52 protein-coding genes (2 of these 52 only partly in view) are annotated in these 56,810 nt (G+C 75.4%); 24 read left to right on the forward strand and 28 right to left on the reverse strand.

Features of this window, described 5'->3' with window-relative positions:
- On the reverse strand, positions 1-1,113 hold the 5' portion of the coding sequence (locus B9L22_RS12485) for an HAD-IC family P-type ATPase (protein WP_086150589.1). 1,326 nt of this gene lie to the left of the window's left edge; the window shows 1,113 of its 2,439 coding nt (coding positions 1-1,113); the start codon lies at positions 1,111-1,113; its stop codon lies beyond the left edge, outside the window.
- A gap of 356 nt (positions 1,114-1,469) precedes the next feature.
- Between B9L22_RS12485 and B9L22_RS12490 the strand changes: the two genes are divergently transcribed.
- The 3 genes from B9L22_RS12490 to B9L22_RS12500 all read left to right on the forward strand — a co-directional run bounded on the left by B9L22_RS12490 (position 1,470) and on the right by B9L22_RS12500 (position 3,841).
- Complete coding sequence (locus B9L22_RS12490) at positions 1,470-2,300, forward strand: serine protein kinase RIO (protein ID WP_198947302.1); 831 nt, start codon at positions 1,470-1,472, stop codon at positions 2,298-2,300.
- An 87-nt stretch (positions 2,301-2,387) separates the two neighbouring features.
- Positions 2,388-3,377 (forward strand): Gfo/Idh/MocA family oxidoreductase, encoded by a 990-nt coding sequence (locus B9L22_RS12495; protein ID WP_143317281.1) that lies wholly within the window; start codon positions 2,388-2,390, stop codon positions 3,375-3,377.
- A gap of 62 nt (positions 3,378-3,439) precedes the next feature.
- A complete protein-coding gene (locus B9L22_RS12500) occupies positions 3,440-3,841 on the forward strand; it encodes a hypothetical protein (RefSeq protein WP_086150591.1) in 402 nt (133 codons plus the stop codon).
- A gap of 44 nt (positions 3,842-3,885) precedes the next feature.
- On the opposite strand, the gene B9L22_RS12505 is transcribed toward B9L22_RS12500, so the two are convergent.
- From B9L22_RS12505 to B9L22_RS12520, 4 genes are all read right to left on the reverse strand, one after another.
- On the reverse strand, positions 3,886-4,170 hold the full coding sequence (locus B9L22_RS12505) for a hypothetical protein (RefSeq protein WP_086150592.1): 285 nt from the start codon (positions 4,168-4,170) through the stop codon (positions 3,886-3,888).
- Positions 4,171-4,281: 111 nt separating this feature from the next.
- Positions 4,282-7,932 (reverse strand): error-prone DNA polymerase, encoded by a 3,651-nt coding sequence (locus B9L22_RS12510; protein ID WP_086150593.1) that lies wholly within the window; start codon positions 7,930-7,932, stop codon positions 4,282-4,284.
- Complete coding sequence (locus tag B9L22_RS12515; protein ID WP_086150594.1) at positions 7,925-9,652, reverse strand: DNA polymerase Y family protein; 1,728 nt, start codon at positions 9,650-9,652, stop codon at positions 7,925-7,927. Before B9L22_RS12515 ends, B9L22_RS12510 begins: the two co-directional genes overlap by 8 nt.
- A complete protein-coding gene (locus B9L22_RS12520; protein ID WP_086150595.1) occupies positions 9,649-10,749 on the reverse strand; it encodes a hypothetical protein in 1,101 nt (366 codons plus the stop codon). The genes B9L22_RS12515 and B9L22_RS12520 overlap by 4 nt, the downstream gene beginning before the upstream one ends.
- 380 nt (positions 10,750-11,129) lie before the next feature.
- Here B9L22_RS12520 and B9L22_RS12525 point away from each other — a divergent pair, with 380 nt between their 5' ends.
- Positions 11,130-11,711, forward strand: coding sequence for a YbaK/EbsC family protein (locus B9L22_RS12525; RefSeq protein ID WP_086150701.1), 582 nt, complete (start codon positions 11,130-11,132; stop codon positions 11,709-11,711).
- Positions 11,712-11,792: 81 nt separating this feature from the next.
- Here the strand turns inward: B9L22_RS12525 and helR are convergent, their stop codons facing one another.
- Positions 11,793-14,039: an RNA polymerase recycling motor ATPase HelR gene (gene helR, locus B9L22_RS12530; RefSeq protein ID WP_086150702.1), complete on the reverse strand. Its 2,247-nt coding sequence runs from the start codon at positions 14,037-14,039 to the stop codon at positions 11,793-11,795.
- A gap of 266 nt (positions 14,040-14,305) precedes the next feature.
- Between helR and B9L22_RS12535 the strand changes: the two genes are divergently transcribed.
- Positions 14,306-14,755 (forward strand): hypothetical protein, encoded by a 450-nt coding sequence (locus B9L22_RS12535; protein ID WP_143317283.1) that lies wholly within the window; start codon positions 14,306-14,308, stop codon positions 14,753-14,755.
- Between the two features lie 25 nt (positions 14,756-14,780).
- Here the strand turns inward: B9L22_RS12535 and B9L22_RS12540 are convergent, their stop codons facing one another.
- From B9L22_RS12540 to B9L22_RS12560, 5 genes are all read right to left on the reverse strand, one after another.
- Positions 14,781-15,773 carry a siderophore-interacting protein gene (locus B9L22_RS12540; protein WP_043656901.1) on the reverse strand — a complete coding sequence of 331 codons (993 nt, stop codon included), beginning with the start codon at positions 15,771-15,773 and terminating at the stop codon, positions 14,781-14,783.
- Between the two features lie 79 nt (positions 15,774-15,852).
- Positions 15,853-18,060 (reverse strand): iron ABC transporter permease, encoded by a 2,208-nt coding sequence (locus B9L22_RS12545; protein WP_233140075.1) that lies wholly within the window; start codon positions 18,058-18,060, stop codon positions 15,853-15,855.
- 58 nt (positions 18,061-18,118) lie between these two features.
- The gene (locus B9L22_RS12550) at positions 18,119-19,117 is read right to left on the reverse strand and encodes an iron-siderophore ABC transporter substrate-binding protein (RefSeq protein ID WP_086150597.1); all 999 of its coding nucleotides are present in this window, start codon (positions 19,115-19,117) and stop codon (positions 18,119-18,121) included.
- 73 nt (positions 19,118-19,190) lie between these two features.
- Entirely contained in the window at positions 19,191-20,051 is an 861-nt protein-coding gene (locus B9L22_RS12555) for an ABC transporter ATP-binding protein (RefSeq protein ID WP_051876422.1), read from the reverse strand.
- 80 nt (positions 20,052-20,131) lie between these two features.
- On the reverse strand, positions 20,132-21,016 hold the full coding sequence (locus B9L22_RS12560; protein WP_086150598.1) for an endonuclease/exonuclease/phosphatase family protein: 885 nt from the start codon (positions 21,014-21,016) through the stop codon (positions 20,132-20,134).
- A 105-nt stretch (positions 21,017-21,121) separates the two neighbouring features.
- Here B9L22_RS12560 and B9L22_RS12565 point away from each other — a divergent pair, with 105 nt between their 5' ends.
- From B9L22_RS12565 to B9L22_RS12580, 4 genes are all read left to right on the forward strand, one after another.
- Positions 21,122-21,754 (forward strand): nucleotidyltransferase family protein, encoded by a 633-nt coding sequence (locus tag B9L22_RS12565; protein WP_076404711.1) that lies wholly within the window; start codon positions 21,122-21,124, stop codon positions 21,752-21,754.
- Positions 21,755-21,839: 85 nt separating this feature from the next.
- The gene (locus B9L22_RS12570; protein WP_021483430.1) at positions 21,840-22,289 is read left to right on the forward strand and encodes an SRPBCC family protein; all 450 of its coding nucleotides are present in this window, start codon (positions 21,840-21,842) and stop codon (positions 22,287-22,289) included.
- Positions 22,268-23,263, forward strand: a complete 996-nt coding sequence (locus tag B9L22_RS12575; RefSeq protein WP_086150599.1) for an alpha/beta fold hydrolase — start codon at positions 22,268-22,270, stop codon at positions 23,261-23,263. Before B9L22_RS12570 ends, B9L22_RS12575 begins: the two co-directional genes overlap by 22 nt.
- Complete coding sequence (locus B9L22_RS12580; RefSeq protein ID WP_086150600.1) at positions 23,260-23,964, forward strand: triacylglycerol lipase; 705 nt, start codon at positions 23,260-23,262, stop codon at positions 23,962-23,964. The genes B9L22_RS12575 and B9L22_RS12580 overlap by 4 nt, the downstream gene beginning before the upstream one ends.
- Before the next feature lie 9 nt (positions 23,965-23,973).
- Here the strand turns inward: B9L22_RS12580 and B9L22_RS12585 are convergent, their stop codons facing one another.
- Together B9L22_RS12585 and B9L22_RS12590 are read right to left on the reverse strand one after the other, a co-directional pair.
- Positions 23,974-26,208 carry an AAA family ATPase gene (locus tag B9L22_RS12585; protein ID WP_233140076.1) on the reverse strand — a complete coding sequence of 745 codons (2,235 nt, stop codon included), beginning with the start codon at positions 26,206-26,208 and terminating at the stop codon, positions 23,974-23,976.
- An 87-nt stretch (positions 26,209-26,295) separates the two neighbouring features.
- Positions 26,296-27,177 carry an RNA methyltransferase gene (locus B9L22_RS12590; RefSeq protein WP_233140077.1) on the reverse strand — a complete coding sequence of 294 codons (882 nt, stop codon included), beginning with the start codon at positions 27,175-27,177 and terminating at the stop codon, positions 26,296-26,298.
- Between the two features lie 89 nt (positions 27,178-27,266).
- Here B9L22_RS12590 and B9L22_RS12595 point away from each other — a divergent pair, with 89 nt between their 5' ends.
- From B9L22_RS12595 to B9L22_RS12605, 3 genes are all read left to right on the forward strand, one after another.
- Positions 27,267-27,518 carry a type II toxin-antitoxin system Phd/YefM family antitoxin gene (locus tag B9L22_RS12595; RefSeq protein WP_086150602.1) on the forward strand — a complete coding sequence of 84 codons (252 nt, stop codon included), beginning with the start codon at positions 27,267-27,269 and terminating at the stop codon, positions 27,516-27,518.
- Positions 27,515-27,928 carry a type II toxin-antitoxin system VapC family toxin gene (locus B9L22_RS12600; protein WP_086150603.1) on the forward strand — a complete coding sequence of 138 codons (414 nt, stop codon included), beginning with the start codon at positions 27,515-27,517 and terminating at the stop codon, positions 27,926-27,928. The genes B9L22_RS12595 and B9L22_RS12600 overlap by 4 nt, the downstream gene beginning before the upstream one ends.
- An 84-nt stretch (positions 27,929-28,012) precedes the next feature.
- Positions 28,013-30,904 carry a cation-transporting P-type ATPase gene (locus B9L22_RS12605; protein WP_086150604.1) on the forward strand — a complete coding sequence of 964 codons (2,892 nt, stop codon included), beginning with the start codon at positions 28,013-28,015 and terminating at the stop codon, positions 30,902-30,904.
- Here B9L22_RS12605 and B9L22_RS12610 read toward each other — a convergent pair.
- Together B9L22_RS12610 and B9L22_RS12615 are read right to left on the reverse strand one after the other, a co-directional pair.
- On the reverse strand, positions 30,828-31,976 hold the full coding sequence (locus B9L22_RS12610) for a glycosyltransferase (protein WP_086150605.1): 1,149 nt from the start codon (positions 31,974-31,976) through the stop codon (positions 30,828-30,830). The genes B9L22_RS12605 and B9L22_RS12610 overlap by 77 nt on opposite strands.
- The gene (locus B9L22_RS12615) at positions 31,976-33,040 is read right to left on the reverse strand and encodes a phosphodiester glycosidase family protein (RefSeq protein WP_086150606.1); all 1,065 of its coding nucleotides are present in this window, start codon (positions 33,038-33,040) and stop codon (positions 31,976-31,978) included. Before B9L22_RS12615 ends, B9L22_RS12610 begins: the two co-directional genes overlap by 1 nt.
- Positions 33,041-33,192: 152 nt before the next feature.
- On the opposite strand from B9L22_RS12615, the gene B9L22_RS12620 reads away from it, so the two are divergent.
- The 3 genes from B9L22_RS12620 to B9L22_RS12630 all read left to right on the forward strand — a co-directional run bounded on the left by B9L22_RS12620 (position 33,193) and on the right by B9L22_RS12630 (position 35,843).
- The gene (locus B9L22_RS12620; RefSeq protein WP_086150607.1) at positions 33,193-34,959 is read left to right on the forward strand and encodes an FAD-dependent oxidoreductase; all 1,767 of its coding nucleotides are present in this window, start codon (positions 33,193-33,195) and stop codon (positions 34,957-34,959) included.
- Positions 34,956-35,315 (forward strand): rhodanese-like domain-containing protein, encoded by a 360-nt coding sequence (locus tag B9L22_RS12625; protein WP_086150608.1) that lies wholly within the window; start codon positions 34,956-34,958, stop codon positions 35,313-35,315. The genes B9L22_RS12620 and B9L22_RS12625 overlap by 4 nt, the downstream gene beginning before the upstream one ends.
- A 255-nt stretch (positions 35,316-35,570) precedes the next feature.
- Complete coding sequence (locus B9L22_RS12630) at positions 35,571-35,843, forward strand: metal-sensitive transcriptional regulator (protein WP_086150609.1); 273 nt, start codon at positions 35,571-35,573, stop codon at positions 35,841-35,843.
- A 76-nt stretch (positions 35,844-35,919) separates the two neighbouring features.
- On the opposite strand, the gene B9L22_RS12635 is transcribed toward B9L22_RS12630, so the two are convergent.
- From B9L22_RS12635 to B9L22_RS12660, 6 genes are all read right to left on the reverse strand, one after another.
- Positions 35,920-38,019: an ABC transporter ATP-binding protein gene (locus tag B9L22_RS12635; RefSeq protein ID WP_198947288.1), complete on the reverse strand. Its 2,100-nt coding sequence runs from the start codon at positions 38,017-38,019 to the stop codon at positions 35,920-35,922.
- On the reverse strand, positions 38,016-39,749 hold the full coding sequence (locus B9L22_RS12640) for an ABC transporter ATP-binding protein (RefSeq protein ID WP_043653937.1): 1,734 nt from the start codon (positions 39,747-39,749) through the stop codon (positions 38,016-38,018). Before B9L22_RS12640 ends, B9L22_RS12635 begins: the two co-directional genes overlap by 4 nt.
- Before the next feature lie 113 nt (positions 39,750-39,862).
- Positions 39,863-40,612 carry a TetR/AcrR family transcriptional regulator gene (locus tag B9L22_RS12645; RefSeq protein ID WP_158097208.1) on the reverse strand — a complete coding sequence of 250 codons (750 nt, stop codon included), beginning with the start codon at positions 40,610-40,612 and terminating at the stop codon, positions 39,863-39,865.
- Positions 40,613-40,774: 162 nt separating this feature from the next.
- Entirely contained in the window at positions 40,775-42,103 is a 1,329-nt protein-coding gene (locus B9L22_RS12650; RefSeq protein ID WP_086150611.1) for an SPFH domain-containing protein, read from the reverse strand.
- A 67-nt stretch (positions 42,104-42,170) separates the two neighbouring features.
- A complete protein-coding gene (locus B9L22_RS12655; RefSeq protein ID WP_306303300.1) occupies positions 42,171-42,641 on the reverse strand; it encodes an NfeD family protein in 471 nt (156 codons plus the stop codon).
- Between the two features lie 71 nt (positions 42,642-42,712).
- Positions 42,713-43,501 (reverse strand): ABC transporter ATP-binding protein, encoded by a 789-nt coding sequence (locus tag B9L22_RS12660; protein WP_021483599.1) that lies wholly within the window; start codon positions 43,499-43,501, stop codon positions 42,713-42,715.
- A 27-nt stretch (positions 43,502-43,528) separates the two neighbouring features.
- Here B9L22_RS12660 and B9L22_RS12665 point away from each other — a divergent pair, with 27 nt between their 5' ends.
- Positions 43,529-44,365 carry a hypothetical protein gene (locus tag B9L22_RS12665; protein WP_233140078.1) on the forward strand — a complete coding sequence of 279 codons (837 nt, stop codon included), beginning with the start codon at positions 43,529-43,531 and terminating at the stop codon, positions 44,363-44,365.
- Positions 44,366-44,415: 50 nt separating this feature from the next.
- Here the strand turns inward: B9L22_RS12665 and B9L22_RS12670 are convergent, their stop codons facing one another.
- Together B9L22_RS12670 and glgA are read right to left on the reverse strand one after the other, a co-directional pair.
- Positions 44,416-44,898, reverse strand: coding sequence for an SRPBCC domain-containing protein (locus B9L22_RS12670; protein ID WP_086150612.1), 483 nt, complete (start codon positions 44,896-44,898; stop codon positions 44,416-44,418).
- Positions 44,895-46,106: a glycogen synthase gene (gene glgA, locus B9L22_RS12675; protein WP_086150707.1), complete on the reverse strand. Its 1,212-nt coding sequence runs from the start codon at positions 46,104-46,106 to the stop codon at positions 44,895-44,897. The genes B9L22_RS12670 and glgA overlap by 4 nt, the downstream gene beginning before the upstream one ends.
- A 119-nt stretch (positions 46,107-46,225) precedes the next feature.
- Here glgA and glgC point away from each other — a divergent pair, with 119 nt between their 5' ends.
- Together glgC and serB are read left to right on the forward strand one after the other, a co-directional pair.
- Positions 46,226-47,467 carry a glucose-1-phosphate adenylyltransferase gene (glgC, locus tag B9L22_RS12680; RefSeq protein WP_021482660.1) on the forward strand — a complete coding sequence of 414 codons (1,242 nt, stop codon included), beginning with the start codon at positions 46,226-46,228 and terminating at the stop codon, positions 47,465-47,467.
- Positions 47,468-47,553: 86 nt separating this feature from the next.
- Complete coding sequence (gene serB / locus B9L22_RS12685; protein WP_255376904.1) at positions 47,554-48,222, forward strand: phosphoserine phosphatase SerB; 669 nt, start codon at positions 47,554-47,556, stop codon at positions 48,220-48,222.
- 70 nt (positions 48,223-48,292) lie between these two features.
- Here serB and B9L22_RS12690 read toward each other — a convergent pair whose 3' ends face one another.
- From B9L22_RS12690 to fabG, 3 genes are all read right to left on the reverse strand, one after another.
- A complete protein-coding gene (locus tag B9L22_RS12690) occupies positions 48,293-48,847 on the reverse strand; it encodes a histidine phosphatase family protein (RefSeq protein WP_086150613.1) in 555 nt (184 codons plus the stop codon).
- Positions 48,844-49,611 (reverse strand): enoyl-ACP reductase FabI, encoded by a 768-nt coding sequence (gene fabI / locus B9L22_RS12695; RefSeq protein ID WP_021483251.1) that lies wholly within the window; start codon positions 49,609-49,611, stop codon positions 48,844-48,846. The genes B9L22_RS12690 and fabI overlap by 4 nt, the downstream gene beginning before the upstream one ends.
- A 122-nt stretch (positions 49,612-49,733) precedes the next feature.
- The gene (gene fabG / locus B9L22_RS12700; protein WP_086150614.1) at positions 49,734-50,459 is read right to left on the reverse strand and encodes a 3-oxoacyl-ACP reductase FabG; all 726 of its coding nucleotides are present in this window, start codon (positions 50,457-50,459) and stop codon (positions 49,734-49,736) included.
- Positions 50,460-50,657: 198 nt separating this feature from the next.
- Between fabG and B9L22_RS12705 the strand changes: the two genes are divergently transcribed.
- The 3 genes from B9L22_RS12705 to B9L22_RS12715 are packed head-to-tail and all read left to right on the forward strand — an operon-like array spanning position 50,658 to position 52,257.
- Positions 50,658-51,026 carry a DUF3099 domain-containing protein gene (locus tag B9L22_RS12705; RefSeq protein WP_009863593.1) on the forward strand — a complete coding sequence of 123 codons (369 nt, stop codon included), beginning with the start codon at positions 50,658-50,660 and terminating at the stop codon, positions 51,024-51,026.
- Positions 51,023-51,271 carry a hypothetical protein gene (locus B9L22_RS12710; RefSeq protein ID WP_009863594.1) on the forward strand — a complete coding sequence of 83 codons (249 nt, stop codon included), beginning with the start codon at positions 51,023-51,025 and terminating at the stop codon, positions 51,269-51,271. Before B9L22_RS12705 ends, B9L22_RS12710 begins: the two co-directional genes overlap by 4 nt.
- On the forward strand, positions 51,268-52,257 hold the full coding sequence (locus B9L22_RS12715; protein WP_086150615.1) for an SURF1 family protein: 990 nt from the start codon (positions 51,268-51,270) through the stop codon (positions 52,255-52,257). The genes B9L22_RS12710 and B9L22_RS12715 overlap by 4 nt, the downstream gene beginning before the upstream one ends.
- A 27-nt stretch (positions 52,258-52,284) precedes the next feature.
- Here the strand turns inward: B9L22_RS12715 and B9L22_RS12720 are convergent, their stop codons facing one another.
- Complete coding sequence (locus B9L22_RS12720) at positions 52,285-53,883, reverse strand: ABC-F family ATP-binding cassette domain-containing protein (protein WP_021481119.1); 1,599 nt, start codon at positions 53,881-53,883, stop codon at positions 52,285-52,287.
- Between the two features lie 247 nt (positions 53,884-54,130).
- On the opposite strand from B9L22_RS12720, the gene B9L22_RS12725 reads away from it, so the two are divergent.
- The 3 genes from B9L22_RS12725 to B9L22_RS12735 are packed head-to-tail and all read left to right on the forward strand — an operon-like array spanning position 54,131 to position 55,978.
- Positions 54,131-54,499: a hypothetical protein gene (locus B9L22_RS12725; RefSeq protein WP_021481118.1), complete on the forward strand. Its 369-nt coding sequence runs from the start codon at positions 54,131-54,133 to the stop codon at positions 54,497-54,499.
- A gap of 5 nt (positions 54,500-54,504) precedes the next feature.
- Entirely contained in the window at positions 54,505-55,038 is a 534-nt protein-coding gene (locus B9L22_RS12730) for a hypothetical protein (protein WP_086150616.1), read from the forward strand.
- A gap of 34 nt (positions 55,039-55,072) precedes the next feature.
- Complete coding sequence (locus B9L22_RS12735) at positions 55,073-55,978, forward strand: neutral zinc metallopeptidase (RefSeq protein WP_086150617.1); 906 nt, start codon at positions 55,073-55,075, stop codon at positions 55,976-55,978.
- Between the two features lie 19 nt (positions 55,979-55,997).
- Here the strand turns inward: B9L22_RS12735 and B9L22_RS12740 are convergent, their stop codons facing one another.
- Positions 55,998-56,810, reverse strand: the 3' portion of a protein-coding gene (locus tag B9L22_RS12740) for a GNAT family N-acetyltransferase (RefSeq protein WP_086150709.1). The gene runs 321 nt beyond the window's last position; 813 of the gene's 1,134 nt are visible here — the last part of the coding sequence; its start codon lies off the right edge, out of view — the gene reads right to left on this strand; it ends in the stop codon at positions 55,998-56,000.

Here is a 56,810-nt window from a genome sequence, read left to right on the forward strand (position 1 = left end):
CCACTTCGTGGCCGACGAGAACGGGACGACGGCGGTCGCCCGCCAGGCCGGTGCGTCCGGGAACGCCTCCGCGACCGCGGCGACGGACGCGTTGGGCCGCGGGTCGAGGGCGGCGAGCGCCGCCAGGGCGCGCTCCACCTCGTCCCGGGGGCCGTCGAGCACGTCCACCCGGGCGAGGCGCATCCCGTTCTCCGTGAGCGTGCCCGTCTTGTCCGCGCACACCACGTCGACGCGCGCCAGCCCCTCGATGGCCGGCAGCTCCTGCACGAGGCACCGCCGTCGGCCGAGCCGGACCACCCCGATCGCGAAGGCGACGGAGGTCAGGAGCACCAGGCCCTCGGGGACCATGGGCACGAGGGCCGCGACCATGCCGAGCACGGACTGCCGGAACCCCTGCCGCGAGATGACGAGCTGGTTCACCACCGTGAGGACGCCCGCGGGCACCAGCAGCCACGTGATGACCCGCAGGATCGAGTCGATGCCGGACCGCAGCTCCGAGCGCACGAGCGTGAACGCGCTCGCCTCGTGCGCGAGCCGCGCGGCGTACGCGGCCGGGCCGACGTCCGTCGCCCGGTAGGCGCCCGACCCGGCCACCACGAAGCTCCCGGACAGGAGGCGGTCCCCGGGCCTCTTCACGACGGGGTCGGCCTCGCCCGTGAGGAGGGACTCGTCGACCTCGAGCGAGGCGGACTCGACCAGCGGGCCGTCGACCACGACCTGGTCCCCGGCGCCGAGCTCGACGACGTCGTCGACGACGACGTCCGCCTGGTCGACCTCCGTCACCGCCCCGTCGCGGCGCACGCGCACCGGCGCCCGCCCCACGATCGCCAGCGCGTCCAGGGTGCGCTTCGCACGCAGCTCCTGGACGATCCCGATGCCGGCGTTGGCGAGGATCGCGAGACCGAAGAGGCTGTTGATGAGCGAGCCCGTGCTCAGCGCCAGGACGAGGAGCACCCCGAGCACGGCGTTGATCCGCGTCGCGGTGTTGGCCCGGACGATGTCCCAGGTCGTCCGCCCCGAACGGGGCGGCAACCGGTTGACCCTGCCGTCGGCGACGCGTTCCGCGACGTCCCGTGACGTCAGTCCCGCAGCCCTCGTCGACGGCGCCGTCATGGGCGCGATCGTATCCGCCGTAATTCCGTTGCGCCGGGCCGCGCGGCGATGAGACGGTCGCAGCACGTCGCCCGCGTCGTCGGGCACCGGAGGAGAGGAGGAACGCCATGAGCTGGACGACCCCCGCTCGCGTGTCCACCACCCCCGGGAGCACCCACCGCCGCTGACCGGTCCACGACCGTTCGCGACGACCGTCCCCGACCGCCGCCCGGCGGCCGCGGCGACGCGCGCTCCCCTCCCCCGAGGAGCCCCCCGTGCCCGAGCACGACCTGCCGTACCCCGACCTCTCCCTCCCGCCCGCCCTGGCGCGCGACCCCCGCACTCCCCCGCCGCGCCGTCTGCGGCGCCTCGCCGACCTGGCCGACGCCGAGGCCGAGGCCGGCGTCCTCGACGCCGCGCTCGGCGACGACCAGCGCTGGTCCACGTGGTCCGCCGTCGAGAAAGGACAGCGCGGGCCGGAGCCGCGCCCCGACTGGGTGGTGACGGCCGACGCGGCCCTCGACACCGAGCTCGGCCTGCTCAAGACCGGCAAGGAGGCGGACGTCTTCCTCCTGGAGCGGGCCGTCCCCGGCGACCCCGCGCGCCGCAGCCTGCTCGCCGCGAAGCGCTACCGCGACCTCGACCACCGCTCGTTCCGGCGCGACACCGTCTACACCGAGGACCGCCGCGTGCGCCGGACGCGCGACCGTCGCGCCCTCGACCGCAAGTCGCGCTACGGCCGCCAGGTCGCGGCCGGGCAGTGGGCCGCGGCGGAGTTCGCCGCGCTGTGCGAGCTGTGGTCGGCCGGTGCGCCCGTCCCGTACCCCGTCCAGATCGACGGCGACGAGATCCTCATGGAGTTCGTCGGCACGTCCGACGGCGTCTCGCACGAGGCCGCGCCACGGCTCGCGCGCACGCGGCCCGACCGCGACCTCCTCGCGTCGTGGTGGGACCAGGTCCGCGACGCCATGGCCGTGCTCGCCCGGCTCGGCTACGCGCACGGCGACCTGTCGCCGTACAACGTCCTGGCGGACGGCGAGCGGATCGTCGTCATCGACCTGCCGCAGGTCGTGGACCTCGTGGCGAACCCGTTCGGCACCGAGCTCCTGCTGCGCGACTGCCGCACGATGGCCGCGTGGTTCGCCGGGCGCGGGCTCGAGACGGACCCCGACGAGCTCTTCGCGGTGCTGCTCGCCCAGGCGTGGTGACGACCGCGCCCGGGCCGTCGTCGGCGCCGCCCGACGTCACCGTCCGACGGTCCGGGCAACTCGGCCGTCCGTGCGACGATCGACCGCGTGCTACGCCTCGCCCTCGTCGGTCTCGACTCGTCCCACGCCGACCACTACGTGCGGCTCGTGGCCGCCGAGCGGCGCTGGCCCGGCGTGCGGCTCGTGGCGCTCGTCGACGGGGAGCCCGGCCGCCGCGCGGAGCTCGCCGCGGCCGGCGGGCTGCTCCTGGACGCGGGCGACACCACCGTGCCCGACGTCGTCGGGTACGTCGATGTCGCGATCGTCGCCCACCGCGCGGGGCGGCGGCACGGCGCCGCGACCCGTGCGCTCCTCGCGGCGGGCGTCCCGGTGCTCGTGGACAAGCCGTTCGCCGCGTCGGTGGCCGACGCGCGGGCGACGCTCGACGTGGCGCGCGCGCACGGCACGGCCGTGACGACGGCGTCCGCGCTGCGGTTCGCGCCCGAGGTCGCGGCGGCGCGCGCCGCCCTCGCGACCGCCGACGGAGGTTCCGTCGCGCCGCGCGTCGCCGCGGCACCGTCGTCGCCACCCGGGCCAGCGGCGTCGCCGCCCGGGCCCGCCGTCGAGGTGTCCGGCCCGGCGGACCCGCACGACGAGCGCGACGGGCTGTTCTTCCTCGGCATCCACGTCGTCGAGGCGGCGCGCGCCGTCGTCGGCGCGCCGCCCGGGGCGGCGTGGTCGCCGCCCGCCGTGACGCGCTCGGCGGACGGCATCGTCGCCACGACGCGGCTGGGCGGTGTCGACGTCCGGCTGCTCCTCCTGGACCCGGGCGCCCACCCCACCGCGGGGTTCGCGGTCGCGGTGCGCACGCCCCGCGGCGTCGAGCGCACCGAGGTGGTGCTCGACGCCGACTACCTCGTCCCGGTGGTCGAGCACGGGCTCGCGGTCCTCGCGCCCGGTGCCGCCACGACCGCGTCCGCCGCGGCGCGCACGACGGCGGACCCCGCCGACGACGCAACCCGGGTCGCCGCCGAGCACGCAACGATCCTCGCGGACCTCGCGCTCCTCGAGCAGGTGGGCGCGGCCCTGCGGCCCTGACCGCGGGCCCCGGAGCTCCCGCCGCCCGCGCCGGGGCGCGGCGGACGGGGTAGAACGGGACCATGGAGCCCTCCACCGAGTCCTTCGACGCCGACGACGTCCGCACGTTCCTCACGACCTACGGCGTCGCGCTCTCGACGGGCGACCTCGACACGATCGGCGAGAGCTACGCCTTCCCGGCGCTCGTCGTCGGCACGACCGGTTCGGTGCTCCTCGGCGACCCCGAGGACGTGCGCGCGTCGACGACCGAGCTCGCCCGGGGGTTCCGCGAGCGCGGGCTCGTCGGCGTGGTCGCGCACCTCGTCGGGGTCGAGGAGGTCGGCGACGCGCTCGTCTGGGCGCACGCGCGCTGGAGCTACCGCGACGAGTACGCGAACGAGCAGGAGGCGCAGGAGGTGCGGTACCTGCTGCGCCGCGCGCGGGACACGTTCGAGGTGTGCGTCGCGGTGCCGGTCGGCCCGTAGGCCGCGCCGACCGCGCCCGCCGACCGGCCCGCGAGCGCCCCGGGTCAGGACAGCCGGTTGTCCCGGTCCTCCCACGGCGACGCGGCGGGCGACCGCCCGGGCGGGGCGACGTCGTCGGGCTGGAGCGCCCGCACGACGAACGACCCCGCGGCGAGCACGACGCCCCCGGTGAACGCGACCTGCAGCACGGTGAGCAGCACGCCCACGAACCAGGTACCGACGAACGCGTAGGTGACGTTCATGAGCCCGATGTTCTGGACGAGCGCGCTCCCGACGGTCAGGCCGAGCCCGGTCCAGAGCATCGTGCGGGCGGTGAGACGGGGCGGCATCACGGGTTCCTCTCGTCGGCGAGACGGTCCGGGCCCGGACGTCGGCGGACGCGCGGCACCCGGTCCGTTCCTACCACGCCGCCCGCGGCGCCGCGGTCCCCGCCTCCCGCGTCAGCGGAAGTCGCGCGAGGTCGTGCCGACCTGGAGCGAGAGCGGCGCGAGGTGCTCCGCGACGAGGTTCGTGGCGCCGTCGGCCCGCTCGAGCCGCCCGCGCACGACGAGCGCCGCGGACCCGCGCGCGACCTTCCGGAACCGCTGCCACAGCCCGGGCGAGCACACGACGTTGAGGATGCCCGTCTCGTCCTCGAGCGACAGGAACGTCACGCCTCCGGCGGTCCCGGGCCGTTGCCGGTGCGTGACGACGCCGCCCACGGCGACGCGCGACGGCGGGTGCGGGCGCGTGCCCGGCACCTCGCCCGCCGCGCGCTCCGCCGCGTCGACCTCCTCGATCTCGCGCGACACCGCCACGGCGCCGACGACGGTGAGCACCCCGGCCGCGGTGAGGCCGTCGCGGACGTACTGCGTCGGGTAGGAGTCGGTGGACACGCCCGTGGCCCAGACGTCGGCGACGGCGGTCTCGACGTCGGTCATGCCGGGCAGCGCCGGCGCCTCGACGCCGACGCTCACGCCCGGCAGCGTCCCCGGACCCTCCTGCGCGAGCGCGCCGGCCGCCCACAGCGCCTCGCGTCGCGTCACGCCGAGGCCGTCGGTCGCGCCGGCGGTCGCGAGCCCCTCGAGCTGGGCGGTCGTGAGGTCGACGCGCCGCACGAGGTCGCGCAGGTCGCTGAAGGCCCGCCCCTCCCCCGGTGCCCCGCGCGCCGCGACGACGCGCTCGGCCGCGTCCTTCCCGAGCCCGCGCACGCTCGCGAGCCCGAGCCGCACCGCGAGCCCGAGATCGGGCTCCGGCCCGTAGCGGGTATCGACCCCCACCTCCCCGCCGAGCATGCGGCTGTCGCCCGTCCGGGCGCCAGGACGGTCCGCACCCGCATGCTCGGCGGGCGCAGCCGCATGGTCGGCGGGCAGCCGCTCGACCGTCGCCTCGACGTCGGACGCGTTGACGTCGGGGCGCAGCACGGTGACGCCGTGGCGGCGCGCGTCCGCCACGAGAGACTGCGGCGAGTAGAACCCCATGGGCTGCGCCGCGAGCAGCCCCGCGTAGAACGCGGCGGGGTGGTGCACCTTGAGCCACGAGCTCGCGTAGACGAGGAACGCGAACGAGTACGCGTGCGACTCGGGGAACCCGAAGTCGGCGAACGCCTTGAGCTTGTCGTAGATCTCCTCGCGCACGGCCGGGTCGGTGACGCCCTTCTCCCGCATCCCGTCCATGAGCCGCCCCCGCAGCTCCTCCATGCGCTCGACCGACCGCTTGGACCCCATCGCGCGCCGGAGCTGGTCGGACTCCTTCGGGGAGAAGCCCGCGACGTCGATCGCCATCTGCATGAGCTGCTCCTGGAACAGCGGCACGCCCTTCGTCTTGCCGAGCGACTTCTCCAGCAGCGGGTGCAGGAACGTCACCTCCTCCCGGCCCCGCGCCCGGTTGATGTACGGGTGCACGGAGCCGCCCTGTATGGGACCCGGGCGGATGAGCGCGACCTCGATGACGATGTCGTAGAACGTCCGGGGCCGCAGGCGCGGGAGCGTCGCCATCTGCGCGCGCGACTCGACCTGGAAGACGCCGACGGTGTCGGCCGCGCACAGCAGGTCGTACACCGCCGGGTCGTCCTCGGGCAGCGTGTGCAGCGCGAGGCGCGGCCCGCCCTCGTGCCGTTCCACGAGGTCGAACCCGATGCGCAGCGCCGTGAGCATCCCGAGTCCCAGGAGGTCGAACTTCACGAGCCCCGCGTCCGCGCAGTCCTCCTTGTCCCACTGCAGGACGGTGCGGCCCTCCATGCGCGCCCACTCGACGGGGCACACCTCGATGACGGGGCGGTCGCACATGACCATCCCGCCCGAGTGGATGCCCAGGTGCCGCGGGAGGCGCAGCATCCGGTCGGCGAGGTCGAGCACCGCGTCCGGGATCTCGCCCTCCTGCGCGGCCGACGGCGGCCGGTGCGCGGGCACGACGTCGTGCGTGTCGTCCGCGCGCAGGACGTCGCCCTCGTCCACGGCGAGCGGGTCGACGACGCGCGCGCCCCGGCCGGTGAGGTCGGGCGACCAGTCCCGGCTCCCCCACAGGCGCGACGTCGCGGCGTCCTTCCGGGCGGTGCGCGTCGTGACCCGCGGCGCGGCCGGGCCGGCGGAACCCGGGGTCTTCGCCGCGATCGCCCGCTCCTTCGCCGCCCGGTCGGCCGCGGGCGACGACGGGTCGGGACCGCGCAGCGATCCCCACCGCTCGATCGACTTGCTCCACGCGTCGGCCTGCCCGACGTCGTACCCCAGCGCCCGGGCCGCGTCGCGCACCGCCGACTTCGGCCGGTAGGAGATGACGTTCGCGACCTGCGCGGCGTGCGTGCGCCCGAACGTCTCGTAGACGTGCTGGATGACCTCCTCGCGCCGCGCCGACTCGATGTCGATGTCGATGTCCGGCGGGCCGTCGCGCTCGGGAGCGAGGAAGCGCTCGAACAGCAGACCGTGCTTCACCGCGTCGACGGCCGTGATGCCGAGCGCGTAGCAGACCGCGGAGTTCGCGGCCGAGCCGCGCCCCTGGGCGAGGATCCCGTTCCTGCGGCAGAACTCGACGAGGTCGTAGACCACGAGGAAGTACCCCGGGAAGTGCAGGTCCTCGATGACGCGCAGCTCGTGGTCGATCTGCGCCCACGCGCCCGTGGTCTTCTCCTGGCCGCGCGGCCCGTACCGGTCCTCGCCGCCGCGCCGCACGAGCTCGCGCAGCCAGGTCGCCTCGGTGTGCCCGTCCGGCACCGGGTAGGGCGGCAGGTCGGGTGCGACGAGGTGCAGGTCGAACGCGCACTCGTCCCCCAGCGCGGCCGCCGTCGCGACGGCCTGCGGGTGCCGGGGGTGGCGCGCGAGCATCTCCGCCGCGGAGCGCAGGTGGGTCGTCGGGGCACCGGGCAGCCAGCCGTCGAGGTCGTCGAGCGACGAGCGCGCGCGCACGGCCGCGAGCGCCCCCGCGAGGTCGGCGTCGCGCGGGTGGGCGTAGTGCGCGGCGGTCGTCGCGACGAGCGGCAGGCGGGCGTCGGCGGCGAGGTCGGCGAGCGCCGCGTGCAGGTCGGCGTCGCGCGGGTCGTCGGTCGTGGTGATCTCGACGGCCACGTTGTCGGCGCCGAAGAGGGCGACGAGACGGTCGAGCTCGCGGCGGGCCGCGGCGCGTCCGGACGTGACGAGCGCGCGCCGCACCGCGCCCTTGCGGCACCCGGTGAGCACGAGCCACTGCCCGGCGGCCTCCGCCGCGAGCTGCTCGAGGCGGTAGTCGGCGGCGCCCTTGGTGCCCGTCGCGAGGTGCGCGGTCGCGATCGCGCGCGACAGGTTGCGGTAGCCCTGCGTGCCGCGCGCGAGCACGAGCAGGTGGGTCGAGCGCGGGTCAGGGACGCCGGTGGGCGGGTCGAGCACGGGCGCGCCGGTCGTGGTCGGCGCGGGCAGGTGCAGCTCGGACCCGAAGACGGTGGGGAGACCGACCTTGCGCGCGGCCTCGGCGAAGCGCACGACGCCGTACAGGCCGTCGTGGTCGGTGACGGCGAGCGCCGAGAGCCCGAGCCGTGCGCCCTCGGCGGCGAGCTCTTCGGGGTGGGACGCGCCGTCGAGGAAGCTGAACGCGGAGTGCGCGTGGAGCTCGGCGTAGCGCGGGCCGGTGGTCCGGTCAGTCATACAGGCCCTCCACGGTCCACCGCCCGCGCGCGCTCGCGAGGAGCAGGCCGCGGCCGTCGTCGAGCAGGACCTGGACGTGCACGCGGCGCCGGGGCGCGGGCGTCCACCAGCGCTCGGCGAGCGGCCACGGCCCGGCCCAGTCCACGACGGCGCGCGACGACCCGGGCCCGGGCAGCGCCGTCTCGTCCCGGCGTGCCGCCGCACGGCGCGGGCCCTCCTCCGGCGCGGGGGCCGGCCACCGCACGGTCGCGGGCTCGCCGCTCATCGCGAGGCGGGCGTCGACGACGACGGGCCGCCCGGCGTCGTCGAGCACGACGACGTCCTGCGGCTCGACGGGCACGAGCGCGGGGGCGGGGCTCGGCAGCGCGCCGGGCCACGGCAGGGCCGGGTCGCGCGGGCGCGCGACGTCCTCCCCGAACGGCACGAGGTGCACGCGGTCGGTCGCGTCGCGGCCGCCCTGGACCTGGACGCGCAGGACGGCGTCGCCCCCGAGGATGCCCTGCACGCGCCCGAGCGCGCGGTGGGCCCGCGCGTCCTCGCCGCTCGACGCGCCCCACAGGCGCGGCTGCTCCGCTCCCGCGGGCACGACCTCCTCGGCCGTGAGGGACAGGCGGGCCAGCGGCGCGACGCCCGGGACGACGTCGGCCCCGCCGGGCGAGCCGCCCCGCTCTCCTCCGCGACCGCCCCCGCTCCCGGCCCGGGCCGCGCGCCCGGCGCGGACGGACGTGGTGGTGAGCCAGCCCTCGAGCTGCCACCGGACCTTGTCCGTGAGGCGCGCCGGGCTCATCGCGCCCGGCCCGTCGAGCCGCCAGGTGCGCTCGAGGTCGTCGCCCTCGACGGTCCGCGCCGTGATGCGCAAGCGCCCGGCGACGAGCGAGCGCGCGACGAGCTGGTCGTGCAGGTCCTCGGAGAGCCGGCGCGCGGCGAAGGTCGCGACGTCGACGCGCTCGGCGGGCGGGTCGAGCTCGGCGCTCACCGCGACGTCGGGCTCGACGCGGCGCCGCGCGGGCGGGCGCAGGTCCTCGCCGCGCGCGAGCCGGTGCGCCCACGCGCCGAGGTCGCCGAAGCGCCCCTCGACGGTCGCGGGCGGCAGGGCCGCGAGCGCCCCGAGGGTGCGCACGCCGAGCCGGCCCAGGAGGTCCACGAGCTCGTCGACCGCGACGGCGGCGTCCGGCCGGGCGGTGACGTGCACGAGGTCGCGCGCCGGCCGGGGCGCGAGGAACGCGGCGGAGCGGCCGGGCGGGACGACGGCGGCGTCCCGCGCGGCGAGCACGGCGGCGAGGATGCCGTCGGCGACGCCCACCTGGCTCTCGTGGCCGGTGCGCTCGGCGACGCGCGCGACGAGGGCCTCCGCGAGCGCGGCGTCGGACCCGTGGTACCGGCTCGCCCCGGCGGCGGGCAGGAGCAGCAGGCCGGGCCGGGTGATCTCCAGCCCCGCGACGACGGTCTCGGCCGCGAGCGCGACGGGCTCGAACTCGCGGGCGTCGCGCGCGTCGTCCACGTCGAGCAGCTCGAGCTCGGGGCAGCACTCGCGGGCCCGACGGCGGCGCATGCCCCGGCGCACGCCGTGGGCACGCGCGGTCGCGGAGACGGCGACGACGCGGCGACCGTCGTGCGTCGCGGCGGGGACGTGCGCGGGGACGTCGCGCACCGCCATCGCCGCGAGCACCGGCCAGTCCGGCACCCACAGGGCCGCCGTGCGGGTCGGGCTCGTGGTCATCCGACGAGCCGGAGCCGGGAGGGCCGGTCGGGGTCGTCGACCCGGGCGGTCTCGTGGGCGGTCACGGCGGTCCCGGCCACGGTGGCGCCGGTCCCGGCCGCGGGCCGGGGGCCGCGGGCGTCCTCGACGAGGAACGCGGGCCAGTCCTCGTGGCCGAGCGGGAGCTCGACCTCGAGCCGCACGGGGCGCGCGGCTCCCCCGCGGCCCGCGCGCTCGACGACGAGGGTGCGACGGCGCAGCCAGCCCGCGCCGCGGTCCGCCCCGGACCAGCCGCCGCCCGTCACGGTGAGCGCGACGTGCGCGCCCGGCCACGTCCCCGCGGCGACGAGCAGCGCCCCACGCTCGCGCGCCCGCGCGGCCAGGCGCCGTCGGTCGGGGTCGGTGAGGGCGGCGTCGGGCCCGACGACCACGACGTCCAGGCCGTCGACGAGCGCCGAGATCGCGAGCGCCGCGTCCGGGCCGGGCCGCGGGACGAGCACGACGCGGTCGAGGTCCGCGCCGGCGTCGGCGGCCGCGAGCAGCCCGACGGCGGGGAACCCGACGGCGGCGGTCCACGCCCCGGCCCGCGACGGCCGCGCGACGAGCGCGAGCAGGAGGCTCGTCGAGCCGCGCACCGCCAGCACGGTGCCGCGCTGCAGGGCGCCGAGCGGGAGGAGCGGCGCGAGCACGTCGTGCACCGGCCACACCCGCTCGTCCGTGCCCGCGTCCCGGCTCGCGCCCGAGGTCCGGACGTGGCGGGTGCGGGCGCGCGCCGGAGGGTCGGGCGGTGCGGGGGCGGGCCGCACGACCGGCGAGGCGGCGGCGTCCGCGAGCGGGGCGACCTCGGCGAGGAGGGCGGTGTCGGCACGCGGGACGGTGTCGGCACGCGGGACGGTGTCGGCACGCGGGGCGGTCTCGGTGCGCGGGACGACGGTCGGTGCCGCCGGGGCGGTGAGCGGTTCCGGGGCCGCGGGGGCGACGACCGGGCGGTGTCGGCGGACGCCCGTCCGCTCCTCCGCACGGCGCAGGGCGGCACGGGCGCGCTCGGCCTTGTCGACGGCCGCAGCCGTCGGGCCTGGTGCCCCCGCCCGTTCGGCGGGGTCGGCGAGAAGGGTCATCTCGCCTCCCGGGATGCTGCTCGGACGGGACGCGCACCGCGCGTCGACTGCTGCGGGCGGTGTGCTGCACCCGCTGAGCGTTCGAACAAACGTTCGAACGCTTCCAGTGAACGACCGCCGTTCCGAGGTGTCAACTCCGCAGGTCGGAGGCGCCTGCTTCGTCCGAGATGCCCACCCCAACCTTCGACCCCCACTGGAGACTTGCCCGAAACCCTCGACCTCTACCTGACCCTCCTCCCCCGCCGACCATGCGGCTGTCGCCCGTCCGGCGGGCGGCACGGGCTGTGACCGCATGCTCGGCGGGCTCGAGGGGCTCCGGGGGTGTGTTCGACATCCGGCCTCTCCCGCGCGGCGGCCCGCCGGGGTGGCAGGCTGACGCCATGGACGCCCGCACGACCCTGCCCACGCTCGGCTCGCTCACCTGGGAGCCGGCGCTCGACCACCTCGACCTCGTCGCCCCCGTGACCGCCGACGCGCTGCGCCGGTGGGCCGACGTCGACCCGGACGTCGCGACGCTCGTCGCCGTGACGGAGATCGACCCCGACCTCGCGGACACCGCGACGCTCAACGCCGCGTTCGACCTGCCCGTCGAGGCGTCGGCGAACTGCGTCGTCGTGGGCGGCGCACGGGCGGGCGACGAGCGCATCGCCGCCGCCGTCGTGCGGGCCCACACGCGCGCCGACGTCAACACGCGCGTCCGCAAGCTGCTCGACGTGCGCAAGGCGTCGTTCCTGCCGACCGACCGCGCGACGGCCGAGTCCGGGATGGAGTACGGCGGCATCACGCCCGTCGGGCTGCCCGAGGGGTGGCGCGTGCTCGTCGACTCCCGCGTCGTGACGGACGGCGCGCTCGCGCTGATCGGCAGCGGCGTGCGGCGCTCGAAGCTGCTGCTCCCCGGCGACCTGCTGGGCCGCCTGCCCGGTGTCGAGGTCGTCGAGGACCTGGCCGTCCCGGTCGCCTGACCCGTCCCCCCCTGCCGAGCACGACCTGGCGGTCGCCACGGGCGGCCTGACGACCGCCAGGTCGTGCTCGACGCCCGGTGCTCAGCGATCCAGGACGACGAGCCGCTGCGTCGCGCGCGTCATCGCGACGTAGCGGTCGACGGCGCCCTCGACGCCGTCGCCGAACGCCTGCGGCTCGACGAGCACCACGAGGTCGAACTCGAGGCCCTTCGCCGTCTCGGGCGTGAGCCACCGCACCCGCGCGGACCCCTCGCCCTCGCCACCGGCGCCACCGACCCTGCCGCCCGACTCCTCGCCGGACGCCCCGGACGGCCCGGACTGCTCGGACGGCTCGGTGGCGCCGATGACGCACGCCGTGCCGTCCGCGTGCTCGGCGAGCCACGCGCCGAGGACCGCGTCGAGGTCCGCGACCGCCCCGTGGGCGACGGGCACGCCCGTGCTGCGCACCGACGTCGGGACGTTCGCGTCCGGGATCGCGGCCCGGACGACGGGCTCCGCCTCGGCCATGATCTCCCGCGGCGTGCGGTAGTTGACGCTCAGCGACGCCTCCTCGACGCGGGCGAAGCCCACGCGCGCGAGCCGCTCGCGCCAGCCCTCGGGGAAGCCGTGGCGGGCCTGGGCGCGGTCCCCGACGACCGTGACGCTGCGCGACGGGCAGCGGCTGAGGACCATCTGCCACTCGGCGTCGGTGAGCTCCTGCGCCTCGTCGACGACGACGTGCGCGAAAGGCCCCGCGAGGCGGTCCGGCGTCGCGACGACGAGCGCGCCGTCGTCCACCAGCGCGTCGCGCAGGTCCTCGCCGCGGAGCATCTGCATGACCCCGAGCTCGCTGTCGTCGGTCGCCACGAGGTGGTCGACGACGTCGTCCATGCGCGCGCGCTCCGCCGCCACGGCGGCCTCGTTGCGGCGGCGTCGGCGTGACGCCTCCGGGTCGCCGAGCCGACGGCGCGCGGCGTCGAGCAGCGGGAGGTCCGCCGTCGTCCACGCGTACGCGTCCGGGCGCTGGAGCGCGCGCACCTGCTCGGGCGTGAGCGACGGCGCGCACAGCCGCAGGTAGGCGGGCACGGACCACAGGTCGGCCACGAGGTCCGTCGGCTCCACGAGGGGCCACGCGCGGTCGAACGCGGCACCGAGCCCGCGGTGGCCGCGCAGGGCGCGGCGCACGTCGTCGGCCTCGACGTCGACGCCGTCCTCCGCGGCTCCCCCGCAGGCCTTGTCCACGAGGATCTCGACGAGCGCGGCCCAGACGTCGTCGCGCGCCTCGTTGTGCGGGGTGCCCGGGTCGACGGACTCGAACGCCTCGGCCCAGTCGGCCGGGGAGAGCCAGACGTCGGCCCACGGCGTCTCGACCTCCCTGCCTTCGGCGGGCGGGCGTTCGGAGAACCGTACGGCGGGCTCGATCGCGGCGACGAGCGCGGCGGACGCCTTGAGCCGGGCCACCTCGGGGTCGGCCTCCGCGCGCGCCGTCGCGCCCTCGGGGACGAGGTCGCGCAGCGTGCACGTCTGCACGCCCTCCTCGCCGAGGCCGGGCAGCACGTCGGCCACGTACGCGAGGTAGGGACGGCTGGGCCCGACGACGAGCACGCCGCCGTGCCCACCACCGCGCCCGCCAGCATGCCCACCCCCGTGCCCGCCGCCCACGTGCGGGTCGGCGTACAGCAGGTAGGCCGCGCGGTGCAGCGCCACGACCGTCTTGCCCGTGCCGGGACCGCCGTCGACGACGAGCGCGCCGCGCGAGCCCGCGCGCACGATCGCGTCCTGGTCGGCCTGGATCGTGCCGAGCACGTCGCGCATCCGCGGCGACCTGCTCGCGCCGAGGCTCGCGACGAACGCCGACTGGTCGTCGAGCGCCGCGCTCGACCCGGCGCCGTCGGGCACGAGCTCCTCGTCCCAGTAGTCGGTGACGCGCCCGCGCGCCCACCGGTACCGGCGCCGCGCCGCGAGGCCGAGCGGCTGGGCGGGCGTGGCCGCGAAGTACGGCTCGGCGGCGGGCGAGCGCCAGTCGACGAGCAGGCGTTCGCCCGCGGGGTCGGTGAGGCCCACGCGCCCGACGTACACCGGGGCGGAGCCGTCGGCGAACGTCATGCGGCCCAGGCACAGGTCGACGCCGTAGCGCTGGAGCAGCCGCAACCGGCTGCTGAGGCGGTGGATCTCCTGGTCGCGCTCGAGCGCCTCGGTGCCGCTCCCGCCCGGCGCGCGCCGGGCCGCGTCGAGACGCTGCGCGAGGTCGGCCACGGAGTGCTCGAGGCTCGCGGCGATCGCCGCGAAGTGGCGCTCGTCGGGGTCGACCAGCGCCGGGTCTGCCTTCGCGGCCAGCCGCGCGGGCAGGTCGAAGAACGGCGCGGGCCGCGGGTCCTGGTCAGTGGTCGGGCGGGTCGACGGGCGGCGGGACGGGTCGGTGGTGGCGGTCACGGGGGCGTCGGGCAACGTCATCAGCTCCGGTCCGGGTCCTGCGGAGGGACGCACGGGCCACGACGACCCGCGCACGAGCGGAGATTCTGCGCCCCCGAGGGGGCCTTGCCGCAAGACCCCCCGTGCGCTATACGTTGGAGAGGGAGGCCGGTCGGCCTCTTTTTTCGTGCCACCCTGTGCGCATGACGCACGCCCCGCCTCTGCCCGCGGACGACACCACCGCCGCACTCCATGAGTTGGCCCTGCGCTGGCGCGATGAGCTCCGCGGCCGCGCCGAGGTCTCGCTGCCCCACGAGGACGGCGGTGCGGAGGGGTTCTCGGTCACGTCCCGAGCCGACGGAGCGGCCGAGGTCCGGGTCATGCACGACGCCGAGGGCATCGTCGTGGGCATCGATCGATGCCCGGGGTGGGAGCTCCCCCGCACCGCGTCGAGCGTGGCGACGATCGACGCGGTGGTCGCGGCCGCCGTCGCCGGCACGATCGAGGTGGGCTCAGGTCGTGGGATCCGGCGCTATCGGGTCACCACGGGCGGCGGCGACGTCCTGGAGGACACGTTCGAGGGGTTCCTGGCCCTCGCCCTGTCCATGCCCTGGCGTCCGCGGCTGCGGTGGGAGACGACGACACCGTACTGAGCCGACGCCGCCCGACGACCGGGCGTCAGCTCTCGGCGCGACCCTCGCGCCAGTAGCCCATGAACGCGACGGCGCGGCGGTCGACGCCGAGGTCGGCGACGAGGTGGCGGCGCAGCGTCTTGATGGCGCTCGCCTCGCCCGCGAGCCACGCGTAGAGGACGGTCTCCTCGTCGAGGAGCCCGGGGACCTCCCAGAGGATCGACGCGTCCACGTCGACGTCCTCGAGGTCCTCCGCGGTGCGGCACTGGACGGGCGGGTCCGTCCCGAGGACGCCCGCACCGAGCATGCGGGCGGCGGCCTCCTTGACGGCCGGCACGAGGCGCGCGCCGTGGGCGTCGTGCGGCCCGCCGGGGACGTCGTCGCGCGCGAGGAACGTCACGCGCACCCCGGGCGGGGTCACGAGGTCGCGCGCGTCGCCCACGTGCGGGACCTCGACGTAGACCTCGCCCCACGCGTCGGCGGGCAGGTCCTCGCAGATCGCCGCGATGGCGGGCAGCGCGGTCTCGTCGCCGGCGAGCAGGAGCGCGTGCGGGCGGGTGGGCGGGCGGAACTCGATGCCGCCGGCCGGGCCGTCGAACGTGGCGTCCGGGCCGAGCAGGACGAGCGGCGTGCCGACCTCGGCGGCGAGCGCCCAGCGCGACGCGGGGCCGGCGTCGCCGTGCAGCACGACGTCGACGTCGACCTCGCGCGCCTCGGGGCGCACCGCGACGGTCGTGTAGGTGCGCAGCGGGTTGCGGCGCTCCTCGGGCTGGTCGCGCCACGCGGCGTACCAGGACTCGGCGTCGCGCACGAGGTGCTCGTAGCCGCCGTCGGGGGCGGGGAGCACGAACTTGATCCGGACGTCGAGCCCCGGGTCGCCGAAGAGGTCGAGCTCCGGGCCGGTGAAGGTGAAGCGGCGGAAGCTCGGCGAGAGCTGCTCGACCCGCGCCACCTCGACGTCGAAGAAGCGCCAGGGGGCGGTCGCACGGGCGACGGGACGACGAGCGCGGGTGCGGGGTGCGACGACGGTCTGGCTCACACAGGTGAGCTAACCTCCGCGCCCACCGCGGGGTCAACCCGTCCGGGACGCGGACCTGCGCCCGGCGGGGTGAGACACGTCACGCTCCGCGGCCGCGGCTGCGCCAGAGCAGGTAGACGAAGTACGGCGCGCCCAGCAGCGCGGTGCCGAGACCCGCGGGGATCTGCCCCGGCGCGATGACGACGCGGCCCAGCGTGTCCGCGACGGACACGAGGAGGGCCCCGAGCAGCATCGCGACGGGCACGACCCGGGAGTGCCGCGACCCGACGAGCGCGCGGGCGGCGTGCGGCGCGACGAGGCCCACGAACGCGAGCGCCCCGATCGCGCACACGGCCGCGGCGGTGAGCAGCGCGGCGACGCCGAGCAGGAGCAGCCGCGTGCGGTCGAGCGCGACGCCGAGGACGCGCGGCGTGTCGTCGTCGAGCGCCACGACGTCGAGGTCGCGCCGGAACACCGCGGTGAGCGGGGTGAGCACGAGCAGCGCGAGCGCGACGGGGATCAGCTGCTCGAGCGTGCGCCCGTACGTGGAGCCCGACAGCCACGTGAGCGCGAGGTTCACGTCCCACGGCGCGACGACGACGACGAGCAGCGTGATGATCGCCATCACCCCGGCCTGGGCGCCGATGCCGATGAGCACGAGCCGGTCAGAGCTCAGCCCGCCGCGGTAGGAGAGCCCGTAGACGAGCCCGAACACGGCGAAGGCCCCGACCGCGGCGGCGGCGGACATCGGCCAGATCCCGACGCCGGGGACGAGCAGGATCATCGTCACGGCACCGAGGCCGGCGCCCGACGTCACGCCGAGCAGGCTCGGCTCCGCGAGCGGGTTGCGGCACACGGCCTGCACGATCGTGCCGGCGAGCGCGAGCGCGGCGCCCGCGAGGAGGGCCGCGAGCACGCGCGGGACGCGCTGGTCGAGCACGAACGTCACGTGCCGGCCCGCGACGCCGGCCCACCAGTTCGCGACGTCGCCCAGCAGCACGACCCGGTCGCCGAGCAGGAGGCCCGCGACGGCGGCCGCGGCGACGGCGAGCGACAGGACGACCACGACCACGACGACCGCGCGCCGCGAGCGCGGCCGGCTCAGCGCACCGTGCCCGCCGCGGGACGACGCGGGCCCCGAGTCGCGCAGGCGGCGCGCGAGCCACACGAGCAGGATCGCGCCGAGGACGGTCGTGACGATGCCGGTCGGCACCGCGATCGAGAGCGTCCCGGGCAGCAGGAGGCGGAGCAGGACGTCGGCACCGAGCACGACGACCACGCCGACGAGGGCCGCGAAGGGCAGGAGGAGGACGTGCCGCCCGAGCCCGGGCACGCGACGTGCGACGAGGCGGGCCACGACGGGCGCCGCGAGACCGACGAACCCGACCGGCCCGGCGACGGTCACGGCGATCGAGGCGAGCAGGACGGCGACGAGCACCGAGGCGACGCGCGTGCGGCGCACGTCGACGCCGAGGACGGTCGCGGCGTCGTCCCCGAGGCCGAGGAGGTCGAGCCGGCGCGCGAGGACGAGCGCGGCGAGGACGCCGACCACGACGACGGGCGTGGCCAGCGTGACCGTGCGCGTGCCCGACTGGACGATCGAGCCGCTCCCCCACGCGAACAGGCCCATCGTCTCCTGCTCGAACAGCACGAGGAGGACCGTCGTCAGCGAGTGGAGCGCGAGCATGATGGCGGAGCCGGCGAGCACGAGCCGGGTCGGCCCGTCGGCGCCGCCGCGCGCCAGGACGAGCACGAGCCCGGCCGCGGCGAGCCCGCCGAGGAACGCGAGGCCGCCCTGGAGGTAGAACGGGACGGAGAGGCCGAACGCGGCGACCACGACGACCGTGAGGTAGGCGCCCGCGTTGACCGCGAGCGTGTCGGGCGACGCGAGCGGGTTGCGGGCGACCGACTGGAGCACCGCGCCGGCGACGCCGAGCGCGACCCCCAGCAGCAGGCCGGCGAGGAGCCGCGGCACGCGCGACGCGACGAGGACGGCGACCGTCTGGTCGACCCCGTCTCCCCCGGTCGCGAGGCGCAGCAGGTCGAGCGGGCCGACGTCGGCCGTGCCCTGCGTGAGGTGCACGGCGGCGAGCACGAGCGCGACGACGACCGCCGCGAGGAACGCGCCCGCGACCCCGAGGCGCGACGTCCGCGCGCGGGGGGCGACCGCCGTCGGGCCCGGGGCGGTGCCGGCGCCCGGGGGGACGCCGCCCTCCGGGCCGTCCGCGCCGGGGACGACGGCCGGAGCCGGGTCCTCCAGGAGGAGGGTGTCCGGCTCCGGCGCGGTGCGCTGCTCTCGCCTGCTCACAGTGGGTCTCGTCAGCCTTCTCGTCGTCCTGGCGGGGTGCGCCCGGGAGGGTGCCGCGTCAGGCCGTCAGGGCCTCGACGACCGCGTCGGCGTAGGCCGCGGCGGACAGCGGGCCGCCGAACATCCAGATGCCGTCGGGCAGACGGTGCACGTCGCCGGCCGTGACGAACGGGAGCTGCTCCCACACGGCGTTGCCGGCGAGGCCCTCCTCGAACGGGTTCGCCTCGGAGTCGCTCGCGACGTAGAGGAACTGCACGTCGCCGAGCTGGGTGAGGCCCTCGACGTCGGTCTGCGCGAGGCCGTAGTCGGGGTCGCCGCCCTCGGTCCAGGCGTTGACGAGGCCGATCTCCTCGCCGATGGCGCCGAAGAAGGAGCCCGGCGTGTACATGCGGATCGAGACGGCGCCGTTCGTCACCCAGCCGTCGGCCATCGTGAACTCGGCCCCGGCGAGGCCCGCCTCGTCGAGCGCGGTGGTGGCCTCGGCGATCTTCGCGTCGTACTCCTCGAGCGCGGCGGCCGCCTCGTCCTCGCGGCCCGTCACGGTGCCGAGCGTCTCGACCGTGGAGCGCATGTAGCCGATGGGGTCCTCGCCGTCGGAGCCGCGCAGCGCGAGCACCGGCGCGACCTCCTCGATCTGCGCGATGACGTTCTCCGGCAGGTCCGTGGTCGTCACGACGAGGTCCGGCTCGAGCGCCGAGATCGCGTCGAGGCTGGGCTCGCCGCGCGTGCCGACGTCGGGCGTGCTCGCGTCGATCGGCGCGACGGTGTCCCACGTGTTGTAGCCCTCGACGTCCGCCTGGCCGACGGGCTCGACGCCCAGCGCCACGAGGTTCTCCGTGAGGCCCCACTCGAGCGAGACGATGTCGGTGGCCGGGGCGTCGAGGGTGACCTCGCCGCGCTCGTCGGTGACGGTGACCGGGCCGGACGCGGCGTCGGTCGTCGCGCCGTCGGACGAGCCGTCGGTCGCAGGCTCCTCGGTCGTGCCGCACGCGGTGAGCGCGAGCGCGGTCGCGAGCGCGACGGCGCCCACGGCGAGGGAACGGGTGGTCGAGCGCATGGGTGTCCTTCGGGTTCGGTGCGGAGGAGTACGAAGAGGTGCGGAGAGCGCGGCCCGGCGGCCGGCCGCGCGGTCAGACGAGGACGGCCGCGTCCAGCCGGGCGGCGTGCCGACCGAGCGGCTCGCAGCACGTGCGCCCCGTGAGGGGGTGCGTGTAGACGTCGACGTGGATGCCGTAGACCTCGGTGAGGAGCTCGGTCGTGAGCACGTCCTCGGCCCGGCCCGTGGCGCGCACGACGCCGCCGTGGAGCAGGACGACGTGGTCGGCCACCGCGGCGGCCTGGTTGAGGTCGTGCAGGACGACGCCCACCGCCACGCCGTGCTCGCTCGCCAGGTCGCGGACCAGGTCGAGCAGCTCGACCTGGTAGCGCAGGTCGAGGTACGTCGTCGGCTCGTCGAGCAGGAGCACCTTCGTGTCCTGCGCGAGGCACGTCGCGAGCCACACGCGCTGCAGCTCGCCGCCGGAGAGCTCGTCGACGCCGCGATCGGCCATCGCGGTGATGCCCGTGACGTCCATGGCGTGCGCGATCGCGCGCGGGCCGTCGGGGTCGTTCGAGCGGAACCGGCCGCGGTAGGGGTGGCGCCCGTAGGCGACGACGTCGCGCACGCTCACGCCCGACGGCGTGGGCCGGCTCTGCGACAGGAGCGTCACGCGCCGCGCGAAGTCCTTGGCGTGGAGCGCGAGCGCGTCGGGCTCGTCGTCCAGGGCGACGGTCCCGGCGTCGGGCCGGTGCAGGCGCGCGAGCGAGCGCAGGAGGGTCGACTTGCCCGAGCCGTTGGGCCCGATGAGGGCCGTGACGGCACCCGGGGCGAGCTCGAGCGCGGCGCCGTGGACCACGGTGCGGTCGTCGTAGGACAGCCGCAGGTCGTGACCCGCGAGCGCCGGTGCGCCGGGCAGGCCCGGCGCGACCGAGGCAGCTGAGGTTCCACTCACAAAGGTGAGGCTAATCTATGTCGCCCGCCCGGAACCAGCCCCTCGCGCCCGTGTGACGGGGCTCACGAACGGCGTCGTGGTCAGCCCTCGGCGGCCCGCCCGGCCCGCCGTCGGGGCTCTCCCGCGCCCGCGGTGGGCGGCGCATGGTCCTCGTCCGCCGCGTGCGCGCGCGTCGGGGACGCGTGCCGCTCCCCGCCGAGCGCGACGGGCACGACGAGCGCCCGGTGGTCCGACAGCCCCGTGTCGACCGCGACGGCGGGCGCCGTCGCCCGGACCGGGCCGTGCGCGAGCACGTGGTCGAGCTGGCGCGCGGGCTCGCCGACGGGGAACGTCGGCGCAGAGGCGAGGGGGCGCCACCCGCTCGTGCGCGCGGCCTGGGGCGCCTCGATGTTGAGGTCGCCGAGCAGGACGACGGGCTCGCCGTCGGGCACGTCGGCGGCGAGCTCCCGGGTGAGCCGCACGAGCTGCGTGAGGTTGCGCCCCGGCACGAAGGTCAGGTGCGTGCACACGACCGTCACCGGCCCGCCCGGCGCCTCGACGCGCGCGACGAGGGCCGCGCGCGGCTCGTCGCGCACGAGCGTCGGCAGCCGGCGCCCGGGGAAGCGCACGGGCACGCGCGTGCGGGGCGCGGGGAGCAGGACGGTGCGCCACGCCGTGACGGGGTACCGGCTCACGACGGCGATCCCGTAGGCGGCGCGGCCCGGCTGGTGCTCCCCCGTCGGCGCGGTCCACACGCCCGGCTCGCCGACGAGCGTCGCGACGAACCGGTGGTCGACGGCGCCCACCGCCTCGGCCGCGACCGCGGTGAGGTCGGCGCGGTGCGAGCGGGGCTGGTCCCGGTCCACCTCCTGGAGCGCGAGGACGTCCGCGTCGAGGGCCCGGACGGCACCGGCGAAGCGGTCGACGTCGACGCGGTCGTCGACGAGCGACCGTCCGTGCAGGATGTTGAACGTCGCGAGGCGCACCCTCCCGATTGTGGGGACCACGGCCCGACGCCGCACGCGCTCGGCCGGGCGGCCGCTCCCTCGTGGCGACGTGCCAGCACCCCCGGGGTGGTGTAGACCCTGGGCATGGTGGACGACAGGGACGCACTGCACGACGGCCTCCGGATGACCGCCGCGGCGCTGGCCGAGGCCGAGATCCCGCACGCGCTCGTCGGCGGCTACGCGGCGTGGGCGCGCGGGGCGCCGGAGCCGAGCCACGACGCCGACTTCGCGATCCGCGAGGTGGACGTGGACCGCGCGCGCGAGGTGCTGCGCGAGGCGGGGCTCGAGATCACGGAGCCGACGGAGAACTGGCTCTTCAAGGCGTACCACGGGGGCGAGCTCATCGACGTCCTGTACCGGATGGTCGGCGAGCCGATCGACGACGACCTGCTCGCGCGCACCGACGAGCTCGAGGTCCTCGCGGTCCGCATGCCCGTGCTGTCCGCGACCGAGATCATGGCGTCGAAGCTGCGCGTCCTCGGCGAGCACTACTGCGACTTCTCGCGGCTCCTGCCGGTCGCGCGGGCGATGCGCGAGCAGATCGACTGGTCCGACGTCCGGGAGCGCGTGGACGACAACCCGTACGCCCGCGCGTTCCTGTTCCTCCTCGACGAGCTCGCCGTCGTGGACGCGCAGGACATGGGCGACGACTCCCTCGGCTCGCGCACCGACGCGGCCGAGCCGGCGTCCGGGGACCCGTCGAGCGCGCTGGAGTGAGGCCGAACCCCGTTCGCCGCGCGAGCGGGACGGACCCCGGGAAGGGTGTGGTCGTACCGCCCGCCAACCACAGGAGGTATCACCGATGAGCACGGTCACCCAGTCGATCGACGTCGACGTCCCCGTCCGCACGGCCTACGACCAGTGGACCCAGTTCGAGGAGTTCCCCCGCTTCATGGAGGGCGTCGAGGAGATCCGCCAGCTCGACGCGACGCACACGCACTGGAAGACGAAGATCGGCGGCGTCGAGCGCGAGTTCGACGCGGAGATCACCGAGCAGCACCCCGACGAGCGGGTGGCGTGGAACAGCACGTCGGGCCCCGACCACGCGGGCGTCGTGACCTTCCACCGGCTGAACGACACGCAGACCCGCGTCACGGTCCAGCTCGACTGGACGCCGGAGGGGGTCGTGGAGAAGGTGGGCGACGTCCTCCAGCTCGACGAGCGCCGCGTCAAGGGCGACCTCGCCCGGTTCAAGGAGTTCATCGAGTCCCGCGGGGCCGAGACGGGCGCGTGGCGAGGAGACGTGAGCTGACGACCCGGAGCACGTCGTCTGCCACGGCCGGCGAGGACACCCAGCACGTCACGGAGCGGGTCCGGTTCGCCCGGGCCCGCTCCGGCGCGTCGTCCGCGCCGTCGACGGCGTCGTCGGCGTCGGCGTCGGCGTCGGCGGCGGCGTCGGCGTCGGCGGGCACCGCGGAGGTGCGCTGCGCGGTCGGCGACCTCACCGCCGTCGTGCACGTGTCCGGGGCGGACGCGCCCGACGTCGTCGTCGTGCTCGTGCACGGCGTCGGGTCGTCGGCGCGCGCGTTCGACCCGGTGCGGCGCGCGCTCCTGCGGCCGGGCGCGCTCCCCCGGGTCGCCGTGCACGCGATCGACCTGCCCGGCTTCGGCGCGGCGCCCCGCGCGCCGCGCGACGTGTCGATCGAGGAGCATGCTGCCGTCGTCGCGGAGCACGTGCGCCGCCACGTGCTCGAGCTGCCCGACGGCGCGCCGCTCCCCGTCGTCGTGCTCGTCGGCCACTCGATGGGCGCGCAGGTCGTCGCCCAGGCCATGGCCGACCACCCCCGCGAGGCGCCCGCCGGGGTGCTCGTCGGGCCGACGGCGGACCGCCACGCCCGCAGCGCGCCGCGCCAGGCGCTGCGGCTCGCGCGCGACGCGGTGGGCGAGCGGCCGCGCGCGCTCGCGACGCTCGCCGTCGACTACGTGCTGCGCTGCTCGCTGCCGCACTACGCGCGCCAGGTCCGGCACATGCTGGCGCACCGGCTCGAGGACGTCGTGCCGCACGTGCCGGGGCGTCTCGTCGTGGTGCGGGGCGCGCACGACCCGATCGCGCCGCGCCTGTGGTGCCGCGAGCTCGCGCTCGCCGCGCCGCGCGGCATGTTCCGCGAGGTCCGGGGACGCCACCACGCGATGGACGCCGACCCGGAGGGGATCGTCGCGGCCGTGCGCGATGCCGGTGGACTGCCGCGCGACCTGCGGCGAGACCTGCCCGGGGACCTGCCGTGAGCGCGCCCCGCTGGCCCCGCTCGCTGCGGCTGCGCGACCGCGCGGTGGACTACGCGTACGTCGCCGCGCGCCAGGTCCAGGGCGCCCTGCGCGCGCGCCGACCCGTCCCGACGGGCCCCGGCGGCGCGAGCCCCGTCGTGCTCCTGCCCGGCGTCTACGAGACGTGGCAGCTGCTCGGGCCGATCGCGACGGCCCTCGCCCGGGCCGGGCACCCCGTGCACGCCGTGCCCGGCCTCGGCTACAACCGGCGCCCGTTCGCCGAGGCGGCCGACCGCACGGCGGCGTTCCTCGAGCGGTCCGACCTGCACGACGTCGTCCTCGTCGCCCACAGCAAGGGCGGCCTCGTCGGCAAGCGCGTCATGCTGTCGGCCGCCGGGCCGCGCGTCGCCGGCATGGTCGCCGTGGCGACGCCGTTCCGCGGCTCGCGCTACGCGCAGTACCTTCTCGGGCGCACGCTGCGCGCGTTCTCGCCGCGCGACGCCGCGCTGGTCGCGCTCGCCGCCGAGCGCGGGGTCGACGCGCGCATCACGGCCGTCTACCCGCGCTTCGACCCCCACATCCCCGAGACCGGGCGCCTCGAGGGCGGACGGAACGTCGAGCTGCCGCTCGCGGGGCACTTCCTCCCGCTCGGCGACCCGGCGCTCGTCGAGGTCGTCGTGCGGGAGGTCGACCGGTTCGCCCGGTCGACCTCCCGCGACTGAGCGGGGCGCTCAGGCCGAGCCGGCGGACTCGCCCACCGCGACGCGCACGAGCTCCTGCGTGCACCGGGTCATCGCCACGTACAGCCCGTTCCACCCGCGCGGCTCGGCGGCGACGCCGTCGGGGTCCACGACGACGACCGCGTCCCACTCGAGGCCCTTCGCCTCCGACGTCCCGAGGACGGGCACGTCCCGGACCGCCGCACGCAGCGTCGGGAGGCGGTCGAGCGGCGCCACGACGCCCACGGTCCCGCCGTCGTACCGGGCCGCGAGGCGTGCGACCTCGGCGGCGACCGTCTCGCCCAGCCGGCCCGGCGCACCGTCCGAGACGACGACGTCCCGCGGCTCGACGCCCGCGTCCCGCACCGCGCGCGGCGGGTCGTTCCGGCTGCCCGCCGCGCGCAGCACCGGCCCGACGAGCGCCATGACCTCGCGCGGGGCGCGGTAGCAGATGGTGAGGTCCGCACGCCGCCAGCGGTCCCCGAGGACCGGCCCGACGGCGTCCGCCCAGTCCGTGTGGCGGTGCGGCGCCTCGGTCTGGTCGACGTCCCCGACGGCCGTCACGGACCGCGTCGGGCAGCGGCGCAGCACCATGTGCCACTGCATGGGCGAGAGCTCCTGCGCCTCGTCGACCACGACGTGCCCGTAGACCCAGTCGCGACGTGCGGCCGCCCGCTGCGCGAGGAACTCGCCCTGCTCGCCGGGCGCGTCGGGAGCCCCCAGCGCGTCGGCGAGCGCGTCGAGCAGCGGCACGTCGCTCGGTGCGAGCGCGGGCGGCTCGCTCGTGACGCGACGCACCTCGGCCGCCGTCAGGTCGGGCGCGTGGCGCGCGAGGAGCGCGGCGTCGCCCAGCAGGTCCGCGAGCGCGGTGCGGACGTCCGTGACGGGCCACCAGGCGTCGACGGCGGCCGCGAACCCGGCGTCGCGCGCGAGGTCCTCCCGGAGCCGGTCGAGGTCCTCCTCGGTGAGCTCGCCGTCGACGTCGCCGCCGCGCGCACCGGTCGTGGGGGCGCGGTCGTCGCGCGCGGCGAGCCCGGCGTCGAGCTTCCCGAGCACGTCCTCGAACCCCTCCTCGACCCGTTCGAGCAGCTCGGCGTGGCGTGCCGCGGCCTCGTCCACGAGAGCGTCGAGCAGCAGGTCCACGGCCCGGCCCCGCGCGGCCAGCACGCTGCGGCCTCCCGCGCGAGAGGCACGCAGGACCTGGGCGACGCGGGCCGCGTCGAGCGTGAGCGGCTCGCCGTCGAGGCGGACCGTCAGTTCTCGCTCGTCCGGGACGAGGGAGTCCGCGTACCGGACGACGACGTCCTGCCACAGCGCGCGCCCCTTGATCTCCGCGACGTCGCGCCCCTCCTCCCGCTCGGGCGCGACGCCGGGCACGAGCGTGTCGCACGTCGCCGAGACGACCGCCGTCTCCCCGAGCGCGGGCAGCACCTGCGCCACGTACTCGAGGAAGCGCGACGACGGCCCGAGCAGGAGGACGCCCCGCTCCGCGAGGTGCGGGTGGGTGAACAGCAGGTATGCGACGCGGTGCAGCGCGACGACGGTCTTGCCCGTCCCGGGGCCGCCCTGCACGACGAGCACCTGGTCCGCCGGGGCACGCACGATCGCGTCCTGCTCCGTCTGGAGGGTCGCGACGGCGGTGCCCATGCGCCCGGTACGGCGCTCCGACAGCGCCGCGAGCAGCGCGCCCTCGCCGACGAGCCCGCCCTCCTCCTCCGCCCCGGTCGCCGAGCCGTCGAGCGGCTCGTCGTCCACGCCGGTGACCCGGTCCCCCGCGGTCCGCACGTGCCGACGCCGCGCGAGACCCTGCGGCTCGCGCGCTGTCGCGGTGTAGAAGGCGCGTGCACCGTCAGCACGCCAGTCGAGCACGAGCGGGTCCGCGTCGTCCTCGGGCGCAGTGATCCCGACGCGCCCGACGTGGCGCGTGACCCCGTCGACGGTGTCGACGCGGCCGAAGACGAGCCCGCTCTCCGCGCGCTCGAGCTCGGTGCGACGGCGGCGCAGCCCAGCGCGCCGCGCGCGCTCGACGACGGACTCGGCACCGGCCGGGTCCGAGACCGCGTCCCGGTAGGCAGCGCCGTCGGCAGGAGCGGTGAGCTGCGCGTCCAGCTCGGCGAGCAGGTCCGCGCGACGGGCGAGCGCGGCGTCGAGGTGCTGCTGCTCCTCGGCGACGGCATGTGCCGCGAGCTCGCGCACGTGGTGGGGGCGGGTGGTGGCGGGCAGGGACGGGGAGGGCTGGACCGGCACGGGACCTCTTCTCGTACGACGTACGGACACGGGCCCAACGCGTCGGGGAGCACCGTTGTTCCCGTCGCTCCCGCCGCGACCGACGAGTCAGGGGACGCGCGTCGCCCAGAACGCGACGGCCGACGCCGCGGCGACGTTGAGCGAGTCCACTCCCCCCGCCATGGGGATCGTCACGACCCGGTCGGCCGCCTCGATCGCGCCGCGCGACAGGCCGTCGCCCTCCGTGCCGAGCACGAGCGCGAGCCGCTCGGGCGGGTCGGCCACGACGTCGTCGAGGCTCACCGCGTCGTCGGCGAGGGCGAGCGCCGCGACCGTGAACCCCTCGTCGCGCAGCAGGTCCAGCCCGCCCGGCCACGTCTCGAACCGCGTCCACGGCACCTGGAACACCGTGCCCATGCTCACGCGCACCGAGCGGCGGTAGAGCGGGTCGGCGCAGCGCGGCGAGACGAGCACCGCGTCCACGCCGAGCGCAGCGGCGGAGCGGAAGATCGCCCCGACGTTCGTGTGGTCCACGATGTCCTCCAGCACCGCGACCCGCCGCGCACCCGTCCCGCCGCCTGCCGCCGAGAGCAGGTCGCGCACGGGGACCAGCGGCGGGCGGTGCATCGCCGCGAGCGCCCCGCGGTGCAGGTGGAACCCGGTGATCGCCTCGAGCACGTCAGGTGCGCCGACGTAGACCGGGACCTGCTCGCCCGTGCTGCCCGGGGCGTCGTCGACCGGCAGCGCGGCGATGTCGTCGGCGAGGTCGTCGAGCCAGCGCTCGGCCATGAGGAACGACCGCGGGCGGTGCCCCGCGGCGAGCGCGCGCCGGATCACCGTCGAGCTCTCGGCGATGTACAGCCCCTTCTCCGGCTCGTGCTTGGACCGCAGCGCGACGTCGGTCAGGCGGTTGTAGTCCGCGAGGCGGTCGTCGGCGGGGTCGGTGACGTGCACGACCCGCAGGCCGGCTCGGGTGCTGGTCTCGCTCACGTCGTCGATTCTCCCAGGCATGCCACGCGCCTTGATCGCCTGCTTCGTCCTGTCTAGTCTGTCCAGACAGGACGAGGAGCGGGGGTCCCATGAGCTGGCAGGTGCAGGACGCGAAGCAACGCCTGAGCGAGGTCTTGCGAGAGGCCGAGAACGGTCCCCAGGTCATCACCCGGCACGGCAAGGAGATCGCCGTCGTCGTCGGGATCGACCTCTACCACGAGCTCACCGGGGTCCGGGTGGAGCTCGCCGACTATCTCCTCGAGGCACCCACGGCGGACGACCTCGACCTCACCCGTGACCGGACTCCGTTGCGCGAGCTCGATCTCGGGGCCGACGCGTGAGGTACCTGCTCGACACGAACGTCGTGTCCGAGCTCGTGCGAATCCGACCGGACGAGCAGGTCGTCGCGTGGCTCCGCGGGCTGCGGACGCCTCAGATCTACCTCTCGGTGCTGACCGTCGGCGAGATCCGCACCGGGGTCCAGCGCCTCATGTCTCGCGACGCCGCGCGGGCGACCGCGCTCGAGACGTGGGTCCACGGTCTCGAGGAGACGTACGGGGACCGCATCCTCCCCGTCACGCTCGAGATCGCGCAGCGATGGCCGGCCGTGCACGCGGCGCGCCCGCTGCCCGTCGTCGACTCCCTGCTCGCGGCGACCGCGCTCGCCCACGGGCTCACGGTGGCGACACGGAACACCCGGGACTTCGTCGACAGCGGCGTCCCCGTCGTGAACCCGTTCTCCTCGCCCTGACCGCTGACCGCCGGCCGCTGGCGTGTCGCGGGTCACGGTCCTTCGCCCCTCGCGCGATCCGGGCATCGGGGGTCGAATAGGGGCATGGGATCCGCGCCGGACGCTGCACCGCCCCCCGCCACGGCGGCCTCCTCGACCTCGGCGAGCGCGACCGAGCGCTCGCTCGACGCGCCGTGGTCGCGCCCGCCCGACGCCGTCCTCGCCGAGCTCGGCACGGACGCGGGCGGCCTCTCCAGCGCCGACGCCGCGACGCGGCTCGGGGAGGTGGGGCCCAACCGGCTGCCGCCGCCGCAGCGCGACCCGCTGTGGAAGCGGATCCTCGTCCACTTCGACGACATCCTCATCTACATCCTGCTCGTCTCGGCGGTGCTCAAGGCGATCCTCGGCGACTGGGTCGACTTCACGGTGATCCTCGCGGTCGCGGTGATCAACGCGGCGATCGGGTTCATCCAGGAGGGGCGCGCGGAGAGCGCGCTCGAAGGAATCCGGAACATGCTGTCCGTCAACGCCGAGGTGCGGCGCGACGGCGCGTGGGCCCGCGTGGACGCCGACGACGTGGTGCCCGGCGACGTCGTGCGCGTGCGCTCGGGCGACCGCGTGCCCGCGGACGTCCGGCTGATCCAGGCGACGAACCTGCGCGTCGAGGAGTCGGCGCTCACGGGCGAGTCGGTCGCGGCGGCAAAGTCGGTGGCCCCGGTCGGGGCGGACGCGGGCGTGGGCGACCGGTCGAGCATGCTGTTCTCGAGCACGCTCGTGGCCGCGGGCCAGGGCGTGGGTGTCGTCACCGCGACGGGGACGGCGACCGAGATCGGCCGGATCCAGACGATGATCTCCGAGGTCCGCAGCCTCGCGACGCCGCTGACGCGCCAGCTCGACCGGTTCGGCAAGCTGCTCGCGGTGCTCATCCTCGCGATGGCCGTCGTCATGGTCATCATCGGCCGGGTCGTGCACGACTTCTCGGTGCCCGACCTCATCTCGGCGTCCATCGGCTTCGCCGTCGCCGCGGTGCCGGAGGGCCTGCCCGCGCTCGTGACGATCACGCTCGCGCTCGGGGTGCAGCAGATGGCCCGGCGCCGCGCTATCACGCGCAAGCTCCCCGCGGTCGAGACGCTCGGCTCGGTGACCACGATCTGCTCGGACAAGACCGGCACGCTCACCAAGAACGAGATGACGGCGCGTACGGTCCGCACGAGCGGGCGCACCTTCGCGGTCGCGGGCGCGGGGTACGCGCCCGTGGGAGACGTGACCGTGCCCGACGACGCACCCCGCCCCGGGTCGACCGGCGCATTCGGCGAGGTGGACGGCGCGGGCGAGGGACCGGCGTCGGGCACCCGGCACGCGGACCTCGCCGACGACCGCGACCTCGCGGCCCTCGCGAGGGTCATGATGCTGTGCAACGACGCGCGGATCGTGCCCGACGGCGAGGACACCGACGGCTGGCGGCTCGTCGGCGAGCCGACGGAGGGCGCGCTGCGCACGCTCGGCATGAAGGCCGGCGTCGACCCGACGGGGTGGCGGCGCGTCGCCGTCGTGCCGTTCGAGTCCGAGAACAAGTTCATGGCCACGCTCGACGCCGACCCCGACGGCGGCCTGCACGTGCACGTCAAGGGCGCGCCCGACCGCGTCCTCGACCGCTGCGCGACCCAGCTCGGCCCGGACGGCGGCAGCGAGCCGCTCGACCGCGCGTTCTGGGACGCGCAGATCGACGCGCTCGGCGGGCAGGGTCTGCGCGTGCTGGCAGCCGCGCGACGCCCGGCCGCCGACGGCACGGCGGACCTCGACGTCGCCGACGTCGCGGACGGCCTGGAGCTGTGCGGGCTCGTCGGCATCGTGGACCCGCCGCGCCCCGAGGCGATCGAGGCCATCGCCGAGTGCCGCGACGCGGGCATCCGCGTGAAGATGATCACCGGCGACCACGCGGGCACCGCGCTCGCGATCGGCCGCGAGATGGGCATCGTCGACGCCCACGACGGCTCGTCCGCGCCGGCCGTGCTCACCGGCCCCGAGCTCGAGGAGATGAGCACGGAGCGGCTTCGCCAGGTGGTGCGCGACGTCGACGTGTACGCGCGCACGAGCCCCGAGCACAAGATCCGCATCGTGTCCGCGCTCCAGTCGCACGGCGAGGTCGTCGCGATGACGGGCGACGGCGTCAACGACGCCCCCGCGCTCACCCAGGCGGACGTCGGCGTCGCGATGGGCATCAAGGGCACCGAGGCGACCAAGGAGGCCGCCGAGGTCGTGCTCGCCGACGACAACTTCGCGACCATCGAGCGAGCCGTGAAGGAGGGGCGGCGGATCTACGACAACATCCGCAAATCCGTCCTGTTCCTGCTCCCGACCAACGGCGCGCAGTCGCTCGTCATCCTCGTCGCGGTCCTGTTCGGCCTCACCCTGCCGCTCCAGCCGGTCCAGGTGCTGTGGATCAACATGATCACCGCGGTCACGCTCTCGCTCGCGCTCGCGTACGAGAAGGCGGAGCCCGACGTCATGCGCCGCGCCCCGCGCGACCCGAAGGCGTCGATCCTCGACGGCGCGTACGTGCGCCGCATCCTGCTCGTGTCGCTCCTCATCGGCGGCGCGACCATCCTGCTGTTCTACGTCGAGCGGGCGCAGGGCGTCCCGCTCGCCGAGGCCCAGACGACGGCGGTCACGATGCTCGCTCTCGGCCAGCTCGCCTACCTGTTCAACTGCCGGTTCCTCGACCGGTCGAGCCTCACGCTCGACGTGCTGCGCGGCAACCGGGTGGTCTGGGTCTCGGCGGCGACGCTGCTCGCGCTGCAGGCCGTCTTCGTCTACGCGCCGTTCATGCACTCGTGGTTCGACTCGGCGCCCATCGCGCTCGCGGAGTGGGGCAAGACGCTCGGGCTCGCGCTCGTCGTCTTCCTGCTCGTCGAGGTCATCAAGTGGGTCGGCCGGCGCTGGACGGCGCGCGACCACGTGCCCGCGCTCGTCGAGCGGCACGACGGTCAGCACTGAGAGGCGCGAACACCACGCGCCGCTGCGCCTCGTAGCTCGTCGCGACGAGCACGACGTCGGTGCCGACCTTGGCCGCGAGGAGCGGCAGGCCGATCCCGGTCAGCAGCGCGAGCAGCCCGTAGCTCGCCGCGAGCAGCACGGCCGCGAGCGCCACGTACCGGGCCGCCGCGACGCGCAGCGGGAGATCGCGCCCGCCCGGGAACACCAGGCGGCGGTTCACGGCGAAGTTCACGCCCGCGCTGAGCAGGCGCGCGCCCACCACGGCTGCGAGGAGCGACCCGGTGAGCGCGTGCAGTACGAGCAGCGCGACGACGTCGACCGCGGCCGAACCGAGCGACGACGCCGCGAACCGCACCAGCGGCGCCCACACGCGCAGCGAGTCGGCGACGGGCCGGAAGTGCGAGGACGCGTTGTCGTCGAGGTACACCGTCGCGACGTCCACCTCGACGATCCGGCGGCCCGCGCGGGTCGCCTCGAGGAGCGCGCGCAGCTCGTACTCGTACCGGTCCCCGCGCACGGCGAGGAGATCGCCGAGCAGGCCCGGCCCGTAGGCGCGCAGACCGGTCTGGGTGTCCCGGACCCGCGTGCCGGTCGTCGCCGCGAACGCCCAGCGGGTCGCGGCGTTGCCGACGCGGCTGCGCACCGGCACGTCGCCCGCGAAGCGGCGCGCGCCGAGCACGACGGCCTCGGGCTCGGCCTGCGAGCGCGCGGCGACCCGCAGCACGTCGACGACGGTGTGCTGCCCGTCCGCGTCGGCGCACACCACGCCGTGGCCGGGCAGCCGGTCGCGCACCCACCGGATCCCGGTCCGCAGCGCGTAGCCCTTCCCACGGTTCACCGGGACGGTGAGCACCACGGCGCCCAGCGCTCGCACCGTGCGGAACACTCCCCCGCACCGCCGGTCGCTGCCGTCGTCGACCACCACGACCGGGGACCCGGGGACGGCCGCCCGCAGCGCGTCGACGAGCGCGACGAGCCGCGCGTCGGGCTGGTACGCGGGGACCACGACGGCGGTCCGCGCGACGCTCGTCGCCGGGTCCGCGGGCTGCTCGCGCGTGGTCGCGGCGGCCATCAGGCACCGTCCGCGACGTACAGGACGTCGGACGTGCCACGCTCACGGCCCTGCGACGGGCTGTTGACGACCTCGCCGTCGAACCAGAGGGTCGAGGACCCGCCGCCGTCGATGTTGTAGGCGGTCGTCGCGCCGAGGTCCTGCAGGATCCGGGCGAGCTCGGTCGTCGTCGCGCCGCGCGAGTAGCCCTCCTGACGGCCGTCCACGACGACGAGGACGAGGTGGTTCTCGTCGACGACCCCGATCGCCGTGCGCGGCTGCTCGCCCTGGATCGAGTGGTTCCCGACGTTCGTGTCGACCTCGACGTCGTCGATCCCGGCCACGACCTCGCCGTCCTCGACGAGCGCGGGCCCGAACGACAGCGTGTTCCACACCCCGGCGGCGACGAGGCTCTGCGCGTCCGTCGTCGTCTCGTCGTAGACCTCGACGTGGCCGTCGCGGTAGAGCGCGAGGCCCTCGCGCGCGCCCTCGTCCCGGTACACGACGCCGTTGCGGACGACGATGCCGGTGTCGCGGAACCCGTAGTAGTCGCCGTTGACCGCGAGGACGGCGCCGTTGTCGGCAGCGATGTCCGACGTCGTCTCCGTGATGTTCGTGCCGAACGCGTCCTGTGCGAACGCGGAGCGCAGGCCCGTCATGTCGGAGAGCACGACGTCGGCCACGTAGTACGTCAGGGTGTCGTCGCCCGACCCGGTGGTCACCCGGGAGACCGTGATGCTCGTGCTGTCGGACGTGTACGTGTCGCCGTCGACCGTCCCGGTGCCCGCGGAGGTGCCCGCCGAGGTGCCGGTCGAGGCGCCCGCGTCGTCGTCCGCGGTCGCCCCCTGGCCCGACGCCCCGCTCGCGTCGAGACCCTGCGAAGCCTCGTACGCCGACACGTCGTCGATCTCGACGTGCTCGACGACGAACCGGTCCAGCGCCCACGCCGTGGCACCGCCCAGCGGGAGCAGCACCGCGAGGGCGGTGACGAGGGCGGCCCGCCACCGCCGTCGGCGTCGGGACGCGGGCGGCACGGGCGGCACGGGCGAGGCGGGCGGGGCGGCGTTCGCGGTGGGGGTGCTCATGGGCCGTGTCTACGGAGCGGGGGTGTGCCGCCGGGATGCCACGGCTGTCCGTCGGCTGTGAGCGACGCGCGCCACCGTCCCGCGCGTCCCGTGACCGACCTCTCAGCCCGTCGGCTTGCCTCCAGGGATACCCCCGGGGGTATCGTCGAAGCATGATCCCCTCGACCCCCGGCTCGACGACCCATCCGTCCGACCCCGACGGCGCCCGCCGCATCGTCGTCGTCGGCGGCGTCGCGGGCGGCATGAGCGCCGCCGCGCGCGCCCGCCGTCTCGACGAGAGCGCGTCGATCATCGTGCTCGAGCAGTCCGACCACGTCTCGTTCGCGGGCTGCGGCCTGCCGTACCAGGTGGCGGGCGAGATCGCCGAGCGTGACGCCCTCCTGCTGCACACGCCCGCCTCGCTCCGCGCGAGCCTCGACCTCGACGTGCGGACGCGTCACCGCGTCACCGCGGTCGACCGCGCGGCGCGCACGGTCACCGTCGCCGCCGAGGACGGCACGTACGAGCTCGGCTACGACGCGCTCCTCCTCGCGCCCGGCGCGACCACCGTGCTCCCGCCCGTCGCGGGCCTCGACCACCCGGCCGTGCACACGCTGCGGACCATGGCGGACCTCGACGCCCTGTCGGCCCGGCTCGCGCAGCTCGAAACGGAGGTCGCCGCGGGCCGCACGGCCCCGCTGCGGGCCGTCGTCGTCGGCGCGGGCTTCATCGGGCTCGAGGCCGTGGAGGCCCTCGTCGGCCGTGGTCTCACGGTCGACGTCGTCGAGCGCGCCGACCAGGTGCTCCCGCCGCTGGAGCCCGACCTCGCGCCGCTGCTCGCGGCCGAGCTCCGCGACCACGGCGTCGGGCTCCACCTCGGGAGCTCCGCGAGCGCCGTCGTGCCGCAGCCCGAGGGCGCGGACCACGCCGTCGCGCTCGAGCTCACGGACGGTACCGCCCTCGACGCCGACGTGGTGCTCGTGAGCGTCGGGGTGCGGCCCGCGAGCGATCTCGCGGCGGCTGCCGGGCTCGCGCTCGGCGAGCGCGGAGCGATCCGCGTCGACGCCGACCAGCGCACGTCCGACCCGCACGTGTGGGCCGTCGGCGACGCCGTCGAGGTCGTGCACGCGGTCACCGGCGCGACGGGCCCCGTCCCGCTCGCCGGCCCCGCCAACCGCCAGGGCCGGCGCGCCGCGGACTCGATGCTGGGCCACCGGACGACACCGCAGGCGCCCGTGCTGGGCACCGCGATCGTGCGCGTGTTCGGCCTCACCGCCGCCGTGACCGGGCCGAGCCACGCGACCCTGGCGGCGGCCGACGTCGTGCACGAGCAGGTGCGCGTCCATGCGGCCCACCACGCGGGCTGGTTCCCCGGCGCCGAGCCGGTCCACGTGACGGCGAGCTTCGCGCCCGACGGCCGCCTGCTCGGCGCGCAGGCCGTGGGCCGCGCGGGGGTGGACAAGCGCATCGACGTGCTCGCGACCGCGCTGCGCGCCGGGCTCACGGCCGACGACCTCGCCGAGCTCGAGCTCGCGTACGCCCCGCCCTACGGCGCCGCCAAGGACGTCGTCAACATGCTGGGGTTCGTCGCGCAGAACGTGCTCGACGGCACCATGCCGCAGTGGCACGCGGCCGACCTCGACGAGGTCGTCGCGACGTCGCTCGTGCTCGACGTCAGGTCGCGCGCCGAGCACGCCGGCGGCCACCTCGACGGCGCCCTCAACGTGCCGCACACCGAGCTGCGCGAGCGGCTCGACGAGGTGCGTGCCGCCGCGGCGGGGCGCCCCGTCGCCGTGCACTGCGCGAGCGGCGTGCGGTCGTACCTCGCCACCCGTGTCCTGCTCGCCGCCGGGCTCGACGCGCGCAACCTCTCCGGCGGCTGGCTCACCCTGACCACCACGCCGCGCGCCGCGCGCACCCTCGAAGGAGTCCCCGCATGATCGACCGTCTCCGCCGCCTGTTCTCCCGCGCGTCCGACGACGGCGGCGTGCGCCCGACCGTCGACGCCGCCACCGCGGTGCAGCTCGTCCGCGACGGCGCGACGCTCCTCGACGTGCGCGAGCGCGACGAGTGGCGCGCCGGGCACGCGCCCCAGGCCGTGCACGTGCCGCTCGCCGACGTCCCGTCGGCCGCGCCGCGGCGCCTGCAGGACGGCGCGACCGTCGTCGTCGTGTGCGCGTCGGGGATGCGCTCGCGCACCGCGGCGCGCCAGCTCCGCTCGCTCGGCTACGCCGCGACGAGCCTGTCCGGCGGGCTCGGCGCGTGGCAGGCCGCGGGCGGAGCCGTGCGACGCTGATCCTGCGCCACCACGCACGGGCCGCCCGCGGCCCCGCCGAGCCCCGACCCCCGATCGACCCCCACACCCGAGGAGACCCACCATGTGCAGTCCCGCCCTGTGCCGCACCTGCGGCAAGACCACCTGGACCGGCTGCGGCATGCACGCCGACGAGGTCATGGCCGAGGTGCCGCCCGAGCAGCGCTGCACCTGCGCCTGACCAGGCACGCCACGACGAGAACCGACAAGAACACCGACGAACGCAGGAGGACGACCGTGGAGCTCGACCCCACCGACATGGGCAAGGTCGCCAACCGGCTCAAGCGCGCCCAGGGCCAGCTCGCGGCCGTCGTGCGCATGCTCGACGAAGGGCGGGACTGCGAGGACGTCGTCACGCAGCTCTCCGCCGTCTCGCGCGCCCTGGACCGGGCCGGGTTCGCGATCATCGCGTCCGGCATGCGCCAGTGCCTCACCGAGCCGACCGAGGACGGCGAGGACCCGACGCTCGACGTGGCGAAGCTCGAGAAGCTCTTCCTCTCGCTCGCCTGAGCGCGACGGCCGGAACGCACGCGGCCCGCACCTCGCCTCACCCCTCGGGGGTGGGCGCGGTGCGGGCCGCGGCGTGTCAGCGTCCCGCGGGAGCGCCCACGCCCTCCGGGTCCTCCGCCTCGGCGTCGAGCGGCGCCGCGAACTGGCTCTCGTACAGCCGGGCGTAGGCGCCGCCGGCCGCGAGCAGCTCGTCGTGCGACCCCTGCTCGACGATCGAGCCGTGCTCCATGACGAGGATCGTGTCCGCGTCGCGGATCGTCGACAGGCGGTGCGCGATGACGAACGACGTGCGGCCCTCGCGCAGCGCGTTCATCGCCTGCTGCACGAGCACCTCCGTGCGCGTGTCGACGGAGCTCGTCGCCTCGTCGAGCACGAGGATCGCCGGGTCGGCGAGGAAGGCGCGCGCGATGGTGAGGAGCTGCTTCTCCCCCGCGCTCACGCTCGAGCCCTCGTCGTCGATCACCGTGGCGTACCCGTCGGGCAGCGTGCGCACGAACGGGTCGACGTGCGTCGCACGCGTCGCGGCGAGGAACGCCTCGTCGTCCACGGTGCGGCCGTCGCGGACGCCGTAGCGCAGGTTCTCCTCGATCGTGCCCTTGAAGAGCCACGTGTCCTGCAGGACCATCCCGATGTCGGAGCGCAGGTCGTCGCGCGTCATGTCCCGCGTGTCCACGCCGTCGAGCGTGATCCGGCCACCGTCCACGTCGTAGAACCGCATGAGCAGGTTGACGAGCGTCGTCTTGCCCGCGCCCGTCGGCCCGACGATCGCGATCGTCTGGCCCGGCTCCACCACGAGGTCGAGGTGCTCGATGAGCGGGACGTCCGGGTCGTAGGAGAACGAGACGTCCTCGAACGCGACGCGGCCGCGCACCGGGTCGACCGTCTTCGCGGGCGACGGGTCCGGCGTCTGCTCGTGGGCGTCGAGCAGGTCGTACACGCGCTCCGCCGACGCGACGCCCGACTGGAGCAGGTTCATCATCGACGCGATCTGGGTGATGGGCTGCGTGAACTGCCGCGAGTACTGGATGAACGCCTGCACGTCACCGAGGGTCATCGTGCCCGACGCGACCCGCAGGCCGCCCACGACCGCGACGATCACGTAGTTGAGGTTCGCGAGGAAGCCCATCGCGGGCTGGATGGTGCCCGAGATGAACTGCGCGCGGAAGCTCGCGTCGTAGAGCGCCGCGTTCTCGCGCTCGAAGTCGTCGATCGCGGCCTGCTGGTGGCCGTACACCTTGACGAGCGTGTGGCCGGTGTACATCTCCTCGATGTGCGCGTTGAGGCGGCCCGTCGCGGCCCACTGCCGGATGAACTGCGGCTGGGACCGCTTCGCGATCTGCGCCGTGACCAGGACGGACAGCGGCACGGTGACGAGCGCGACGACCGCGAGCAGCGGCGAGATCCAGAACATCACGCCGAGCACGCCGACCACCGTGAGCACGGACGTCACGAGCTGGGACAGCGTCTGCGTGAGCGTCTGGGAGATGTTGTCGATGTCGTTCGTCACGCGCGAGAGGATCTCGCCGCGCGCGTTGCGGTCGAAGTACGACAGCGGCAGGCGCGCCAGCTTGGCCTGCACCTCGCCCCGCAGCCGGTAGACCGTTCGCTGCACGACGATCGCCGTGATGCGCCCCTGGAGCCAGCCGAAGAGGAACGAGCCGACGTACACGGCGAGCACCCACGCGAGCACGGTCGCGAGCGCGGTGAAGTCGATGCCCTCGCCGGGGACGAGGCCGGGGACGCCCGAGACGAGGTCCGCGATCTGGTCCTGCCCCTGGGCGCGCAGCGCGTCGACGGCCTGGGCCTGCGTCACGCCGGCCGGAAGCTGCGAGCCGACGACGCCCGCGAAGATGATGTTCGTCGCGTTGCCGAGGAGCTTCGGCCCGGCGACCGCGAGCGCCACGGACACCACGCCGAGGATCACGACGGCGACGATCGGCACGCGCTCGGGGCGCAGCGAGGCCACGAACCGGCGCAGGGAGCCCTTGAAGTCGAGCGCCTTCTCCCCGGGGACGCCCATGCCGCCCATGGGGCCGTGCCCGCCGCCACCGCGGGGTCGGCCCGCGAGCCGGGTCCCGGCGACGTCGCGCCCGCCGGCCGCCGCGGGTGCGCCGGTCTCGGGAGCGCCTGTGCCCGACGTCGCGGGCGTGCGCGAGGCGTCCTGCTCGCCGCTCATGCTGCCTCCTCGATCGAGAGCTGGGAGTAGACGATCTCCTGGTACGTCTCGTTGGACTCGAGGAGCTCGGCGTGCGTGCCGCGACCGACGATGCGGCCGTGGTCGAGCACGAGGATCTGGTCGGCGCCCCGGATCGTCGCGACGCGCTGCGCCACGACGATCACGGTCGAGCGCCGCGTGCGGGGCGCGAGCGCCGCGCGCAGGCGGGCGTCCGTCGCGTAGTCGAGCGCGGAGAACGAGTCGTCGAACAGGTAGACCGCCGGGTCGCGCACGATCGCGCGGGCGATCGCGAGCCGCTGGCGCTGACCGCCCGAGAAGTTCGTGCCGCCCTGCGCGACCGGTGCGTCGAGGCCGCCGTCGAGCGCCTCGACGAAGTCGCGCGCCTGCGCCACCTCGAGGGCCTCCCACATCTGCTCCTCGGTGGCGTCGGGCCGGCCGTAGCGGAGGTTGTCGGCGACCGTCCCGGAGAACAGGTAGGCCTTCTGCGGCACGAGGCCGAGGAGGGAGCCGAGGTCCGCGCCGGTGAGGTCGCGCACGTCGGTCCCGTCGATCCGCACGGAGCCGCCCGTCACGTCGAACAGCCGCGGGACGAGGTTGAGGAGCGTCGTCTTGCCGGAGCCGGTCGAGCCGATGATCGCCGTCGTCCGCCCGGGCTCCGCGACGAACGACACGTCGTGGAGCACGGGCTCCTCGGCCCCCGGGTAGCGGAACTCGACGCCGTCGAGCTCGACGCGGCCCGTCCGCGTGGTGAGGGCGACGGGCCGCTCGGGCTCGACGACCGTCGCGCGGGTCTGCATGACGTCGGTGATGCGCTCCGCGGAGACGGCCGCGCGCGGCACCATCATGAACATCATCGTCGACATCATCACGGCCATGAGGATGTACATGAGGTACGACAGGAACGCGGTGAGCGCACCGACCTCCATGTCGCCGGCGTCGATCTGACGCCCGCCGAACCACAGCACCGCGATGCTCGACGCGTTCATGACGAGCATGACGGTCGGGAACATGAGCGCCATGAGCTTGCCCGCCTTGAGCGAGACGTCGAACAGGGCGTCGTTCGCGACGTCGAACCGCTCGGCCTCGCGGCGCTCGCGCACGAACGCGCGGATCACGCGGATGCCCGTGATCTGCTCGCGCAGCACGGCGTTGATGCCGTCGATCTTCTTCTGCATCTGCCGGAAGTAGGGCACCATCCGCCAGATGATGAGCCCGACGCTCACCCCGAGGACCGGCACGATGACGAGCAGCAGGCCGGAGAGCTCGACGTTCTCCTGCAGCGCCATGACGACGCCGCCGACCAGCATGATCGGCGCCATGACCATGATGGTCAGCGAGAGCAGCACGAGCATCTGCACCTGCTGCACGTCGTTCGTCGTGCGGGTGATGAGGGACGGCGCTCCGAACTGGCCCATCTCCTGGGCCGAGAAGCGCTGCACGTTGGTGAACAGCCCGGCGCGCACGTCGCGGCCGAACGACATGGCGACGCGCGCGCCGAAGTAGACGGCCGCGACCGCGCACACGACCTGGCCCAGGCTCACGAGGAGCATGAGGCCCCCGGTGCGCATGATGTAGGCGGTGTCGCCCTGCGTGACGCCCTGGTCGATGATGTCGGCGTTGAGGCTCGGCAGGTAGAGCGACGCGAGCGTCGCGAGGAGCTGGAGCACGAGGAGGACGACGATCGGCGTCCGGTAGGGACGCAGTCGCGTCCGCAAGAGGCTGACGAGCATGGGCTTCCTGTCCGGGAGGGGGCTGCGGGACGAGGGCGCGAGCCGCGGGTCGCGGGTGCGCGGGGCGGGCGGCACCGGGCGAGGGCGCGCGCGCGTCGTGGACGGGCCGCCGGTCAGGGCGACGGGTCGGTCGTGACGTCCGCCCCGATGCCGCCGAGGATGAGGTCGGCGAGCTGCACGGCGTCGAGCCTGTCACCGCCCGAGAGGTGCGGCAAGGCGTTTCCGAAGACGAGCGAGAACAGCGCCCGCGCGGCCAGCGCCGGGTCCACGCGCAGCTGCGCCCGGTGCGCCGCGAGCTTGCTCTCGATCGCCGCGACGATCTCGCGCGCCGAGCGCTCCCGGGCGTCGAACCCGGCCCGACGGGCGTCCCGGCCGTCCCCGGCCCGCATCCGGCGCACGGCCTCGGCGCGGTCGGCCGTCGCGCGGTGCGGGTCGAGCACCTGGTGCGCGGCGGCGAAGATGCGCATGCCGACGCGCTGCGCCTCGAGCAGGAACTCGACGATGCTCACGACGAGCGGGCGCAGCCCGTCGCCGTCCGGGAGCGTGCCGATCGCGGCGACGGCGGGCGCCGGGTCGAGCGAGCGCACGACCGCCGCGTGCAGGATCTCGTCCTTGTCCGCGAACGCGCGGAACAGCGTGCCCTCCGCGACGCCCGCGGCGTCGGCGATCTGGCGCGTCGTCACGGCGGCGCCGTGCTGGACGAGCAGCGGGATCGTCGCGGCGGCGATCGCGTCGCGGCGCTCCTCGCGCGAGAGCGGCCGTGCGCGGGTGCGCTCCGGGGTGGACGCCTCGGACCGCGCGCCCGAGGGCGCGTCGAGAGGAGCGTCGGGCGGGGCGTCGGAGGGAACGGAGACGGGGACCACGCCTCGACGGTAACTGAGTGAGCACTCACTCTCAAGGTCGTCCGCTCCCGGCGAACCTCCCGCGGGCGGCACGACGACGCCCCCGCACCCGGGTGGGTGCAGGGGCGTCGTCGTGCGTGGCCGGGACCACCGCGGCCGCTCGGGCTGCGCGGTGGCGCCCCGTCAGTGCCGCGGCGAGAAGGACGGCGGCCCGCCGGCGGGCGGCTCGTCGCGCGGGGGCTCGTCCGTGGTCGGCGCGTCCTCGACGATCGGCTGCGGAGGCGGCGGCGCGTACTGCGACGGCCCGCCCAGCGGACGCGGCGTGGCGGTCCCGGGCTCCGGCGCGGCCGCGTGGTGCTCGCCGGGGCCGCCCGGGTGCTGGCCCCGCTCGGTCTGCGGGTCGAACGGCAGGCCCGACCGCGTGCCGGAGCTCGTCGCGTCCGCGGTCGCGGCCTCCGCCTGACGCCGCGCCTCGGCCAGGGCCTCGGCGGGGTCGGTCAGCGACGGGACGCCGAACTTCACGCGGTCGCGGTCGCGCTCGCGACGCGCCTCGGCGCTCGCCTCGGCCGCCTCCGCGTCCTCGGCGGGGCCCCCGCTCGGCACTCCCCCGCCGTCGATCCCCGGCACGCCGCCGAACCCCTTGGCGATCGAGCCGAGCGCCGCGGTGAACTCCGTCGGCACGACCCACAGCTTGCTCGCCGTGCCGTTCGCGATCTGCGGGAGCATCTGGAGGTACTGGTAGGCGAGCAGCTTCGGGTCCGCGTCGCCCTCGTGGATGGCGTCGAAGACCTGGAGGATCGCGCGCGCCTCGCCCTCGGCCCGGAGGATCTGGGACTGCGCGTCACCCTCGGCCCGGAGGATCGCCGCCTGCTTCTCACCCTCGGCCGTGAGGATCTGCGACTGCTTGACACCCTCCGCGGTGAGGATCGCGGCGCGGCGGTCACGCTCGGCGCGCATCTGCTGCTCCATGGAGCCCTGCACGCTGGGCGGCGGGTCGATCGACTTGAGCTCGACGCGGTTCACGCGGATGCCCCAGCGGCCGGTCGCCTCGTCGAGCACGCCGCGGAGCTGGCCGTTGATCTGGTCGCGGCTCGTGAGCGTCTGCTCAAGGTCCATCGAGCCGATGACGTTGCGCAGGGTCGTGACGGTGAGCTGCTCGATCGCGGTGATGTAGTTCGCGATCTCGTAGACCGCGGACTTCGGCTCGGTGACCTGGAAGTAGATCACCGTGTCGATGCTCACCACGAGGTTGTCGGACGTGATGACCGGCTGCGGCGGGAACGACACGACCTGCTCGCGCAGGTCCACCGAGGCGCGGACGCGGTCGATGAACGGCACCAGCAGGTGCAGGCCCGGCTCGAGCGTGCGCGAGTACCGGCCCAGGCGCTCGACGATGATCGCGACCGCCTGCGGCACGATGCGCACCGCCTTGACGAGCGCGACGATCACGAAGATCAGGATCAGCGCGAGGACGACGTACGCGAGGATCGTTCCGGGACTGGGGTCGTTCATCGACTGCCTCCTGGTCGTCGGTCGCGCGACCGGTCGCCCGGCGGCGCGGTGCGGGTGTGCCGGCTGGTCACGACCCGGTGGGGTGCTGGGCGGGCAACGGCGCGACGACGGCCGTCGCGCCGTCGATCCGGACGACGCGCACCTCCGTGCCCACGGGGATCTGCGGCGCGTCGGGCTCGGTCCGCGCGGTCCAGACCTCGCCGACGAGCTTCACGCGGCCACCGAACTCGCTCACGCGGTCCACGGCGAGCGCCGTGCGGCCGACGTGCGCCGCGACGTTCGTCTCCGTGAGCGGGACGCGCGAGCGCAGGTGCCGCAGGAGCCACGGGCGCAGCGTGAGGAGCAGGATGACGCTCACGACCGCGAACGCGACGATCTGGAGCCAGAGCGGCCCGCCGGCGGCGTTGACGCCGGCCGCGGCGAGCGATCCCCCGGCGAGCATGATGAGCACGAGGTCGAGCGAGATGATCTCCACGAGACCGAGGAGCAGTGCCGCTCCGACCCACCACAGCCAGTCCATCTCGACCCCCGTTCCCACGTGCGCGCTTTACGTGTACTTTACCGTTCTTCCGCCCGCCGTGCACGCCCCCGGCGCACGTCGCGTGGAGGTCACGCCCGCGCGGCGCGCGCCATCCACCGGCCGCCGCCGTGCGCGACGAGCAGCGGCACGCCGAACGCGTCGCTGAGGTTCTCCGCGGTGAGCACCTCGCGGATCGGGCCGGCGGTGTGCACGACGCCGTCCTTGAGCAGCAGGACGTGCGTGAAGCCCGGCGGGATCTCCTCGACGTGGTGCGTGACGAGCACGAGGACCGGCGACGCCGGGTCCCCCGCGAGCTCGGCGAGCGCGCCCACGAGCTCCTCGCGGCCCCCGAGGTCGAGGCCCGCGGCGGGCTCGTCGAGCAGCAGGAGCTCCGGGTCCGTCATGAGGGCGCGCGCGATCTGCGTGCGCTTGCGCTCCCCCTCGGACAGCGTGCCGAAGGTGCGGTCCGCGAGGTGGTCGACGCCGAACGCGGCGAGCAGGTCGTCCGCGCGCTGCGCGTCGAACTCCTCGTACTCCTCGCGCCACCGGCCCGTGACGCCGTAGGCGGCGGTGAGCACGACGTCGCGCACGGTCTCGTCGCCGGGGATGCGGTCGGCCAGGGCCGCGGACGCGAGCCCGACGCGCGGGCGCAGCTCGAACACGTCGACGCGGCCGAGCCGCTCGCCGAGGACGTCGGCCGTGCCGGCCGTGGGGTGCATGCGCGCGGACGCGATCTGCAGGAGCGTCGTCTTGCCGGCGCCGTTGCGGCCCAGCACGACCCACCGCTCGCCCTCGTTCACCTGCCAGTCCACCGCGTCGAGGATGGTCTTGGGGTGGCGTCGGACGGTGACGCCCTTCAGGTCGAGAACCGCGCTCATGGTCACCGACCCTATAGGTTGGCCGTCGTGGTCTCACACTCGTCCGGGGGTCCGCACGACGCCCCGCAGCCCGCCCCGGGCCCCGGCTCCGCGTCGAGCGCGGGCGCCCTGCCCCGCAGCGCCCTGCTCGCGCTCTGGCTGCGCGCCGCGCGCCTCGGCGACGACGACGGGACGGCCCGCCTCGTGCGCGCCGTGGAGCGCGACGACGAGCCGCACGTGGTGTCGGGGGCGCTCGGCGACGTCCGGCTGGCGGACCTCGCGGGCGCGTGGGCCGGCGACGCGCGCGAGGTCGTCGCGCTCGCGCCGGTCCCCGGCGACGTGTCGGGCGTCCCGCCCGAGGTCTCCGCGCGCGCGACGGACGCGGGCGAGTGCGTCGTGGTCACGACGTCGTCCGGGTCGTGGGCGCTCGTGCCCGAGGTCACGGAGTTCGGCAGCGACCTGGAGCCGGGCCACCTCGTCACGTGGCACGTCACGCAGGTCGGGCCGTGGAGCGCCCGCGTGCTCGGCGCCGTCGGGTCTCTCCCCGAGGCGGAGCGCGACCTGCGCACCGCGCTGCTCCTGGCGACGCGCGCCCTCGACGAGCTCGACGTCGCCCGCTGGCGCGACGACGCCGCGGGCGCCATCGCCGACCTGCGCGCGGGCGGCGCCCCGACCTGGCAGCTCCCGCCCGGCGTCCCGCCGCGCGCCGTCCAGGTCCTCGTGCAGGCCGTGCGCCTGCGCGCGATCGTCGACCTCGCGACCGCCGACGACGGCGGGGCCGTCAACCTCTGGCAGGCCGACCAGCGCTCGACGGCGCTGCGCGAGGTCGACCGCGCGTCCCGCCACGCCGTGGGCGCCGCCACGTTCTGGGCCGCCACCGCCTGACCCGGACCGCGGACCGCCACCGCCCGGCCCGGTCCGCGCGGCGTCGGCCGTCAGGCGTGCGACGTCACGTACGCGTCGAGGTGGGCGAGCGAGGAGGCCATCCCGGCGGCGTGGTCCGCCGGGGAGATGCCCGGCGGCACGCCGGTCGCGCGGACCGTGACGCGCGCGCCGTCCCCGACCGGCTCGACGGTCCACGTCATCGTCATGGTCCCGGCGAACGCCGGGTCGTCCGCGGCGAAGACGACCTGCTGCACGACGCTCCGGCCCGGGACGAGGTCGACGACAGCGACGTCGACGACGTCGGTCCCCTCGCCCGTCTTCCCGGGGTCGGCCTGCGGGTCGTCGTAGGCGAGGACCATGCGGTAGCCGCCACCGGGGCGCAGGTCGAAGCGCTCGAAGCTCCCCGTCATGCCGTCGGGCGGGAGCCAGGCCGCGAGCGCGTCCTGGTCGACGAGCGCGCGGTACACGGCGCGGGGCGCGGCGGCGACGAGGCGCGACGCCTCGTCGACCCGGCCGCTCCCCGGGGTGCTCACGACAGCCCCAGCACCGTCCGGTAGACCTCGAGCGTGCGCTCGCCGATCGCGTCCCACGCGAAGTGGTCCTCGACGCGCTGCCGGGCCGCGCGGCCCATCGCGGCGGCCCGCTCGGGGTCGCTCACGACCTGCGTGAGGGCGGCGGCGAGGTCGGCGACGAAGCGGTCGGGGTCGAGCGGCGTGCCCGTGCCGTCGTCCGCCTGGTCGATCGGCACGAGGAGGCCGGTGACGCCGTCGTCCACGACCTCGGGGATGCCGCCCGTGGCGGTCCCGACGACGGGCAGCCCGACGGCCATCGCCTCGAGGTTGACGATGCCGAGCGGCTCGTACACCGACGGGCAGACGAAGACGGTCGACGCGGCGAGCACCGCGACGAGCTCGGCGCGCGGCAGCATCTGCTCGATCCAGACGACCCCGCTGCGCTCGGCCTGCAGCTCGGCGACGGCGCCGCTCACCTCCGCGGCGATCTCCGGGGTGTCCGGGGCGCCCGCGCACAGGACGAGCTGGACGTCGTCGGGCAGCGAGCGCGCGGCCCGCAGGAGGTACGGCAGCCCCTTCTGGCGCGTGATCCGCCCGACGAACACCACGGCGGGCCGCCCGGGGTCGATCCCCAGGTCGCGCACGACGCGGTCGGCGACGTCCTGCTGCACGCCCGGCTCGGGGCGGCGCCAGCCGTCGAGGTCGATCCCGTTGTGCACGACGTGCACCTTCGCCGGGTCGACCTGCGGGTAGACGCGCAGGATGTCGTCGCGCATCCCGCCGGAGACCGCGACGATCCCTGCCGCGCCCTCGTACGCGGTGCGCTCCGCCCACGACGATAGCGCGTACCCGCCGCCGAGCTGCTCCGCCTTCCACGGCCGCAGGGGCTCGAGCGAGTGCGCGGACAGCACGTGCGGGACGCCGTGCAGCAGCCCTGCGAGGTGGCCCCCGAGGTTCGCGTACCAGGTGTGCGAGTGCACGAGGTCGGCGCCCGCGACGTCGTCGGCCATCTGCAGGTCGACGCCGAACGTGCCGAGCGCGGCGTTCGCCCCGGACAGGACGCCGGGCACGGAGTAGCCGGTCACGCCGTCGTCGCCGCGCGGGCCGTCGAAGCAGCGCACGCGCACGTCGACGTGGCGCCGCAGCACCGCGGACAGCTCGGCGACATGCACGCCGGCCCCGCCGTAGACGTGCGGCGGGTACTCACGGGTCAGGAGGTCGACTCTCACGCGCCACACCGTAGCCGAGTCGCCCGCCGCCGACCCCCCGGTGGGCGGGGCCGACGCGAACCGCGCCCAGGATGCGGGTCCTGCTGCGTGGTCCCGCCCCGAGGGGCTACCGTCTGGGCATGGCCGCCGCACCCCGAGTCCTCGCCATCGTCCTCGCCGGGGGCGAGGGCAAGCGCCTCATGCCGCTCACCGCCTCGCGGGCCAAGCCCGCGGTGCCGTTCGGGGGCATCTACCGCCTCGTGGACTTCGCGCTGTCCAACCTCGTGAACTCGCACTACCTGCACATCATCGTGCTCACGCAGTACAAGTCGCACAGCCTCGACCGGCACATCACGAAGACGTGGCGCATGTCGTCGCTGCTCGGCAACTACGTCGCGCCGGTGCCCGCGCAGCAGCGCGTCGGCAAGCACTGGTATCTCGGCAGCGCGGACGCGATCTACCAGTGCCTCAACATCATCGATGACGAGCGTCCGGACATCGTCGTGGTCGTGGGCGCGGACCACGTGTACCGCATGGACTTCTCCCAGATGGTCGACGCGCACGTCGAGTCGGGCGCGCAGCTCACCGTCGCGGGCATCCGCCAGCCGATCTCGATGGCGGACCAGTTCGGCGTCATCGAGACCGACCCGAAGGACCCGACGAAGATCGCCGCGTTCCGCGAGAAGCCGTCGGACCCGGTGGGCCTCGCCGACTCCCCGGACGAGGTGCTCGCCTCGATGGGCAACTACGTCATCGACACCGACGCGCTGATCGAGGCCGTCACGTCCGACGCCGCGAACGCGGACTCCCGCCACGACATGGGCGGCGACATCGTGCCCGCCTTCGTCGAGAAGGGCACCGCGGCGGTCTACGACTTCATCCGCAACGACGTGCCGGGCTCGACCGACCGCGACCGCGACTACTGGCGCGACGTGGGGACGATCGACTCGTACTACGACGCGAACAAGGACCTCATCGCCGTCACGCCGGTCTTCAACCTCTACAACGAGGAGTGGCCGCTGCACACCGGCTACACCGGTCTGCCGCCCGCGAAGTTCGTGCACGCGGGCCGCGGCCGCCTGGGCCACGCCGCGGACTCGATCGTCTCCCCCGGCGTGATCATCTCGGGCGCGACGGCGGTCGGCTCCGTCCTGTCGCCCGGCACCTACCTGCACTCGTGGTCGTCCGTCTCGGACTCCGTGCTCATGGACGGCGTGCAGGTGCACCGCCACGCGCAGGTGCACCGCGCGATCATCGACAAGAACGTCGTCGTCGGGGAGCAGGCCCGCATCGGCCTCGACCCGGAGCAGGACCGCGCGCGCGGCTTCACGGTCACCGAGTCCGGGATCACGGTCGTCCCCAAGGGGACGGTCGTCGAGTGACGCCTTCCCCGACCGGCGTCGTGCACGTGCCCGACGCCGCGCCGAGCCCTGCCCCGCCCGCGACCGCCAGCCCGAGGAGCCCTCGCGTGACCCCCGACCCGCCGAGCGCCCCCGTGCGGCTCCTCGTCATGGACGTCGACTCGACGCTCATCGAGCAGGAGGTCATCGAGCTCCTCGCGGACCACGCCGGCACGCGCGGGGAGGTCGCCGCGGTGACCGAGCGCGCGATGCGCGGCGAGATCGACTTCGGCGCCTCGCTGCGCGAGCGCGTCGCAACCCTCGCGGGAGTGCCCGTCGAGGCGTTCGACGACGTCCGCGCGCGCGCGACCTTCACCCCCGGCGTCCGTGAGCTCGTCGCCGAGGCACGGCGCCGCGGCTGGGAGGTCGCGCTCGTCTCGGGCGGCTTCGAGGAGGTCGTCGCCGGGCTCGCGGCCGAGCTCGGCATCACGCGCTTCCGCGCGAACCGGCTCGAGGTCTCCGGCGGGCGGCTCACGGGTCGCACGACCGGGCCGGTGGTCGACCGCGCGGCGAAGGCGGCCGCGCTGCGCGAGTTCGCCGCCGAGCTCGGCCTGCCGATGAGCGCGACGATCGCCGTGGGCGACGGCGCGAACGACCTCGACATGATCGGCGCCGCGGGCGTCGGCATCGCCTTCGCGGCCAAGCCCGTCGTGCGCGAGCAGGCGCCCTACGGCGTCGACGGACCGCGTCTCGACGCGGTGCTCGCGGTCGTCGACCAGGTCGACGCCGCGCGCTGACGCCGGACGCACAAGAGCCCTGGCACCGTGGGGTGCCAGGGCTCCGTCGTGCGGGCGCGCCGGGACCGGGTCAGGACGGTCGGCCCACGTAGGTCAGGAGGGCAGCCTGCGGCTCCCACGCGTCCCACGACGCCCCGGACTCCAGCACCGAGTACGTCGCGGTCGGCACGCCGACGCGCACCTGGGCGAGCGCGCCGCCGTCGGACGCCGGGTCCGCCAGGTACGACGCGGTGGCCGCCATCGTGGGCTCGTGCCCGACGACGAGCAGCGTGCGGACCCGCGGGTCCGTGGTCCGCAGGAGGTCCAGCACGTCGGCGACGTCGGCCGCGTAGAGGCCGTCGCTCACGAGCACGTCGGGCTCGACGTCGCCCAGGTGCGCCGACAGGAGCTCCCACGTCTGACGCGTGCGCAGCGCCGAGGAGCACAGCACGCGCTCGGGGACGAGCCCCGTCTCGCGCAGCGCCGCACCGACGCGCACCGCCTGCCGGCGGCCGTTCAGCGCGAGGGGGCGCAGCACGTCGTCGACGCTCCCGCCACCGGGCTCCGCCTTCGCGTGGCGCAGCAGGACGAGGCGGCGCGTGCCGCCGTCGGGGGTCTGCGCGCCGTTGCGCTCCTCCGCGGTCACTGCCCCATGGCGTGCACGCCGCCGTCGACGTGCACGATCTCGCCGGTCGTCGCCGGGAACCAGTCGGACAGGAGCGCGACGACCGCGCGCGCGGCGGGCTCCGCCGTCGTCTGGTCCCAGCCGAGGGGCGCCCGGTTCGGCCAGGCGTCCTCCATCTGCGCGAAGCCCGGGATGGACTTCGCCGCCGTGGTGCGGATCGGGCCCGCGGAGACGAGGTTGGCCCGGATGCCGTCGGGGCCGAGGTCGCGCGCGAGGTAGCGGTTCGCGGACTCGAGGCCCGCCTTCGCGACGCCCATCCAGTCGTAGACCGGCCAGGCGAACTGCGCGTCGAACGTGAGGCCGACGACGGCGCCGCCGTCGGTCATGAGCGGCTTCGCCGCGACCGCGAGCGACTTGTAGGAGAACGTCGAGACCTGGAGCGCGGTCGCCACGTCCTCCCAGGTGCCGGAGAGGAAGTTGCCGCCCATGACGCTCTGCGGCGCGAAGCCGATGGAGTGCACGACGCCGTCGAGGCGGTCCGTGTGCTCGCGCACCGCGTCCGCGAGGCCGGCGAGGTCGTCGTCGTTCGTGACGTCGAGCTGCACGACGGGCGCCTCGACCGGCAGGCGCTTCGCGAAGGCCTGCGTGAGCTTCATCTGGCGGCCGAACGAGGAGAGCACGACCTCGGCACCCTCCTCCTGCGCGAGCCGCGCCGCGTGGAACGCGATCGAGGAGTCGGTGAGCACTCCCGTGACGAGGAGCTTCTTGCCGTCGAGCAGACCCATCGGTTTCCTTCCGTCGTGCGCCCGCTGTGGGCGCGCTGAGGCGAGCGTACTGAAAGAGAGGTGGGGCGGGCGCGTCGGTGACGGCGCCGCGGGACGAGCGCGCGAGGCGCCGCGGGGTGCGGTCAGTGGCCCATGCCGAGGCCGCCGTCGACGGGGATCACGGCCCCCGAGACGTACGCCGCGTCGTCGGACGCGAGGAACTGCACGACCCCGGCGACCTCGTCCGCCTGGGCGAACCGGCCCGCGGGGATGGCGGACTTGTACGCGGCCTGGCGCTCCTCGGGGAGCTCGGCGGTCATCGCGGTGTCGATGAACCCGGGCGCGACGACGTTCGCCGTGATGTTGCGCGACCCGAGCTCGCGCGTGATCGAGCGCGCCATGCCCACGAGCGCGGCCTTCGAGGCGGCGTAGTTGACCTGGCCCGCGCCGCCGTAGAGCCCGATCACGGACGACACGAGCACGATGCGCCCGCGGCGCAGCCGGATCATGCCCTTCGTCACCCGGCGCACGCAGCGGAACGTGCCGGTGAGGTTCACGTCGATCACGGACTCGAAGTCCTCGTCCGTCATCCGCAGCAGGAGCTGGTCGTGCGTGACGCCCGCGTTCGCGACGAGCACCTCGACCGGGCCGAGCACCTTCTCGATCTCGGAGAACGCGGCGTCGACGGCGGCGGTGTCGGTGATGTCCGCCACGGCGCCGAAGACGCCCGCGGGCAGGTCACCGCCGCGGTAGACGGTCGCGACGCGGTCGCCGTTCGCGACGAAGCGCTCGGCGATGGCACGGCCGATGCCCCGGTTCGCGCCGGTGACGACGACGGTGCGCGGGGCGGGGGCGGTGGCTTCGGACACGTGCGGCTCCTCGGGACGGTCGGGTGGGTCGGCGGCCGGGGACGGGTCCCGCACGGCCGGTGCCGGGTGGGCCCTGCCGGGCCCGGCGCGACGGCGCCGCACCGACCGTACCGTGCGCGGGCCCCGCGGTGCGCGGTGCGCCCAGGTCACACCGTTCCCCCACACTTTGTGGGGTCCCGACAAACGTAGACTGGACGGGTGACCACACGACGCGCCGCCCGGAGGTCGGCCGAGGCGGTCCCGAGCATCACCGCCGCCCCGGAACCGCTCGCCGCGGACCAGGCGCGCCGGGAGCGCAAGTACCTGATCCAGATGGGCATCCGGCTCGTGTGCATCTTCGGCGCCATCCTGGCGCAGGGCAGCTGGGTGACGTGGGTCCTCGCCGTCGGCGCGGTCGTGCTGCCGTACAGCGCGGTGCTCGTCGCCAACGCGGGCCGCGACCAGGCGCACTACGACACCTCCCCCATGGAGCACCGGGCGCTGCCCACGGCGGGTGCGCCCGGAAGCCACGGCATCGGGGGCGCCGAGCCCCGCGAGCCGCACGACGACGAGGAGGACCGCCGGTGACCGACGTCCTGGGCCTCGCCGACCCTGTCGGCGAGGACGAGCTGGTGTGCAGCGCCAAGGGCTGCCAGGAGGCCGCCGCGTGGGGCCTGCTGTGGAACAACCCCAAGATCCACACGCCCGAGCGGCGCAAGGTGTGGCTCGCGTGCGACGCGCACCGGGAGCACCTGGAGACGTTCCTCGGCGCCCGCTCGTTCTGGCGCTCGACGGTGCCGGTCGACGAGCTCGAGCGCCGGGCGGCCCCGTGACGCAGGCCGCACCACCGCAGGTCCCCGCGGGCCCGACGCCGCAGCGCGCCACCGCGGACGCCCACCAGCCGCGCACCCCGCGCCAGTGGGCGACGCTCGCGGTCGGGGTCCTCGTCCTCGTCGCCCTGTGCCTCGTCGCGGGCCGTTGGCAGTGGAACCGCTACGTCTCGCGCGACGCCGAGATCGAGCGCATCGAGGCGAACTACACGTCGGACCCGGTCCCGGTGGAGGACGTGCTGCCCGCCCCGGGTGCCGAGCTCGACGAGGCCGACCTCTGGCGGCCGGTGACCCTCGAGGGGCGCTACGAGACGGACGCCACCGTCCTGCTGCGCAACCGCCCGGTGGGCGGCAGCGCCGGCTTCCACGTGCTCGTCCCGTTCGTGACGAACCCCACGCCGTCCGCCCCGGACGGGCTCGTCGTCGTGGTGGACCGCGGGTTCGTGCCGCTGGGGACCGACGCCGTCACGCCCGGGGACGTGCCCCCGCCCCCCGCGGGCGACGTCGAGGCGACCGTGACGCTGCGCGGCGACGAGCCGCCGTCGGGCCGGGACGCGCCCGCGGGCCAGGTGCAGGCCATCGCGACGGACCAGGTCCTTGCCGCCGGCCCGGACGGCGGCGCCTGGGCCGAGGGCCGCACGGTCGGCGCCTACGGGCAGCTGCGCACCGAGGTGCCGCCCGCGGCGCAGACCCTGGAGGCGCTGCCGAAGCCGGACACCGACCCCGGCTCGCACCTGTCGTACGCGTTCCAGTGGGCGGTGTTCGCCCTCGGCGCGGTCGCCGGCTTCTGGCTCCTCGTGCGCCGCGACCGGCGCGACGCGCGCGGGGAGGAGACCACGCTCACCGCCGGCGACCTCCTCGCGGCCCAGGACCCGGACGCCGCGCGGGCCCGGCGGGAGCCTCGCTCACGCCGTCCGAGCGCCGAGGACGAGGAGGACGCCCTCATCGACGCGCAGCTCGACGCCCGGCAGGGTCCCGCCCCGCGGTAGCCCCGGTCCCGGCGACGAGCGGCCCGGTCAGGCCAGCGAGACGAGCTCCGCGTACTCGTCGCTCCACAGGTCCTCGTCGCCGTCGGGCAGCAGCAGGACGCGCTCGGGCTCGAGCGCCTCGACCGCGCCGTCGTCGTGCGTGACCATGACGACCGCGCCCTCGTACGTCTTGAGCGCCCCGAGGATCTCGGCGCGCGACGCGGGGTCGAGGTTGTTCGTCGGCTCGTCGAGGAGCAGCACGTTCGCCGCCGAGACGACGAGCGTCGCGAGCGCGAGACGCGTCTTCTCCCCGCCGGACAGCACGTTCGTCGGCTTGTCCGCGTCGTCGCCCGAGAAGAGGAACGACCCGAGCACCGAGCGCACCTGCGTGTCCGTGAGGTCGGGCGCCGCGTGACGCAGGTTCTCGACGACGGTCGCGTCCATGTCGAGCGTGTCGTGCTCCTGGGCGTAGTAGCCGATCTTCAGGCCGTGGCCCGGGTGCACCTCGCCCGTGTCCGGCTGCTCGACGCCGCCGAGGATGCGCAGGAGCGTCGTCTTGCCGGCACCGTTGAGGCCGAGCACGACGACGCGGCTGCCGCGGTCGATCGCGAGGTCGACGCCCGCGAAGACCTCCTGCGAGCCGTAGGCCTTGGACAGCCCGCTCGCGGTGAGCGGCGTGCGGCCGCACGGCGCAGGCTTCGGGAAGCGCAGCTTCGCGACCTTGTCGCTCTGGCGCTCGCCCTCGATGCCCGCGAGCATCTTCTCGGCGCGGCGCATCATCTGCTGCGCGGCCACGGCCTTGGTGGCCTTCGCGCGCATCTTCTCGCCCTGCGCGAGGAGCGCGCCCGCCTTCTTCTCGGCGTTCTGCCGCTCGCGACGACGACGGCGCTCGTCGGACTCGCGCTGCGCGAGGTAGGCGTCCCAGCCGAGGTTGTACTGGTCGAGCTCGCCGCGGTTGGCGTCCAGGTGGAACACCTTGTTCACGGTCGCGCGCAGCAGCTCGACGTCGTGCGAGATCACGACGAAGCCGCCGCTGTACGACTTGAGGTAGTCGCGCAGCCAGACGATCGAGTCGGCGTCGAGGTGGTTCGTCGGCTCGTCGAGGAGCAGCGTCTCGACGCCGGAGAAGAGGATGCGCGCGAGCTCGATGCGGCGGCGCTGGCCACCGGACAGCGTGCTCAGCGGCTGGCCGAGCACGCGGTCGTCGAGACCGAGGTTGCTCGTGATGCGGTGCGCCTCGCTCTCGGCCGCGTACCCGCCCGCCGCGAGGAACCGCGCCTCGAGCTTGGGGTAGCGCTCCATCGCGGCCTCGTGGGTCTCCGCGTCCGCGCTCGCCATCGCGCCCTCGGTCTCGCGCATCTGGCGCACGATCCTGTCGAGGTTGCGCGCCGAGAGGACCCGGTCGAGCGCGATGACCTCGAGGTCGCCCGTGCGCGGGTCCTGGGGCAGGTAGCCGATGTCGTTGCCGCGCGTGATCTTCCCCGCCGTGGGCTGGGTCTCGCCCGCGAGGGTCTTGGTCAGGGTCGTCTTGCCGGCGCCGTTGCGGCCGACGAGGCCGATCCGGTCGCCCGCGGCGATCTGGAACGTCGCCTCGTGCAGCAGGACGCGGGCGCCGACGCGCAGCTCGACGCCGTGGGCGGTGATCACGTGCAGGTCCTCTCCGAAGGGTGACCCCGGTGGATCCAGCCTGGTGGGGCGATCCGATCGACGGGGCCCGACGATTCTACGGGCCGCGCGCCCGCTCCCGCGCGGCCTTTCTCGCGGCGGCCCTCCGGACCGTCCCACGACCGTCCCACGCACAGGGAACAGAACGGGACAATCAGCCCATCGTGCTAGCCTCCGGACGTCCCGGACCGTCGAGGAGATGGCGGGGGACCCGAGCAAGGAGAGCACGTTGAGCAACGCCGAAGCAGCACTGAGCAAGGTCCTCGAGCTGGACGGGGCGATCGCGATCGCGGTCGTCGACTACAGCAGCGGCCTGGCCCTGGTCCAGAAGCAGGCCGCCCCGTTCGACCTCGAGCTCGCCGCTGCGGCGAACACCGAGGTCATCCGCGCGAAGCTCCGGGCGATCGAGCAGCTCGGGCTCGAGGACGGCATCGAGGACATCCTCATCACGCTCGGCCGCCAGTACCACCTCATCCGCCTGTCGCAGCGCGAGAGCCTGCGGGGCACCTTCTCCTACCTCGTGCTCGAGCGCGGACGGGCGAACCTCGCGCTCGCGCGCCGCGGCCTGGCCCAGCTCGACGAGTCGCTGTCGCTCTGACGCCCGTGGTCGCGGACGCCCTCGACCAGCGCGGGCGGGTCGCCCCCCGCAGCGTGGTGGACGTGCTGCGGGGCATCGACGACGCCCTCGACCACGAGGCGCACGTGCTCGCGCTCGGTCCCGGTGGCCGGGTCCTCGGCAGCGCCGGCCCCTCCCCCGGCCCGGTCGTCGAGGTGGCGCGGGCCGTCGCCGCGGCCCTCACCCAGGGCCCGGCCGTCCCGGGCAGCTCGGCGCGCTGCATCCTCAACACCGCCGAGGCGTGCGTCTTCGTCTACCTGCTGGGGCAGGACCTGTCGGTCATCCTCGTGGGCCCGACGGACTGGAACATCGCCCTCACGGGCCGCCGCGTCGAGCGGTTCCTCGTCGACTTCGTCGACACCTACCTGGCCGAGACCGTCACCGAGGCACCCGGCGACGACCCCGGCACGCTGCCGCGTCGCGAGCCGCCGGCGCCCGTCGTCGGGCCCGGCGAGCGGCACGAGCACCGCGGCGACCACGACCTGCTCGCGCGGGTGCTGCGCGCGCTGGTCCGTTTCTGAGGCCTGCGACCGCGCCCGGGGGTAGCGTTCCCCTGTGACATTCCAGGAGGGCGGATCGTTCGAGGGCGGACGCGTCCGCAAGGGTGGCGGCCGCGGGGGCGGCCCGATGATCGCGGGCGGCGGGATCGGCGCGGTGCTCGTCGCGCTGCTCATCGCGTTCGTCGGCAACCAGACGGGCGTCGACCTCAGCGCGCTGACCGGCGGCGACGGGTCGGACTCCGGCGCGTACGGCGACGGCCAGCAGGAGTACATCGACACGTGCACCGCCGAGCAGGCGAACACGACGCGCGAGTGCCGGCTCAACGGCACCGTCCAGTCGCTCGACGCCTACTGGACCGAGGCCCTCCCCGAGCAGGCAGGGGTCGAGTACGCGCTGCCGGAGGTCGTGAGCTTCACCGGGCAGGTCTCGACGGGGTGCGGCGCGGCGACGAGCGCCGTCGGGCCGTTCTACTGCCCACCCGACCAGACGGTGTACATCGACCTCGGCTTCTACGACGACCTGACGAACCGCTTCGGCGCGAACGACGGCGGTCTCGCGGAGATGTACGTCGTCGCGCACGAGTTCGGGCACCACATCGAGCAGCTGACCGGCGCCATGGACTCGGCGGACCGGCAGGGCACGGGCCCGGAGTCCGACTCCGTGCGCATCGAGCTCATGGCCGACTGCCTCGCCGGCATGTGGGCGGGCCACGCCGCGACCACCGTCGACCCGGACACGGGCGTGACGTTCCTCGCACCGATCACCGCGCAGGAGCTGAACGATGCGCTGTCCGCGGCGTCCGCCGTCGGCGACGACCGCATCCAGGAGGCCGCGACCGGCCAGGTGAACCCCGAGGGCTGGACCCACGGGTCGAGCGAGCAGCGCCAGCGCTGGTTCACGACCGGCTACGAGGGCGGCACCCTCCAGGACTGCGACGCGCTCTCCGCCTCGTCGCTGTGACCTCTCCCGCCGAGGTCGCTCAGAGCTCGATCGAGTACATGCGCGAGCCGGTGACCTTCTCGTAGCCGAGGCTCGCGTAGAGGCCGTGCGCGCCGGACGGGTTCTCCGTGTCGACGTCGAGCGCGGCGTACTGCATGCCGTCCGCCGCGAACGCGCGCATCGCGGCCGCGAGCGCCGCGACGGCGACGCGGCGCCCCCGGTACGCGCGCCGGACGCCGAGGAGCTCGGTGTACCCGAACGTGTACCCCCGCACGGGGAAGTCCTCGTCGTACCGGCCCGCCATCTCGTAGCCGACGACGAGCGGCTCGCCGGCGCGCAGCGCGGCGGCGGTCTCGGGGTCGGTGGCCGGGTCGGCGAGGAGCGCGTCGACGTCGGGCGCGTCGTCGACCACCAGGAACGACCACTGGGGCGCGAACTCGCTGCGCCCGTGCGTCCACGCCTCGGCGGTGCGGGGCTCGCTCCCCCAGTGGTCGCGGAAGGCGTCGTTGTGCGCGAGGCGCGTCGCCTCGTCGAGCTCGGCGGACCACGGGACGACGCGCAGGGAACCGTCGAGCGGGACGTCGGGCACGGGGGCCGCGAGGTCGCGGCGCAGGTCGGAGTAGAAGCGGCGGGCGACGAACCCGAACCGCGCGTAGAGCCGCGCCTTCTCGGGCGGGTCGGTGTCCTCCCCGAAGACGGCGAGCCGCGCGGGCAGCTCCTTGCCGCTCGCGGCGAGCACCTGCCGGGCGCGGGCCACCTGCCAGGCGAGCACCTCGCGTCCGATCCCGCGCCCCCGGTGCGTCGGGTGGACGCCGCCGCCGAGGAACGCCCGCACGGTGCGCTCGTCCCCCGG

The organism is Cellulosimicrobium sp. KWT-B (assembly GCF_002127155.1).
In the GTDB taxonomy this organism is placed as follows: domain Bacteria; phylum Actinomycetota; class Actinomycetes; order Actinomycetales; family Cellulomonadaceae; genus Cellulosimicrobium; species Cellulosimicrobium funkei.

Excerpts from the sequence above, each read along its gene's own strand:
- B9L22_RS12520 (WP_086150595.1), bottom strand. The coding sequence starts at position 10,749 with ATGACCCTTCTCGCCGACCCCGCCGAACGGGCGGGGGCACCAGGCCCG.
- fabI (WP_021483251.1), bottom strand. The coding sequence starts at position 49,611 with ATGGGTCTGCTCGACGGCAAGAAGCTCCTCGTCACGGGAGTGCTCACC.
- B9L22_RS12615 (WP_086150606.1), bottom strand. The coding sequence starts at position 33,040 with ATGAGCACCCCCACCGCGAACGCCGCCCCGCCCGCCTCGCCCGTGCCG.
- B9L22_RS12550 (WP_086150597.1), bottom strand. The coding sequence starts at position 19,117 with ATGCGCTCGACCACCCGTTCCCTCGCCGTGGGCGCCGTCGCGCTCGCG.
- B9L22_RS12625 (WP_086150608.1), top strand. The coding sequence starts at position 34,956 with ATGATCGACCGTCTCCGCCGCCTGTTCTCCCGCGCGTCCGACGACGGC.
- B9L22_RS12510 (WP_086150593.1), bottom strand. The coding sequence starts at position 7,932 with ATGACTGACCGGACCACCGGCCCGCGCTACGCCGAGCTCCACGCGCAC.
- B9L22_RS12635 (WP_198947288.1), bottom strand. The coding sequence starts at position 38,019 with ATGAGCGGCGAGCAGGACGCCTCGCGCACGCCCGCGACGTCGGGCACA.
- B9L22_RS12515 (WP_086150594.1), bottom strand. The coding sequence starts at position 9,652 with ATGACCACGAGCCCGACCCGCACGGCGGCCCTGTGGGTGCCGGACTGG.
- B9L22_RS12650 (WP_086150611.1), bottom strand. The coding sequence starts at position 42,103 with ATGAACGACCCCAGTCCCGGAACGATCCTCGCGTACGTCGTCCTCGCG.
- B9L22_RS12500 (WP_086150591.1), top strand. The coding sequence starts at position 3,440 with ATGGAGCCCTCCACCGAGTCCTTCGACGCCGACGACGTCCGCACGTTC.
- B9L22_RS12570 (WP_021483430.1), top strand. The coding sequence starts at position 21,840 with ATGAGCACGGTCACCCAGTCGATCGACGTCGACGTCCCCGTCCGCACG.
- B9L22_RS12620 (WP_086150607.1), top strand. The coding sequence starts at position 33,193 with ATGATCCCCTCGACCCCCGGCTCGACGACCCATCCGTCCGACCCCGAC.
- glgC (WP_021482660.1), top strand. The coding sequence starts at position 46,226 with ATGGCCGCCGCACCCCGAGTCCTCGCCATCGTCCTCGCCGGGGGCGAG.
- B9L22_RS12660 (WP_021483599.1), bottom strand. The coding sequence starts at position 43,501 with ATGAGCGCGGTTCTCGACCTGAAGGGCGTCACCGTCCGACGCCACCCC.
- B9L22_RS12595 (WP_086150602.1), top strand. The coding sequence starts at position 27,267 with ATGAGCTGGCAGGTGCAGGACGCGAAGCAACGCCTGAGCGAGGTCTTG.
- B9L22_RS12640 (WP_043653937.1), bottom strand. The coding sequence starts at position 39,749 with ATGCTCGTCAGCCTCTTGCGGACGCGACTGCGTCCCTACCGGACGCCG.
- B9L22_RS12565 (WP_076404711.1), top strand. The coding sequence starts at position 21,122 with ATGGTGGACGACAGGGACGCACTGCACGACGGCCTCCGGATGACCGCC.
- B9L22_RS12610 (WP_086150605.1), bottom strand. The coding sequence starts at position 31,976 with ATGGCCGCCGCGACCACGCGCGAGCAGCCCGCGGACCCGGCGACGAGC.
- B9L22_RS12535 (WP_143317283.1), top strand. The coding sequence starts at position 14,306 with ATGACGCACGCCCCGCCTCTGCCCGCGGACGACACCACCGCCGCACTC.
- B9L22_RS12525 (WP_086150701.1), top strand. The coding sequence starts at position 11,130 with ATGGACGCCCGCACGACCCTGCCCACGCTCGGCTCGCTCACCTGGGAG.
- B9L22_RS12605 (WP_086150604.1), top strand. The coding sequence starts at position 28,013 with ATGGGATCCGCGCCGGACGCTGCACCGCCCCCCGCCACGGCGGCCTCC.
- B9L22_RS12505 (WP_086150592.1), bottom strand. The coding sequence starts at position 4,170 with ATGCCGCCCCGTCTCACCGCCCGCACGATGCTCTGGACCGGGCTCGGC.